57 protein-coding genes and 2 pseudogenes (1 of these 59 cut by a window edge) are annotated in these 56,640 nt (G+C 51.2%); 36 read left to right on the forward strand and 23 right to left on the reverse strand.

What is annotated here, in order from left to right:
* Positions 1-23 precede the first annotated feature (23 nt).
* The 3 genes from ACFO9Q_RS04190 (at position 24) to ACFO9Q_RS04200 (ending at position 3,009) form a co-directional block, all read left to right on the forward strand.
* Complete coding sequence (locus ACFO9Q_RS04190) at positions 24-1,106, forward strand: Gfo/Idh/MocA family protein (protein ID WP_379179006.1); 1,083 nt, start codon at positions 24-26, stop codon at positions 1,104-1,106.
* Positions 1,107-1,114: 8 nt separating this feature from the next.
* Positions 1,115-1,975, forward strand: coding sequence for a sugar phosphate isomerase/epimerase family protein (locus ACFO9Q_RS04195; RefSeq protein ID WP_379179008.1), 861 nt, complete (start codon positions 1,115-1,117; stop codon positions 1,973-1,975).
* Between the two features lie 149 nt (positions 1,976-2,124).
* Positions 2,125-3,009, forward strand: a complete 885-nt coding sequence (locus tag ACFO9Q_RS04200) for a sugar phosphate isomerase/epimerase family protein (RefSeq protein WP_379179011.1) — start codon at positions 2,125-2,127, stop codon at positions 3,007-3,009.
* 400 nt (positions 3,010-3,409) lie between these two features.
* On the opposite strand, the gene ACFO9Q_RS04205 is transcribed toward ACFO9Q_RS04200, so the two are convergent.
* Positions 3,410-3,895, reverse strand: a complete 486-nt coding sequence (locus ACFO9Q_RS04205) for a hypothetical protein (RefSeq protein ID WP_379179013.1) — start codon at positions 3,893-3,895, stop codon at positions 3,410-3,412.
* Between the two features lie 105 nt (positions 3,896-4,000).
* The gene (locus ACFO9Q_RS04210) at positions 4,001-4,531 is read right to left on the reverse strand and encodes a hypothetical protein (RefSeq protein WP_379179015.1); all 531 of its coding nucleotides are present in this window, start codon (positions 4,529-4,531) and stop codon (positions 4,001-4,003) included.
* Positions 4,532-4,675: 144 nt separating this feature from the next.
* On the opposite strand from ACFO9Q_RS04210, the gene ACFO9Q_RS04215 reads away from it, so the two are divergent.
* From ACFO9Q_RS04215 to map, 5 genes are all read left to right on the forward strand, one after another.
* On the forward strand, positions 4,676-5,584 hold the full coding sequence (locus tag ACFO9Q_RS04215) for an Rpn family recombination-promoting nuclease/putative transposase (protein WP_379179017.1): 909 nt from the start codon (positions 4,676-4,678) through the stop codon (positions 5,582-5,584).
* 383 nt (positions 5,585-5,967) lie between these two features.
* Positions 5,968-7,704, forward strand: a complete 1,737-nt coding sequence (locus ACFO9Q_RS04220) for a long-chain-fatty-acid--CoA ligase (protein ID WP_379179019.1) — start codon at positions 5,968-5,970, stop codon at positions 7,702-7,704.
* A 120-nt stretch (positions 7,705-7,824) separates the two neighbouring features.
* Complete coding sequence (locus ACFO9Q_RS04225; RefSeq protein ID WP_379179021.1) at positions 7,825-8,025, forward strand: hypothetical protein; 201 nt, start codon at positions 7,825-7,827, stop codon at positions 8,023-8,025.
* A gap of 211 nt (positions 8,026-8,236) precedes the next feature.
* On the forward strand, positions 8,237-8,425 hold the full coding sequence (locus tag ACFO9Q_RS04230) for a hypothetical protein (protein WP_379179023.1): 189 nt from the start codon (positions 8,237-8,239) through the stop codon (positions 8,423-8,425).
* 159 nt (positions 8,426-8,584) lie between these two features.
* Positions 8,585-9,337, forward strand: a complete 753-nt coding sequence (gene map, locus ACFO9Q_RS04235; RefSeq protein ID WP_379179025.1) for a type I methionyl aminopeptidase — start codon at positions 8,585-8,587, stop codon at positions 9,335-9,337.
* A gap of 82 nt (positions 9,338-9,419) precedes the next feature.
* Here the strand turns inward: map and ACFO9Q_RS04240 are convergent, their stop codons facing one another.
* On the reverse strand, positions 9,420-10,733 hold the full coding sequence (locus tag ACFO9Q_RS04240) for an MFS transporter (protein ID WP_379179027.1): 1,314 nt from the start codon (positions 10,731-10,733) through the stop codon (positions 9,420-9,422).
* Positions 10,734-10,957: 224 nt separating this feature from the next.
* Entirely contained in the window at positions 10,958-11,821 is an 864-nt protein-coding gene (locus tag ACFO9Q_RS04245; protein WP_379179029.1) for an AraC family transcriptional regulator, read from the reverse strand.
* Between the two features lie 225 nt (positions 11,822-12,046).
* Here ACFO9Q_RS04245 and ACFO9Q_RS04250 point away from each other — a divergent pair, with 225 nt between their 5' ends.
* A complete protein-coding gene (locus ACFO9Q_RS04250) occupies positions 12,047-13,297 on the forward strand; it encodes a molybdopterin-dependent oxidoreductase (protein ID WP_379179031.1) in 1,251 nt (416 codons plus the stop codon).
* 93 nt (positions 13,298-13,390) lie between these two features.
* On the opposite strand, the gene ACFO9Q_RS04255 is transcribed toward ACFO9Q_RS04250, so the two are convergent.
* Both ACFO9Q_RS04255 and ACFO9Q_RS04260 read right to left on the reverse strand, forming a co-directional pair.
* On the reverse strand, positions 13,391-14,560 hold the full coding sequence (locus ACFO9Q_RS04255) for a hypothetical protein (RefSeq protein ID WP_379179034.1): 1,170 nt from the start codon (positions 14,558-14,560) through the stop codon (positions 13,391-13,393).
* Positions 14,561-14,606: 46 nt separating this feature from the next.
* A complete protein-coding gene (locus tag ACFO9Q_RS04260) occupies positions 14,607-14,930 on the reverse strand; it encodes a hypothetical protein (RefSeq protein WP_379179036.1) in 324 nt (107 codons plus the stop codon).
* A 149-nt stretch (positions 14,931-15,079) separates the two neighbouring features.
* Between ACFO9Q_RS04260 and ACFO9Q_RS04265 the strand changes: the two are divergent.
* From ACFO9Q_RS04265 to ACFO9Q_RS04320, 12 genes and pseudogenes are all read left to right on the forward strand, one after another.
* Positions 15,080-15,511: pseudogene (locus tag ACFO9Q_RS04265) on the forward strand (molybdopterin-dependent oxidoreductase); the annotation flags it as partial.
* A gap of 342 nt (positions 15,512-15,853) precedes the next feature.
* Positions 15,854-16,348 carry a hypothetical protein gene (locus ACFO9Q_RS04270; RefSeq protein ID WP_379179038.1) on the forward strand — a complete coding sequence of 165 codons (495 nt, stop codon included), beginning with the start codon at positions 15,854-15,856 and terminating at the stop codon, positions 16,346-16,348.
* A gap of 225 nt (positions 16,349-16,573) precedes the next feature.
* Positions 16,574-17,530 carry a copper amine oxidase N-terminal domain-containing protein gene (locus tag ACFO9Q_RS04275; RefSeq protein ID WP_379179040.1) on the forward strand — a complete coding sequence of 319 codons (957 nt, stop codon included), beginning with the start codon at positions 16,574-16,576 and terminating at the stop codon, positions 17,528-17,530.
* Positions 17,531-17,683: 153 nt separating this feature from the next.
* Entirely contained in the window at positions 17,684-18,559 is an 876-nt protein-coding gene (locus ACFO9Q_RS04280; protein ID WP_379179043.1) for a sulfurtransferase, read from the forward strand.
* Positions 18,560-19,255: 696 nt separating this feature from the next.
* Positions 19,256-19,414: a hypothetical protein gene (locus ACFO9Q_RS04285; RefSeq protein ID WP_379179045.1), complete on the forward strand. Its 159-nt coding sequence runs from the start codon at positions 19,256-19,258 to the stop codon at positions 19,412-19,414.
* A gap of 6 nt (positions 19,415-19,420) precedes the next feature.
* Positions 19,421-21,811 carry an AAA family ATPase gene (locus ACFO9Q_RS04290; protein ID WP_379179047.1) on the forward strand — a complete coding sequence of 797 codons (2,391 nt, stop codon included), beginning with the start codon at positions 19,421-19,423 and terminating at the stop codon, positions 21,809-21,811.
* A 139-nt stretch (positions 21,812-21,950) separates the two neighbouring features.
* Positions 21,951-22,271, forward strand: coding sequence for a GIY-YIG nuclease family protein (locus ACFO9Q_RS04295; protein WP_379179170.1), 321 nt, complete (start codon positions 21,951-21,953; stop codon positions 22,269-22,271).
* 168 nt (positions 22,272-22,439) lie between these two features.
* On the forward strand, positions 22,440-22,547 hold the full coding sequence (locus ACFO9Q_RS04300) for a putative holin-like toxin (protein WP_379179049.1): 108 nt from the start codon (positions 22,440-22,442) through the stop codon (positions 22,545-22,547).
* Between the two features lie 308 nt (positions 22,548-22,855).
* A complete protein-coding gene (locus ACFO9Q_RS04305) occupies positions 22,856-23,815 on the forward strand; it encodes a hypothetical protein (RefSeq protein WP_379179051.1) in 960 nt (319 codons plus the stop codon).
* Between the two features lie 261 nt (positions 23,816-24,076).
* Positions 24,077-24,271 (forward strand): hypothetical protein, encoded by a 195-nt coding sequence (locus tag ACFO9Q_RS04310; protein WP_379179053.1) that lies wholly within the window; start codon positions 24,077-24,079, stop codon positions 24,269-24,271.
* 15 nt (positions 24,272-24,286) lie between these two features.
* A pseudogene (locus ACFO9Q_RS04315) lies at positions 24,287-24,550 on the forward strand (GyrI-like domain-containing protein); the annotation flags it as partial.
* Between the two features lie 134 nt (positions 24,551-24,684).
* Positions 24,685-26,874, forward strand: a complete 2,190-nt coding sequence (locus ACFO9Q_RS04320) for a methyl-accepting chemotaxis protein (RefSeq protein ID WP_379179055.1) — start codon at positions 24,685-24,687, stop codon at positions 26,872-26,874.
* A 58-nt stretch (positions 26,875-26,932) separates the two neighbouring features.
* On the opposite strand, the gene ACFO9Q_RS04325 is transcribed toward ACFO9Q_RS04320, so the two are convergent.
* Positions 26,933-27,625, reverse strand: coding sequence for a MerR family transcriptional regulator (locus ACFO9Q_RS04325; RefSeq protein WP_379179172.1), 693 nt, complete (start codon positions 27,623-27,625; stop codon positions 26,933-26,935).
* A 173-nt stretch (positions 27,626-27,798) separates the two neighbouring features.
* Here ACFO9Q_RS04325 and ACFO9Q_RS04330 point away from each other — a divergent pair, with 173 nt between their 5' ends.
* The 3 genes from ACFO9Q_RS04330 to ACFO9Q_RS04340 all read left to right on the forward strand — a co-directional run bounded on the left by ACFO9Q_RS04330 (position 27,799) and on the right by ACFO9Q_RS04340 (position 31,976).
* Entirely contained in the window at positions 27,799-28,293 is a 495-nt protein-coding gene (locus ACFO9Q_RS04330; protein ID WP_379179057.1) for a DUF6022 family protein, read from the forward strand.
* Between the two features lie 258 nt (positions 28,294-28,551).
* Positions 28,552-29,382: a neutral zinc metallopeptidase gene (locus ACFO9Q_RS04335; RefSeq protein ID WP_379179059.1), complete on the forward strand. Its 831-nt coding sequence runs from the start codon at positions 28,552-28,554 to the stop codon at positions 29,380-29,382.
* 284 nt (positions 29,383-29,666) lie between these two features.
* Positions 29,667-31,976 carry a hypothetical protein gene (locus ACFO9Q_RS04340; protein ID WP_379179061.1) on the forward strand — a complete coding sequence of 770 codons (2,310 nt, stop codon included), beginning with the start codon at positions 29,667-29,669 and terminating at the stop codon, positions 31,974-31,976.
* Between the two features lie 80 nt (positions 31,977-32,056).
* On the opposite strand, the gene ACFO9Q_RS04345 is transcribed toward ACFO9Q_RS04340, so the two are convergent.
* From ACFO9Q_RS04345 to ACFO9Q_RS04360, 4 genes are all read right to left on the reverse strand, one after another.
* On the reverse strand, positions 32,057-32,497 hold the full coding sequence (locus ACFO9Q_RS04345; RefSeq protein WP_379179063.1) for a hypothetical protein: 441 nt from the start codon (positions 32,495-32,497) through the stop codon (positions 32,057-32,059).
* A complete protein-coding gene (locus ACFO9Q_RS04350; RefSeq protein WP_379179065.1) occupies positions 32,497-32,703 on the reverse strand; it encodes a helix-turn-helix transcriptional regulator in 207 nt (68 codons plus the stop codon). Before ACFO9Q_RS04350 ends, ACFO9Q_RS04345 begins: the two co-directional genes overlap by 1 nt.
* A 216-nt stretch (positions 32,704-32,919) precedes the next feature.
* Positions 32,920-33,891 (reverse strand): tail fiber protein, encoded by a 972-nt coding sequence (locus ACFO9Q_RS04355; RefSeq protein WP_379179067.1) that lies wholly within the window; start codon positions 33,889-33,891, stop codon positions 32,920-32,922.
* A gap of 226 nt (positions 33,892-34,117) precedes the next feature.
* On the reverse strand, positions 34,118-34,945 hold the full coding sequence (locus ACFO9Q_RS04360; protein ID WP_379179069.1) for a helix-turn-helix domain-containing protein: 828 nt from the start codon (positions 34,943-34,945) through the stop codon (positions 34,118-34,120).
* Between the two features lie 64 nt (positions 34,946-35,009).
* Here ACFO9Q_RS04360 and ACFO9Q_RS04365 point away from each other — a divergent pair, with 64 nt between their 5' ends.
* On the forward strand, positions 35,010-35,444 hold the full coding sequence (locus ACFO9Q_RS04365) for a VOC family protein (RefSeq protein WP_379179071.1): 435 nt from the start codon (positions 35,010-35,012) through the stop codon (positions 35,442-35,444).
* Between the two features lie 48 nt (positions 35,445-35,492).
* Here ACFO9Q_RS04365 and ACFO9Q_RS04370 read toward each other — a convergent pair whose 3' ends face one another.
* The 4 genes from ACFO9Q_RS04370 to ACFO9Q_RS04385 all read right to left on the reverse strand — a co-directional run bounded on the left by ACFO9Q_RS04370 (position 35,493) and on the right by ACFO9Q_RS04385 (position 38,151).
* Positions 35,493-36,620 (reverse strand): stalk domain-containing protein, encoded by a 1,128-nt coding sequence (locus ACFO9Q_RS04370; protein ID WP_379179073.1) that lies wholly within the window; start codon positions 36,618-36,620, stop codon positions 35,493-35,495.
* A 165-nt stretch (positions 36,621-36,785) separates the two neighbouring features.
* Entirely contained in the window at positions 36,786-37,460 is a 675-nt protein-coding gene (locus ACFO9Q_RS04375; protein WP_379179075.1) for a DUF4386 domain-containing protein, read from the reverse strand.
* An 18-nt stretch (positions 37,461-37,478) separates the two neighbouring features.
* The gene (locus ACFO9Q_RS04380; protein ID WP_379179077.1) at positions 37,479-37,703 is read right to left on the reverse strand and encodes a helix-turn-helix transcriptional regulator; all 225 of its coding nucleotides are present in this window, start codon (positions 37,701-37,703) and stop codon (positions 37,479-37,481) included.
* A gap of 1 nt (position 37,704) precedes the next feature.
* Positions 37,705-38,151 carry a hypothetical protein gene (locus ACFO9Q_RS04385; protein WP_379179079.1) on the reverse strand — a complete coding sequence of 149 codons (447 nt, stop codon included), beginning with the start codon at positions 38,149-38,151 and terminating at the stop codon, positions 37,705-37,707.
* A gap of 165 nt (positions 38,152-38,316) precedes the next feature.
* Between ACFO9Q_RS04385 and ACFO9Q_RS04390 the strand changes: the two genes are divergently transcribed.
* Entirely contained in the window at positions 38,317-39,315 is a 999-nt protein-coding gene (locus tag ACFO9Q_RS04390) for an NAD(P)-dependent alcohol dehydrogenase (RefSeq protein ID WP_379179082.1), read from the forward strand.
* Positions 39,316-39,582: 267 nt separating this feature from the next.
* A complete protein-coding gene (locus ACFO9Q_RS04395) occupies positions 39,583-40,083 on the forward strand; it encodes an SRPBCC family protein (protein ID WP_379179084.1) in 501 nt (166 codons plus the stop codon).
* A gap of 428 nt (positions 40,084-40,511) precedes the next feature.
* Here ACFO9Q_RS04395 and ACFO9Q_RS04400 read toward each other — a convergent pair whose 3' ends face one another.
* Together ACFO9Q_RS04400 and ACFO9Q_RS04405 are read right to left on the reverse strand one after the other, a co-directional pair.
* A complete protein-coding gene (locus ACFO9Q_RS04400; RefSeq protein ID WP_379179086.1) occupies positions 40,512-40,826 on the reverse strand; it encodes a hypothetical protein in 315 nt (104 codons plus the stop codon).
* A 5-nt stretch (positions 40,827-40,831) separates the two neighbouring features.
* Positions 40,832-41,188: a DUF6864 domain-containing function gene (locus ACFO9Q_RS04405; RefSeq protein WP_379179088.1), complete on the reverse strand. Its 357-nt coding sequence runs from the start codon at positions 41,186-41,188 to the stop codon at positions 40,832-40,834.
* Between the two features lie 181 nt (positions 41,189-41,369).
* Here ACFO9Q_RS04405 and ACFO9Q_RS04410 point away from each other — a divergent pair, with 181 nt between their 5' ends.
* The 4 genes from ACFO9Q_RS04410 to ACFO9Q_RS04425 all read left to right on the forward strand — a co-directional run bounded on the left by ACFO9Q_RS04410 (position 41,370) and on the right by ACFO9Q_RS04425 (position 44,696).
* Positions 41,370-42,077, forward strand: coding sequence for a DNA alkylation repair protein (locus ACFO9Q_RS04410; protein ID WP_379179090.1), 708 nt, complete (start codon positions 41,370-41,372; stop codon positions 42,075-42,077).
* Positions 42,074-43,648, forward strand: coding sequence for an ABC-F family ATP-binding cassette domain-containing protein (locus ACFO9Q_RS04415; protein ID WP_379179092.1), 1,575 nt, complete (start codon positions 42,074-42,076; stop codon positions 43,646-43,648). The genes ACFO9Q_RS04410 and ACFO9Q_RS04415 overlap by 4 nt, the downstream gene beginning before the upstream one ends.
* A 168-nt stretch (positions 43,649-43,816) precedes the next feature.
* Positions 43,817-44,290 carry a MarR family winged helix-turn-helix transcriptional regulator gene (locus ACFO9Q_RS04420; protein WP_379179094.1) on the forward strand — a complete coding sequence of 158 codons (474 nt, stop codon included), beginning with the start codon at positions 43,817-43,819 and terminating at the stop codon, positions 44,288-44,290.
* A gap of 34 nt (positions 44,291-44,324) precedes the next feature.
* On the forward strand, positions 44,325-44,696 hold the full coding sequence (locus ACFO9Q_RS04425) for a VOC family protein (protein WP_379179097.1): 372 nt from the start codon (positions 44,325-44,327) through the stop codon (positions 44,694-44,696).
* A gap of 209 nt (positions 44,697-44,905) precedes the next feature.
* Here the strand turns inward: ACFO9Q_RS04425 and ACFO9Q_RS04430 are convergent, their stop codons facing one another.
* Complete coding sequence (locus tag ACFO9Q_RS04430; RefSeq protein WP_379179099.1) at positions 44,906-46,516, reverse strand: diguanylate cyclase; 1,611 nt, start codon at positions 46,514-46,516, stop codon at positions 44,906-44,908.
* 153 nt (positions 46,517-46,669) lie between these two features.
* On the opposite strand from ACFO9Q_RS04430, the gene ACFO9Q_RS04435 reads away from it, so the two are divergent.
* Entirely contained in the window at positions 46,670-48,772 is a 2,103-nt protein-coding gene (locus ACFO9Q_RS04435) for a methyl-accepting chemotaxis protein (protein ID WP_379179101.1), read from the forward strand.
* 96 nt (positions 48,773-48,868) lie between these two features.
* Here ACFO9Q_RS04435 and ACFO9Q_RS04440 read toward each other — a convergent pair whose 3' ends face one another.
* The 4 genes from ACFO9Q_RS04440 to ACFO9Q_RS04455 are packed head-to-tail and all read right to left on the reverse strand — an operon-like array spanning position 48,869 to position 52,617.
* On the reverse strand, positions 48,869-49,111 hold the full coding sequence (locus tag ACFO9Q_RS04440) for a hypothetical protein (RefSeq protein WP_379179174.1): 243 nt from the start codon (positions 49,109-49,111) through the stop codon (positions 48,869-48,871).
* A 59-nt stretch (positions 49,112-49,170) separates the two neighbouring features.
* Positions 49,171-50,376: a PLP-dependent aminotransferase family protein gene (locus ACFO9Q_RS04445; protein WP_379179103.1), complete on the reverse strand. Its 1,206-nt coding sequence runs from the start codon at positions 50,374-50,376 to the stop codon at positions 49,171-49,173.
* 19 nt (positions 50,377-50,395) lie between these two features.
* A complete protein-coding gene (locus ACFO9Q_RS04450; protein WP_379179105.1) occupies positions 50,396-51,580 on the reverse strand; it encodes an N-acetyldiaminopimelate deacetylase in 1,185 nt (394 codons plus the stop codon).
* A 14-nt stretch (positions 51,581-51,594) separates the two neighbouring features.
* Positions 51,595-52,617 carry an NADH:flavin oxidoreductase/NADH oxidase gene (locus ACFO9Q_RS04455; protein WP_379179107.1) on the reverse strand — a complete coding sequence of 341 codons (1,023 nt, stop codon included), beginning with the start codon at positions 52,615-52,617 and terminating at the stop codon, positions 51,595-51,597.
* Between the two features lie 179 nt (positions 52,618-52,796).
* Between ACFO9Q_RS04455 and ACFO9Q_RS04460 the strand changes: the two genes are divergently transcribed.
* Genes ACFO9Q_RS04460 through ACFO9Q_RS04475 form a run of 4 tightly spaced genes read left to right on the forward strand, consistent with a single transcriptional unit; the run spans position 52,797 to position 55,757 of the window.
* The gene (locus tag ACFO9Q_RS04460; protein ID WP_379179109.1) at positions 52,797-53,660 is read left to right on the forward strand and encodes a transporter substrate-binding domain-containing protein; all 864 of its coding nucleotides are present in this window, start codon (positions 52,797-52,799) and stop codon (positions 53,658-53,660) included.
* 40 nt (positions 53,661-53,700) lie between these two features.
* Complete coding sequence (locus ACFO9Q_RS04465; RefSeq protein WP_379179111.1) at positions 53,701-54,375, forward strand: amino acid ABC transporter permease; 675 nt, start codon at positions 53,701-53,703, stop codon at positions 54,373-54,375.
* A gap of 14 nt (positions 54,376-54,389) precedes the next feature.
* Positions 54,390-55,127, forward strand: a complete 738-nt coding sequence (locus ACFO9Q_RS04470; protein ID WP_379179113.1) for an amino acid ABC transporter ATP-binding protein — start codon at positions 54,390-54,392, stop codon at positions 55,125-55,127.
* Between the two features lie 24 nt (positions 55,128-55,151).
* Positions 55,152-55,757: a DJ-1/PfpI family protein gene (locus tag ACFO9Q_RS04475; RefSeq protein ID WP_379179115.1), complete on the forward strand. Its 606-nt coding sequence runs from the start codon at positions 55,152-55,154 to the stop codon at positions 55,755-55,757.
* A gap of 193 nt (positions 55,758-55,950) precedes the next feature.
* On the opposite strand, the gene ACFO9Q_RS04480 is transcribed toward ACFO9Q_RS04475, so the two are convergent.
* Positions 55,951-56,640: the 3' portion of a WYL domain-containing protein gene (locus ACFO9Q_RS04480; RefSeq protein ID WP_379179117.1), read on the reverse strand. 132 nt of this gene lie beyond the right edge of the window; only the last 690 of its 822 coding nucleotides appear in the window; the start codon falls outside the window, past its right edge — the gene reads right to left on this strand; its stop codon occupies positions 55,951-55,953.

Raw genomic sequence — 56,640 nt, forward strand, 5'->3', positions numbered from 1 at the left:
ATATCAGGGAAAGGAGTGAGAGTGTGCAAGGACAACCTAATCCTTCTATACAGGTGGCCGTCATTGGCACAGGGTCTATCTCAGAGAGTCACCTGCAAGCGTACGCGAACCATCCGAATGTACATATTGCCGCGCTGTGCGATCTGAACGAAGAGCGCGCAGGGCGTGCAGCGGAGAAGTACAAGGTGCCGCAAGCTCAGGTCTATACGGATTACCGGGAGCTGCTGCAGAATAAGGACATTCAGGCGGTCTCTATCTGTACATGGAATAATACGCATGCAGAGATTGCGATCGAGGCACTTAGACAAGGCAAGCATGTACTGGTGGAGAAGCCGCTCTGTAAGACCGTAGCGGAAGCACTGCAGGTGGAAGAAGCGGTTCATGCCTTCGGCAAAATATTGCAAATCGGCTACGTACGCCGGTACGAGCCGAGAGCCCAGATGGTGCAGAGGTTCGCAGCGGATGGCGAGTTCGGAGAGATCTACTATGCGAAGGCTTCGCTGCTTCGCCGGCTTGGCAACCCGGGCGGCTGGTTCGCGGACAAGGAGCGCTCCGGCGGCGGCCCGCTCATCGATATCGGCGTACATATTATCGACCTATGCTGGTATCTGATGGGTCGTCCGAAGCCGGTTGCGGTGAGCGGCTGCACGCATAACAAGCTGGGTAACCGCGCGAACGTGCAGCATCTATCATCTTATAAGGCGGCGGATTATCGGGCAGATCTGAATACGGTTGAGGATCTGGCTCATGCACTCATTCGATTCGATAATGGCGCATCCCTGTCTGTCGAGGTCAGCTTCACTCTTCATGCGAAGGAGGATCGGACTTCGGTTGCTCTATTTGGGGACAAGGGAGGCGTCGAGCTTGATCCGGAGGTGGTCATGGTTACGGAGAAGCATGACACGATTATGAATCTGTATCCTCAGATGGATAGCAAGGGATTTGATTTTTCGGGAGCTTTTCAAGGGGAGATTGATCACTTCATAGATTGTGTCGTAACGGGCAAGCAGCCGATCTCGCCAATAGAGGACGGGGTGGAGATGATGAGAATCTTGTGCGCCATCTATGAATCTGCGGCTCTCGGGAGCGAGGTGCGGCTAGGATGAAGCTTGGTGTGAGCACATACAGTTACTATGCGGCGCTGAAGTCTGGGGAGATGACGGCTCTGGAGGTCGTGGACACCATTGCCGAGCTTGGCGCAGTTCATGTAGAGATTGTGCCGCTGGGCTATGAGCTGAGCCTTGAGCAACCCTCGCTTATTCATGCTCTTCGGGAGCGTGCTTCGCTGCATGGCTTAGTCATATCCAACTATGCGGTTAGCGCTAACTTCTCGGGCTTGCGAGGCGAGGCGTTCGAGGCGGAGGTGCTGCGGCTGTGCAGAGAGGTGGACATTGCGCATGCGCTGGGAGCGAAGCGGATGAGGCATGATGTGGCCTCGTCGCAGGATACGTCGATGGCCCATCTCATGTCCGAGCTGCCGAAGCTGGCGGAGGCTTGCCGGAGAGTGGCGGACTACGCAGCAGGCTATGGAATGGTGAGCTCGGTAGAGAACCATGGCTATTATATGCAAGGGAGCGATCGGGTACTCGCCCTGCTGGATGCGGTAGGTCATCCGAGCTTCAAGACGACGGTCGATATCGGCAACTTCATGTGCGCCGATGAGGATTCCGTTGCTGCGGTGAAGAAGATGATCGGGTACGCTTCAATGGTGCACCTGAAGGACTTCTATCTTCGGCGTACTGGAGAGGGGGCGGCCTTGCTGGGCGAAGGCTGGTTCCGGACAGCTAGCGGCAATTCGCTGCGCGGCGCGATTGTCGGCCAAGGCGATATCGACATGCCGGCTGTGCTGGGGGTAGTGAAGCAGTCCGGCTATGACGGCTTCATCTCCATTGAATTCGAGGGGCTCGAGGACTGCCGGCTCGGCACGAGGCTGGGATTCGAGTATGCGCGCAGACTGTGGGATGAGCTGGGGTAGCGGCGGATTGCATTTTTTAACTAGAGGGTATGAGCTTGGATCAGCAGCCTCAGCTGGGGGTATGTGAAGGCTGGTGAAGGCTGATTGATAGGGATTAAGATTAAGGATTGAGAGTATGGAATTAGGAATTGGCTGAGGAGGGGCATCCCATGGATAATAAGATCGGTGTTATCGTAGACAGCTTCAGGCTGGGCGTGAGGGAAGGGCTGGTGAAGGCAAGGGAGATTGGCGCGGACGGCGTGCAGATCTATGCAGTGAGCGGCGAGATGGACCCTGCTAACCTGAACGCGCAGCAGCGGAAGGAATGGCGCCAATATATAAGCGGCTTGGGGCTGGAGATCTCGGCCTTGGTCGGTGATCTAGGCGGACATGGTTTCCAGGACCCGGCGGCGAATGCAGCGAAGATAGCGAAGTCTAAGCAGATCCTGGATCTCGCGCTAGAGCTTGGCACGAGAGTTGTCACGACCCATATAGGTGTCGTGCCCGAGGATTCCAGCAGCCGCATCTATGAGACGATGCAGCTGGCATGCCGGGAATTGAGCGAATATGCAGCGAGTGTGGGGGCATACTTCGCAATCGAGACGGGCCCCGAGACGTCGGCTGTGCTTCGCGGCTTCTTGGATGGACTGGGCGGACGAGGGGTGTCCGTCAACTTCGATCCGGCCAACATGGTGATGGTCACCGGAGACGATCCGGCTGCCGGCGTTCACACGCTTAAGGACTACATCGTCCACACGCACGCGAAGGATGGGGTGCGACTGAGGAAGGTCGACCCTAGGAAGGTGTACGGCAGCTATGGCTATGAGGCTCCCGCTCTAGATCATGCTCATATCGCGAAGGAAGCGGAGTCCGGCGAGGACTTCCGCGAGGTGCCGCTGGGCGAGGGGGGCGTAGACTGGCAAGCCTACCTCCAAGCTCTAGTCGACATAGGCTACACCGGCTACCTGACCATCGAACGCGAAGTAGGCGAGCGGCCTGAGCAGGATATTTCGCGTGCGGTGCAATTCCTGAAGGAATGGAAGGGCAGGGTGTAGGGGGCGGCCCGCCCCGGCGAGGTCAGCAGCGCCAGATTTTGGCGCTACAGCAAGATGTGGGGCCCCGGCGAGGGTAGCAGCGCCAGATTTTGGCGCTACAGCGAGATGTGGGGCCCCGGCGAGGTCAGCAGCGCCAGATTTTGGCGCTGCAGCGAGATGTGGGGCCCCGGCGAGTGCTGCAACGCCAGATTTTGGCGCTACAGCGAGATGTGGGGCCCCGGCGAGGGTAGCAGCGCCAGATTTTGGCGCTACAGCGAGAAGTGGGCCCCCCGCGGGGGCTGCAACGCCAGATTTTGGCGCTACAGCGAGATGTGGGGCCCCCGCGAAGGCAGTAGCGCCAGATTTTGGCGCTGCAGCGAGAAGTGGACCCCCGCGAGGTCAGTAGCGCCAGATTTTGGCGCTACAGCGAGAAGTGGGCCCCCGCGAGGACAGTAGCGCCAGATTTTGGCGCTACAGCGAGAAGTGGGGCCTCGGCGAAGCCAGCAGCGCCAAATTTTGGCGCTACAGCGAGATGTGTGGGGCTAAGCGCACCTCCTCCTGGCACTGCAGCATCACATTCCGGCGCTATTGCTCCCAGCGCGCCTCCTTCTGTCGCTGCAGCATCACATTCCGGCGCTATTGCACCTAGCGCGCCTCCTTCTGTCGCTACAGCATCACATTCCGGCGCTATTGCACCCAGCGCGCCTCCTTCTGGCGCTGCAGCATCACATTCCGGCGCTATTGCACCCAGCGCGCCTCCTTCTGGCGCTGCAGCATCACATTCCGGCGCTATTGCTCCCAGCGCGCCTCCTTCTGGCGCTGCAGCATCACATTGTGGCGCTATTGCACCCAGCGCGCCTCCTTCTGGCGCTGCAGCATCACATTCCGGCGCTATTGCTCCCAGCACGGGTCCTTCTGTCGCTGCAGCATCACATTCCGGCGCTATTGCACCAAGCGCGCCTCCTTCTGGCGCTACAGCGAGATGTGGGGTCCCCGCGAGGGTAGAGTTCTACTAGTAACTAGTACAGAACCTATGATAACGAGCTCCTTCGTGCATGAGGGTCCCGTAATGCGGAGGACGTTCCTTAAGTATTGGTTCAAGCAGCAACATGTCCAAGTCGTTGACGACAATCATCTGAAAATAGCGCGACCACAAAGTATTGGATATCCACAGGATGTCCTTGCGTTCAGGCAGTGTGAGCGGTCTCACATGATCAAACATCATCGAGTGTACCTCAACTACTCCGACTGGAGGGATAGAGTGCCAATAGTCATACCCTTCGTTTTCAGGATTAACTGTTATACTTGACTGAATGGACTTGATTAGCGGTGATTGAGTCTGATGGAGATCAACGATGTGAAAGGTTAATGTCGTTAGCTTCGGGACATGGAGTGATACGATAGCAGTATTGTGGCATGAGGCTCCCGGGACGACGGACAACTGGTAGTTATGAAGGACATACAGCTCTTCAGTACTAGGCTGCTGGGAGTAAGGCTCGATATTGAAGGTATCCTGCTGAAGAAATTGACTTACACGCATCATTGCAGCTTCCCCCTCTGCCTGATTTATTGTAAGATTGTAGTATATTGGACAACAGATGAAGCACATCTGACCCTCTTTGGGTTAGGTGTGTTTTTTTTGCTGTGCAATGGACTTGATCATATGGATATAATGGAGGAGAAGAGAATGGAGAAGAGGCACAGACTTAATCCTAAAAACGACTTTATATTTGGGCGGTTGTTCGGTGAAGAGGAAGCCAAAGACAGTCTCATCGGACTGCTGAATGCTATACTTGGACTTGAGAGAGAACATCAAATTAAGGATCTAATTCTGCTGGAGAATAATAAGGAGCTAACTAAGCATCTTCTAGAAGATAAGACAGGCAGGCTGGACATTCGAGCAGAAACGTTAGAGGGCGTTCAGATTGACATTGAGATGCAGTTGAACAACTATCGCAATATGCCGCGGCGAACCCTTTTTTATCTCAGCAAGATGTATGTAGAGTCCATTAAGGCCGGAGACAATTATGAATCTTTGAAAAAGACCATTACAATAAACTTAACAGACTTTAATCTGTTTGAACATAACAGATTCCATAGCATCTACCGCTTCTATGAAGCGCATGAGGCTAAATTTCTGCTGACGGATGCTATGGAAGTTCACTTTATTGAATTCCCTAAGTTTCGTCGAGCGGCATTGAACATGAACGATGCCTTGCACCGCTGGCTGTTATTCTTGGAAAAGAACATATCCGAATCACTTAGAGAGGAGCTGTTGTACATGGATCCAATCATTCGTAAGACTGAGGAGCGACTCATTCATCTAAGCAGTGATGAGGAGACGCTACGGCTGTACGAGGCAAGGGAGCATGCCCGCATTGAGCTGAACAGCTTAATTGCTGATGGGGAAGCTATAGGTATCGAGAAAGGTATTGAGAAAGGCATAGAAAAAGGCATAGAGAAAGGCATAGAAAAAGTGGCTTCCAACATGCTCGGAAAAGGAATAAATCCTCTACTTATTGCTGAGGTTACCGGTCTGGAACCGGACCAGCTGGAGCAAATTGCGAAAAAACGAGCTCACCCTAAACAAAACTAACTCAAGCAGACCTTAGGACGTCGAAAGCCGTTTGCGATATGGAAAAGAACGCAGATCTGTGTAACTAGTGCCTGTAGGGCAAACGATTGCCGTACAGGCATCTTTATATTCTCCGCATCCCCGCATACACTCCGTTCAAGCAGACATGATCTTCGCTGCTATCACATATAAATAAATCATTTCAGCCAACTATTATGCAAGCGCTTTCAAGCGCTTGTCCGCGATTAATTTTTTCACCGGTCTCATACTCAAATGCATCCCGCCCACATAAATTCATATACCTGATCTTATGAAAGGAGTCTGCCGAAGCCACAGCCACATATGTACGCGGCCTGCGTCATGAGCAATACACCTTACACCAAGTAGAGGGAGGCTTGACGAGGATGGAGCGAGGCGAGATTGATGATGTGCGTGAGGAACTGAAGGAGCGGGTGGTGGAGCTGCCGCGCCCGTGGCTTAGGCATTATCCGAAGGAGATTCCTCACGAGCTGGAGTACCCGAATCAGAGTGTTGCCCAGTTCCTCGTGGATACGGTGCAAGCTTATCCGGAGCATGAGGCGATTCACTTCCTAGGGAAGAGCATCTCTTACCGTAAGTTCTACGAATCGGCCTTACGCATGGCGAACGGACTGCAAGCGCTAGGCATCTCCAAGGGAGACCGTGTCGCTATCATGCTGCCCAATTGCCCCCAGACGGTCATTGCCTACTTCGGCGTGATGCTCGCGGGAGCAGTCGTCGTGCAGACGAATCCCCTCTATGTCGAGCGGGAGCTTCAGCATCAGCTGTCGGACAGCGGCGCGAAGGCCATCATCACCCTGGATCTGCTCTACCCCCGGCTTGCCCGCACCCGCGGCGAGGACCCGGAGCTCGGACCGCTGCCAGAGCTGAAGCATGTGCTGGTCACTTCCATTAAGGACGGACTCCCCCTGGTCAAAAGCATGCTCTACCCCATCAAGCAGCGCCGTGAAGGCAACAAGCCGCAAGTTCCCTACGGCAGCCATGGCGTGCAGTCCTACAAGCGCTTCCTTAGCAGCAGTCCGGCAGCGCCGTTAACCTTGACCGTCCAGCCCTCGGATCTCGCTGTCCTGCAATACACCGGCGGCACGACCGGCACGCCGAAGGGCGTCATGCTCTCCCACCGCAATCTGGTTGCGAACACGATTCAGACAGCCGCCTGGTGCTATAAGGCGAAGGACGGGGAGGAACGCTTCCTCGCTGCGCTCCCGCTATTCCATGTGTTCGGGCTGACGGTGCTGATGAATCTCTGCGTCATGAAGGCGGGTGCGCTCGTCCTGCTCCCTCGCTTCGAGGTGAAGACCGTGCTGTCGACCATCAAGCAGCAGAAGCCGACGATCTTCCCGGGCGCCCCTACCATGTACGTCGCACTGCTCAATCATAAGGATGCGGCCACAGAGAATCTGTCCTCCATCGAGATGTGCATCTCCGGCTCGGCCGCGCTGCCGCTTGAAGTGCAGGAGAAGTTCGAGGCGCTGACCGGCGGGAGGCTCATCGAGGGATTCGGGCTGACGGAGGCTTCGCCGGTCACCCATGCCAACCCCATCTGGGGATATCGCAAGATTGGGACGGTTGGGGTTCCTTTTCCCGATACGGATGCCTTGGTGGTTGATCCTCAGACGGGAGAGCGCTTGCCGATCGGCGAGCTTGGTGAGCTTATCGTTCGAGGGCCGCAGGTGATGCTTGGTTATTGGCAGCGTCCGGAGGAGACATCTGGCGCACTGAGGGACGGCTGGCTGCATACGGGGGATCTCGCAGTGATGGATGGGGACGGCTTCTTCACCATTATGGATCGAATGAAGGACATGATCATTGCCGGCGGCTTCAACATCTACCCTCGTGAGGTGGAGGAGGTGCTCTATGAGCATCCAGCGGTGCGTGAAGCGGCGATTGTCGGGGTTAAGGACGAGTATCGAGGTGAGACGGTGAAGGCGTTCATCGTCTTGAAGGAAGGCTGGCAAGTCTCTCGGATGCAGCTGGACAGATGGTGTCGGGACCGGCTTGCCGCCTACAAGGTGCCTCATACGTATGAGTTCCGCGACAGCCTGCCTAAGACGATGATTGGGAAGGTGCTGCGGCGCAAGCTGCTGGAGGAAGAGGATTGATGGCGAGTGCTTGATTCTGTATAATATAACCTATATATGGAAAGTTAAATGTTCTGTAACGGACTGCATAATATAAGGGATTAAGCCGATATAATTAGTGGAAAGGGGGCGGAATCGCGAGTGGATTGGTTAACGCTCATTGTACTAACCTTCGGAATCTTGGTTGCGGTCTTCGGGGTTGTTGCGTACCTTAGGATGTTCCGTAAGGATTCATCATCTATCCTCTATCGATCAGGGACGGATACTCCGCCTCCTATAGGTACCGGCCAGCCTGTTTCACAGGACGAGAGCCTGGGTAATGATGGAGAGGACCGTCGGTAAGTGCATGTATAAGCATGAAGATTTTATGGAGGGGAAAAGTTCCCTTTCATAAATATTTTCATAATGATATAATAGTAAGAAAACTCACACAATTGCGACAACACTAACCATGGAGTTGCTACCGAGGGGGCTTTGCGGCAACATATACCGCATTCGGTCTAGCTTACATTGCTGTCTAGGACGACCATCCAACGGATAGGGAGGGGATTTCATGGCTAAGCACAGCCAGAATGAAGTCAAGGAAAGCCTAAAGGAACTCACGAGGATTTTTAGGCCGAAGGACCCGCGCAAATTTGTAAAGGACTACATCCGCAAGTATCGCATCACAGGCGGGTACGAGGATGAGCTAACCACCTTGGTAGAGCATGAATTAGGCAGGATGAACTCCTCCGTTGGTTAACATTAGGTATATAGAGCCTTGCCCCTTAGGGGGCGGGGCTTTTTTGTTGGGTTGGTGAGGGGGGTAATGAATTAATGAATTAATCCTTGACTTGCAGGCATGACTGCCCCTATCCCCGAATAAGCTTGAAGTAATGGAAGTGAGGGGGCGTGTGTCCACATGACTGAGTTGAAAAGCGAAGAAGACATCCGCCGCATACGGAAGGCGGGGCAAATTGTCGCGGCCTGCCACAAAGCAATCTCGAAGCGCATTGCGCCTGGCGTGACGACGATGGAGATTGACCGGTTCGCCGAGCGATTCATGCTGGAGCGGGGGGCTACCCCGGCGCAGAAGGGCTACAAAGGCTATCCGTTCGCCATCTGCGCCTCCGTCAATGACGTCGTCTGTCATGGCTTCCCCGACTCGGTGCCGCTGGAGGAAGGGGACATTGTCACCATCGACATGGTTGCCGATGTAGACGGCTGGAAGGCAGATTCCGCATGGACGTATGCCATCGGCCGGTCCACATCGCTAACAGAGAAGCTGCTCGGCACCGCGAAGCTGGCTCTCTATCAAGGCATTAAGCAAGCGCTGCCAGGTCGCAGGCTCGGAGATATTGGTCATGCGGTGCAGCAATGTGCGGATAAGGTCGGCTTCACCGTCATTACGAGCTTCGTCGGCCATGGCATCGGCCGTCAGATTCATGAGCCGCCGCAGGTCGAGCATCGGGGGGAGGCGGGCTGGGGCCAGCGGCTGAAGGAGGGGATGGTCCTGACCATTGAGCCTATTCTTACCTTCGGCCGGCGATCGGACATAGCCATAGGCCAGGATGGTTGGACCGCCAAGACCAACGATGGGGCATGGGCGGCACAGTTCGAGCATACGATCGCCATTACTCGTGATGGACCGGTTATCCTGACGGAATGGAGTTAATCATTAACGGAGTGAATCATGAGGTAACAGGAAGGCGCTGCCACCTTAATTCGGGTGGGAGCGCCTTTATCTATCAGACAGCTTAATTGTAGGATCGAATGACCTTCAGCCTCACAGCACAAGTCGCAGCGAACACGAAGAGCAGCGCTCCCGTAACGAACATGGTCGTCTCTGACCCATAGAGGTCTGCGTTGTAGGAAGAGATGACGAGTCCGACGGACGGGGCAACGCTCATCAGCGAGCCCATGGTGCCGAAGACGCGCCCCTGCAGCTCCTCCGCAATCTCCAGCCGCAGAATAATCGTAATCAGAAGAGTACAGAACGAGAACATATAGCCGATGAGCAGAATGACGGGAATGGCGGTTGTCGTATGGCTCGTGAAGGACAGCGCCATATAGAGAGGCCCCATCAGCAGCAGATGCCCCATAATGAGCCGACCGCGATGCCGCATCCGGGAGCCCATCAGCACGATGAGACCAGAGCCAAGCATGTAGCCAAGCGGGATACAGGCTTCAATGAAGCCGAACTGCATCGGACTTGCCTTCCATACCTTCACTGCCATTACTTGCGTCAGCATGAAGGCAGACATGAAGAACAGAAGCAGCATGGGAGACAACAAGGTAACCGCCTTCGCGAAGGGGTTGCTCCAGATGTAACGGATGCCGGTGAGGAAGTCGCCCCTGAGCGTGCTCTGCACATGGACTTCCTTAGGCTCCTGAATCGCAACACCTGCTGATGATGCCGTGCTGCTGCGCGCATGAGATGCCGGGAATGCGCCGGCGAGCAGCACAAGCAGGCAGGAGACGAGGAATAGGATACCGTCCAGCAATATCGCCATCGCACCGCCGAATGCGGCTACGAAGATTCCTCCGACGGCGAAGCCGACCGTTCGCGATACATTGTCTGCGATATTCATGAAGCCGACCGCGCGGCTAATCTGTTCCTTGCCCACGATGGTGATGAGCGAAGCCTGCAGTGCAGGAGACTGGAACAAGCCGAGGAAGGTGACCAGTCCGCTTAAGCCCACCAAGAGTGTGAATGACGGATGCGGCTGAGAGACGGCTAACGCGATGAGACAGACGAGGATGCACCGCAGCAGGTCTGCAAGCCAGATCATCGTCCGCCGGTTGAACCGGTCCGCTATCGTCCCCGCGAAGGAGCCGAACAGGAAGGAGATAAGCAGATTGGTTACCATCATGACAGTCATGAGCGTCGCGCTGCCCGTCGTATTCAGCACCCACAGGTTGAGAGCAATACTGTGCATAGAATTCCCGAACAGTGACAGCGTGTAGGCACACAGCAGCAGGAGATAAGCTCGGTTGCGGAAGAGAGCGGGTCTGGGCATGCCGAGACCAGCCTCGGGGTAAGCCGCTTCTGTCAATGAGGATTGAAGCATAAGGAATGGACCTCCTAAGTAAAAAAAAATCAAATCACTACGTTTAACTTAAACGTTTAAGTCATAACTTATAAAAGTAGCATACCACGTTCTCACTTAAACTTAAACGGTTAAGTTAACTAGAAAAAAATGGCAGTCCTGGACGCGTCGGATAACCGTCCAAAACTGCCTTGCATACAAAAGCTAATGAAGTCTTAACGTTCCTTAAGAGAATGCTTCTTCATCTATCTGCGAATGATGGGTATCCACACCTCGCACCGATAATCTGGAGCTGATGGATCCCCTGGAGGATACAGCTCGAAGTCGGGAATAGCGGCCTGCTCGTACCCTGTGGACGGGAACCAGTCCTGGTAGATGCGGTTCCATACGTCCTGAATGGCTCCTGGCATCGGACCAATTGAAGTGAAGACCGCCCAAGTGGCTTCGGGAATCGATACAACTTCGTAGGTAGGGTTGTCAAGCATCGCAGCATCCGTCTCTACCGCAATGGCGTAGCTGAATCGCTCACCGTTCCCTTCAGGGTTGTAGCACACACCCAGGATATCCTCTGTTCGGCCAAGGGCGCCAAGGGCAGCCACCGTTCCGTTCGCATGGCTGTCCTGCCAGAACTTAGGGATCTCTGAGGAGTTCTGTCCTTCTACCGAGGTGGTCTGTATGGATAGCCCGATGACTTGGAATGCCTCTCTCTGTACAATGCGATAGTCCATTTCCTTATCTCCCTTCAATGATAGGTGGAACGAGAGGCGAGGGAATGCCTTCAGCTGAGCACCAGGGCTCCGCGCTTCGGAGGGCGAGATGCCGTGCAGCTTGCGGAATGCCTTGGAGAAGGACTCGGGTGAGTCGTAGCCATACTTCAATGCAACATCAATGACCTTGGGACCGGTTAGGGCAAGCTCCTGCGCAGCCAAGGTTAATCGCCGCTTGCGTATATAGTCAGCTACCGTTACCCCCGTGAGCATATAGAACATCCTCTGAAAATGATAAGGAGAAGAACAAGCCGCCTTCGCCAGCTCCCCTACATCTAAAGGCTCCTCCATCCGCTCTTCCATTAAGTCCAGCGCAGCCATCATTCGATTCAGCCATTCCATTCGCATCGTTCCTCTCTACATTGATGGTAACATGCCTAAGCTCTATAAACCTGTCATTGTGTGCTTTCGGAGGACAGATTGTCAAGGGTTTTGGATTTTTCGCTTTTTCGATTTTTGCAAGGGAAGAGATTATAATGAGTATAGAACAGTGATCCGAATGGACGGATTGGGCGTACGAGAGGATATATAGGCTATTCATATAGGAGCGATGAGGAGGGGACAGTCGTGGGTGAGATGCTGAATCGCATGCGCAGAGGGTTCGGGAAGAAGCTGGCTCTGCTGCATACATGGAACGGGTGGATTGTGGTCATCCTGACGCTGACAGGGCTCATGCTGCTGGGCGGCTATTGGCGGGGTGTGCTTGGTGAAGGCAGAGTGTGGCTGAAGTGGGCACATATCGTAGTGGGGATTGCCTCTATTATGCCAGTTGTATTCTACTTGGTGCTGGCGGCGAAGCACTGGAAGCAGCTGAAGGAGAAGCCTTGGCAGAAGTTCAATGTGCTCGTCGTGCTGGGGCTGCTGCTTGGCTGGTTCCTATCCGGCATCTTGCTCTGGCAGTTCAAGGCGGTTGGCCCGCAGACGGCGAATGCAGCGCTGCTCGTTCATGACTTGCTCACGTGGATTGGTCTCCCGTATATTATCTACCACTCCATCACGAGGCTGAAGTGGCTGAAGGAGCCGGGCAGGCGCACGGTGAAGACCGGACGCGAAGGTGAAGGGGTGCCGATTCAGCCAGCTTCGCCTCAGGCGGTATACACGAGGCGCGCGTTCGTGAAGTGGACGATCGGGGCGGGGCTGGCGGTTGCCGTGGGTCCGTCGTTCCTGAAGTGGCTGGGGAGCTCGCTCGGCGGAGTTGGCGGGATAGGCGGAGGACAGACGCTGGATGAGATGATTGCCAGCGACGGCAATCGTCTGCTGCCTGCGCCTCAGCCGCTCCCAGACTCTGTGACGCCGCTTGGTGGCGGGGCTGAGGGGCAGTTCCGAGTGTACACGGTGACGCCGATACCGAAGTTTGACAACAGCAACTGGTCCTTCAAGGTCGACGGACTGGTGGATAACAAGATGGAGTGGGACTGGGAGAAGTTCGTCGCGCTGAAGCGGACGGTTCAGGTGAGTGATTTTCACTGTGTGACGGGCTGGTCGGTGTACAAGAATACATGGGAGGGCATTCCGCTGAAGGAGTTGCTGAAGCAGGCGGGCGTGCAGCCGAAGGCGCAGACGGTGAAGTTCTACTCTGGTGATGGGGTGTATACCGATACGCTCACGCTGGAGCAGGCGGACATGGATGACGTGATGATAGCGGTCATGCATGACGGCAAGCCGATCCCGAATGATCTCGGCGGCCCCGTGCGGCTGGTCGTTCCGAAGATGTATGCGTACAAGTCGGTGAAGTGGCTCAGCCGAATTGAACTGATAGAGGGCACGCATGTCGGCTACTGGGAGCAGCGCGGGTACTCGAATGATGCTTGGGTGTAATAGCTTAAGGACGGACTTGAGGCCGGCAACTTACCTGGGAGGGTAGTTGCCGGCCTTCCTTTGATTACGGATTTGTATATCGCTTAATTATTTTTAGTTCTGCTTATAAGAGACAAACATAAAACCATCATCATTATCTACCCAGGAATAGTAGGTTGTTGAAGTGTTTTCAGGTCCATTATCCGGGTTCTTAACACCAAACTGAAAAACGCCTCCTGAAGTTCTATAAGCATTTCCAGTCTGCCAATGCCAATCCACATCGGCATCAACCCAAGGAAACCACCATAGTGTATCCCACATGACCAATGGCGGTCTTGAGCTTATAACACGATCTTTAAACTTATCAATTGCACCAGAAGAGTCTGCGTTAACTGAAGTTGCAGTCCAACCGCTCATGTACATGTTTAGAAGTTGTGGAACCAGGTAGGACATATTTCCAGAACTTGTTCCAAAGATGTTAGATCCCAGAAAGTTATAATATCCATTAATCATTTCACTCATTGAATAATTAAAATGAGAAACGTCATGTACATTGTATCCTAGACTTGAGAGATATTGAACAGCCATTGCTAATGAAGTGGGGCCACAAGCACTTTTTGGATTTTCAACTCCGGGTTGTCGTTGGAATATTCTAGGAACATCTAACCAACCTGTTGAAGGATATGAGGCAAGGCCGACAATATTGTTACTTTCTAGATACTGGTTCCATAGCAATGGGGCGTCTGCATTACGATTGAAGGTTAATTGATCTATCATGTCTTGCTCATTTATAGTTGATTGATTACTTCTGGATGTCAAAAGTTTCTCATTTAGTTGATTGATGATTGTATCAGTATCATTGGCAAAAGTATAATTCTTACCGCTGAAATAATAAATCTTTGAAAGCTTATCTCTATTCTCAAATGCTTCGTGTGGAGATGCGCTATATTCAAGGATAGGAGTTATATTAGTTTTAGCTCCAGTTAAGTAATAGCCCACATTGATTCCTTTTGAATTGATTAACTTAAAATAGTATCCAACTACTGCATCGGTGATGTCGTATAATTCGGCAGAGAAAACTACATCAACTTGATTCCATAAACCATAAAATTCATGCTCAGGTGTTAGGGATGCTATGTCATTTATAACGACATTCTTTGCTTCATCAATAGAAATATCTTTTTCATTATTGGTTATATGCAGTTCATTTTCTGCAAATACGGTTAATGAAGGTGTCATTAACAAAAGCAAAAATAGAATTAATGTAATAGACTTTTTTAGCATGTCTATGAAACAGCTCCTTATTATAGTTTTTATTAGTTAATAACCATCATTTTCCTCTATTAATTTCATAGCGTTTGTTTTTCACATATTCGTAAGCTTCATCAATTTCTCTCGTAATATTGTTTTGTCCTATATAAAACTTTAGTTTTGGCTCATTCTTGGGGGTTGCGTAGGAATGATAGGTTCTATGCATGATATCAAAGCTAATCCTACCAACAACAAATTCTTGTTTATGCTTTTCTTCCAAGAATTTCTTGAATTCTCCCTTCAGTGTATAATATTTTATAGGGTTCCCGAAAAAAATAAAAATAATAAAGCAAAAAAATAAAATAAGAGATAAGAACCAAATAATTTTTTTGGATTTATTCATTATTTTTATCCCTCTCTATTTTTATGAATGGAAGTGATTATTCTCATTTTTCCTTAATGTTATAAAATTACCAAATTAACTTTTTCCAGTTTACTACAAACTTAGAGATTAATATATGGGTTGAAAGTCCTGTCATTATTATGAAATTTGGCTTAGTAGACAAGGAGATGGATTGGGACTGGGAGAAGTTCGTCGCGCTGAAGCGGACGGTTCAGGTGAGTGATTTTCACTGTGTGACGGGCTGGTCGGTGTACAAGAATACGTGGGAGGGCATCCCGCTGAAGGAGATGCTGAAGCAGGCGGGCGTGCAGCCGAAGGCGCAGACGGTGAAGTTCTATTCCGGCGATGGGGTGTACACGGATACGCTCACGCTGGAGCAGGCCGATATGGATGATGTGATGATAGCGGTCATGCATGACGGCAAGCCGATCCCGAATGATCTCGGCGGCCCGGTGAGGCTGGTCGTTCCGAAAATGTACGCGTACAAGTCGGTGAAGTGGCTCAGCCGCATCGAGCTGATCGAGGGCACGCATGTTGGGTACTGGGAGCAGCGCGGGTACTCGAATGATGCTTGGGTGTAATCGCTTAGGGACGGACAAAAGGCCGGCAATCTACCAGGGAGGGTGGTTGCCGGCTCTTTGTTTTTGTCTAAGATACCTTGATACGATAGGTAACTCTGTGTTCTCCTTTTGTACACAATCCCCTTCGCTCAGATAATGATTGCTTGGGTACAGTACAGTTCGATTCGATAGTTGTCTTTTTTACGTAAGTAATATATCTAGCTTGTAGAGAGTTCCTGATTGAGGGGGATAGTGAGGCAAGGGATTGAGAAAGGGCACCGCTCCTGGGCTATCAGTCTATTGCTAGTAACAAATATAGAATGTCTGAATATTCTATTAGTAGTAGAAGGAGGTGTGCGAGCATTGGCTATTCAGTTCATAGATATGAGACTCTCGCTTCAGAACAATGAGGGTGATCTGACATTTGTTGGTATCGCGCCTACGCCAACCCCATTGATGATAGGTGACATAGGCTTACAGACGGTATCTGTCGTAGGTACAGCTAACCAATCTAATGTAAGAGTGTGGTTGTCGGGGACCGTTGGTTTACGCTTCGCAACAACATCAGGAGAACCGCCGCCGAGCAGTGTTGTTACATTCATCGTATCTCGTAATAGCGATGGCGGAGATCCCGCATCCGGAACGATTATTCTTACAGAAGTCATCAATACAACAACCTATCCATTCAATGTTCCCGTCTCTATCACGTCAAGCGACTTCCCTCCAAGCAACGAAGTGGAGGCCGGAGAGATACGTTACTCGTTGTATGTACAGATTGATGCTGTCGTCGAGGGTACAACTGCCTTATTAACAGGCCCGACAGCCTTCAACGGGATGGCGGCAGCTGGAACGACCTAATTACACTTGCAAGGCCAAGGACATATTGTGTGTTAGAAAAAACAGAGCATGCGCGATGGCGACGTACAGCTCTGTTTTTTTGCTGCACATGTTGGAGGAGCATGGGGTACAGGTAAAGATTGAATTCAGCAATCTACTTAAGTTTCTAAAATTACCATTGGTTACTATTACAATTATCTGCGACAATCGAGGTATTAATCACAACACGAAGGAAGTTGATTCGGAATGAAGAAGCTTATCGCTGCTTGCGTCGTCATTGGTATGATCTGTTGTAGTTCATCTGTTCTTGCGGCCGGAAGTATTCGTATTAAGGTCAATAACCAACAAGTGCAAACCGACAGTGCGCCTGTTATTGTTCAGGGCAGGGTGCTGGTCCCGCTTCGCTTGGTCTCAGAATCGCTCGGAGCTTCAGTGGAGTGGAATCAACAACAGAAAACCGCCATCGTCTCTAAGTGGTCAAAGAAGGCTTGGCTCACTGTTGAGAAAAAGACAGTACGGGTTGAGAATCTTGCAGCCGGAGAGACGGTTGACGTCCCATTGGATGTCTCAGTCAAAATGATTAATAGTCGTGTATACATACCTATGAGATTCATCTCAGAGCAGCTCGGTTATAAGGTGGATTACCGAAGCCATACGGTCTTCATTCAGTCCCCGTACGCAGGGAAGTACAACGAAAGCTACTTCGCTCAGATTCTCTCGGGTGACTTGTCGAGAAGCAGATCCATCCTCGTAGCCAATATGGGTGCATACGGTTTGCGCAATTATGAGCACCCTCCACTGAAAACGACTTATCCTGCCTACAGTGAGGCATTTCTTTTTCCTGAGGGAGAGGCACTGAGGTTCTTCTTAATCGAAAACAATGAAACCATTACACGATTTGAGTATAAGGATGATTTCTTTGTGGCTACTTGGCAGGCTCATGTCGATGATACAGAGGGCAATGCCATTGAACAATTGTTCTCGGATAAGCTCAAGAACCGCACAGGGTCGACACCACAAATGAATAAGTCCTTTCTATATTTCTACGTTCAACCTTACGGGAGCACTGTCCTTCGATGCGGCCTAATTAATGTCGATGGAGGATATACACAAACGGGGTATAAGGATGCATCGCATTCATCGGGCAACCTATCACTCGTGCTTCCCAATGAGGTTCGTAAGGAAACCATAATAGTGGATTGAACAGTATTAGGCAGGAACCAGGACTGTTCCGGAGAGCGTATGAACATGCTACACTGAGAGGACATCTCGGACTAGCAGTGCCGGTTAACCGATATACCGCCGGCAAGCTTGTTGATCAGCATTACTCTATTCATCTATGGAGAGGATTGATTCATGATGTCGAAGTTAGCAATTATCGCAAGTATGCTGCATGAACGACTACAGGCGAAGGAAGACCAACTCGTAATCGTCGATTGCCGGTTCCAGCTAGGGCAGCCGTCATCAGGCCGAAGTGCGTATGAGGCTTCGCATATCCCTGGCGCGATGTATCTGGATCTAGAGCAGGACTTATCTGGTCCAAAATCGCCGGACGGCCGCGGCGGCCGCCATCCGCTGCCGGATGCGGAAGAGCTGGCGCGGAAGCTTAGCGCAGTTGGCATCGGGCAGACGACAAGTGTCGTCGCCTATGATGATCAAGGCGGCGCGATGGCTTCGCGCCTCCTCTGGCTGCTGCAGTGGGCGGGGCATCAGGGCGAAGCCGCGCTGCTGGCTGGCGGCTTCGCAGGTTGGCAAGCAGCAGGCTGCGAAGTGACGAGCGAAGTGCCGGCTGCCCGGCCAGCCTCGTTCAAGGCAGACGTGCGGTCCGGGTTAGTGGTGGACGCTGCTTACGTTCGGGAGCAGGCAGGCCAGGCTGGCGTGACGCTGGTCGACTCCCGCGAAGCCCCGCGCTACCGCGGCGAGCAGGAGCCGATCGACCCCGTCGCCGGCCATATTCCAGGCGCGGTCAACCGCTTCTGGAAGGACAGCTTCGCGGAGAACGGCACCTTCAAGGACGCGGCCTCCCAGGAAGCTCGCTTCCCAGGCGTCGGCAAGGACGACGAAGTCATCGTCTACTGCGGCTCCGGCGTCACGGCCACGCCGAACGTGCTGGCCCTTCAATCCGCAGGCTACCGCAACGTGAAGCTGTATGCGGGGAGCTGGAGTGATTGGGTTTCTTATAGCTTGAATCCGGTTGCGGTGGGGGACGAAGAAGCGCCAAGCGGCGAATAACAGTATCTGAACGACCAATACACCCCATGTAGCTCAAGAGCCGTGGTGGCTTGTTTTGTGTACCCGAAGTCAACACGGAGTCAACAAGCGGTTCTTGTAAATATTCGCAACAGTGGTAAGACCAAAAGTACGCTCGCATGCCTCGCAATACGCTGTACCGAGAGACAAGGGCCGGGATGCCCCCACCACTGCGGTGTAATGCGTCCCGGTCCGTTATACGAGTCAACAATTTAAAGGAATGAGTAAGTTATTCAACGCAAAGTCAACGAATATCTTTTTCCCCTCGGCCATTCCCCCAAACAATTCGGGCATTGAAACTTTATCACGTGGTCATTCCCAATAATTCCAATGCAGTAACTATAACGATATGGAGGAGCGCGGTGTTGCCGGTCTTCCTCGGGTATCTCCTCACCATCTAAATCTGCACCGTACAGTGAACAAATGTACACTACCAAAGCATCTTCCTCCTACTCTATTGTCCAACAGAATTTCTCTTAGCTAATCCAAAAGCGCCTCGTAGGAACCCATCATAATTAAGAGTACGTCTTAAGTTCCTATTTTCATTCCGAAATATGCAATGTAACTTCCTGCCATTAGAATAGGTATTCTGTCGAGAAACACTCTTCAAATTATTGGTAACCAGCTTGATCTATTATATAATGCTATTAATAAAATATAGAAAAGGGGATGTGCCCGTTGTCTGAACTAATCGAAGATTTTTTTAAGCAAAATAAACACATTGAAAACAAAGAGATAAATGATTTACTGAAGAATTTCCTAACAGGTCAAATTAACGATGAAGAATTTAAGTCAAGCTTCTTGTCCATTTGTGAAACAGAAGTAAGTGAGGAGTAACTAGATATGAAAATTGAGTCTATTTCGATTGAGGGCTTTAGAGGATTACTTGATAGCCATACATATCAATTGGATGGAAAGTCCTTATTAGTTTTTGCCCAAAATGGCTGGGGTAAATCTAGTTTTGTCGATGCAATTGATTACTTTAGAAGTAAATCTCCTAATGGTCAACTTGGGCATCTGAACGCCAGAGAGTATGGTGGCATCAAAAGTTTTAAACATCTAAATAAAGTCGGCGATGGACAAGTCTCTATTACTTTTACCAATAAAAAGAGCGACACAAGAAAAGTTACAGACAAAGGCGGAGCTGCGCCAGCCCTAGCTACCTTTATTAACACCCTTACGGAATATGATTGGATTTTCAGATTATCTGACATTATGAAGATTCTAGACGCTGCCCCAGGTGAAAGGTACGAGAAGATAGCGAACGCGGTTGGTATACTGCCATTAATGGAAATGTCCCGTAAAATGGATTCCTTAAAAAGGTGGGGTCAAAACAACCAATATAATCAAAACCTTCAAACCATATGTCAAGAACTCGCAAAGATTCTACAATCACCAGTCCAGAAAATAAACGAACAACATTTTGTTACTTGTCTTTGCGGTAAATATCATATTGAGTATGACGCAAAGACAATACATAACTTAGCTTCGTTAAAACTTAAAATCAAAGAACAGAAAAACAAATTAAAAGATCAAACAGGTATGAAAAATGCAGAATTAGCGCTATTTCAACTGGAAGAGATACTAAAGAAAGCGTCATCCTTAGAAAAACTTAAGGATGAACTAAAGCATGCGGAACTTGATTTAAAGAGCCATCAGTTTTACTCATGGGTTGTTTCAATATTTAAAGTTCTTGAAGCTGCTTCGCAATATTTACATGAACATCATCCCGACAACTGTCCTGTTTGCGAGTCAGATCAGTTCAACTGGCAGACGCAGAAAGATAGGATCGACTCCGAGTTAAACAAAAATAAAGTTTTTACAGCACTCACAAAAAGAATCGAGGAACTAACCACCAAAATAGCATCTTCGGAAACTTCCTTAAATGATTCTTTAGAAGAAGCGGAAACAACAATAGCTACGATTATGAAATATCTAACTGAAGATAAACCAGCTGCAGCTACACTTGAGTTAAAACCAATGTCCATGGTTGAGTTAGTTTCTGCGGTGGAAGAACTCAAATCACAACTATCTGCCTTTGTACTCAATGCAGAAAAAACTTCAAACCTTGAGAACCTGATTAATATTGAAAGAGATATCGAAGACATAGAGAGATATATTACGCTGTACCAAACAACTGTCCAAAAACAAGAACTATTCTCCACCTATGTATCGCAGATAGTACTAACCGCTGATTCTTTCTCCAATTTTTGCAAAAGTGAAATGGAGACACGTTTTGAAGAAGTTATTGAGAGAGCGCAAGAGATATTTTCAGAACTTGTTGATAATCCTTTACTCGAATCAGGTCAACCAGCTGCACATTCATTCCGAGTTGTGCCAGCGAAGGCAAGGGAGTTAAATCTATTATTAGACTATCTAGGGAATAAAGACATAGCTCCAACTGGTTATCTAAACGAATCTTGGATGCGTGCTTATGGTTTAAGTTTGGTTTTTGCATTAATTGAAAAGGGGAATGAGACTTTTCCAGTGCTGGTTCTAGACGATATATTCTCTTCGTTTGACTTTCCCAATCAAAAGCGGATAGCAAACTTCCTAGCCAATAACTTTAAACACTTTCAACTTATTATTACCACTCATGATGCTCACTTTAATAAAAGTATGGTTGAAGCGATAAGAAGATCAAATAATAATGGATGGAAAACTATTGAAGCATATAATTACGATAGAGAGAATGGACATACATATTATAAAAACTCTCTAACAGAGGTTGAAAAAATTGATGGTTTATTTGACATGGCTACACATGCCACAGAAGTTTCAAATCCGATCAGAATCTTTTTTGAAAATTGGTGTCGCATTCATTGCGACTTATTATCTGTATCATTAGTATATAAAGGAGAAATTTTGAACGCGGGATACGATTTAGGAGAGTTATGGCCTCCTCTTAAAAAAGCAATAAAAATAATGTTCGCAGGACATCAGGAATCCATTTTACTTCTAGACAAAATTGAGCGAGATCGTTACTTACTTAGCTTCGGGAGCCATGGACAAAATAATTATAATGAACATAGTCCAGTATCTGATTATAAAGTTCTTTGGGATAACATAAAAAAGCTGGATAATATTTTGCGCTGTCCTGAATGCAATAAAAAGGGTAAGTTTGGCTACATGCGCAAAAATAAAAGTGGAACACTGATATGCCATGGTCCGATTGGCAGAAACCAAAGAGATTCTTGCGATGGGACAAGTTATAATTTCCTACCACAAAACTAAGGAGTGCGAAAATTGATATCAGCAGAGGAGTTGAACAGACTCTTTTAAAAAATCGAGTAACAGTTAAGTGAAAGCTAAAAGATACAAATATATGGATTTACTAGCTGCTCATCTAAACTACCAAAGCTACCCGGCATATATGCCGTGGACCCGGGACAATCAGATTGTCTATTTGGGGGAAACGTCCAATTTGCAAGAGCGAATGAATGACCTCAAAGACACACGTCACCTTACGCTACGCCGCTCTGTTGGACATTTGGAGTTTTCAAAAGAACCGGATTTCCATAGAGCAAGTTCAATAGTAAAGTTTTCGCCGCGCATTGAGGAAATGGTAACGGAATTTATCAAGACCAACCTGAGCCTTACATATTGTGCAACGAAGATCGGGAGGAAAGAATTCGAGGAATACTTAGCCCTAGACCGAGCGCTTGCTCGGCTGGAAAAGCTTTTGTTATTGTAGGGGTTCTTCCTACCGAATTAACAAAAAGAAGCCTCTCAAGAATTTATCAACATCGATTCAACTAGAATTTCACTGCTCTGTTTCTTACAAATTATGCTATAATTAGACAAGCACATAGAACGGCTTGCAAGGGTGGTCGGCTACCTCTCTTCGAAGGGAGGGATGCCCATGGAGGTTAAAGATGCTTTGACGTTGATGATTGGTTTTGGTGCGTTTATTATTACGCTGCTGACGCTGGTCGTTGCCATCATTGCAGTTTTTATCCAAAAGAAATAGACCGCCCCTCTGCTAGGATCACGGTCTATTTCTGATCTAATTCCCGAAGCCGACCGCCTTTGAAGCGGTCTATTGTGCCAAGGAGTCGTGTTCACGCACGGCTCCTTCTTTAGTTTTATTATAACTTCGCAGTTTTATACATGCAATATGGTGTCACAAATCATTGATTGGCTTGTATATAGAAAAGATTGTAGGAGAGGAGGACAGTCATTAAAGCTAGAATTGACACAGGAGTGCAGTTTCCTGGAGAATGAAGAATTAAAGAATAATAACTAATTGGGGTGAGGACAATCAGCACGACATTCGAAGTGTATCCTACAACAATAGAAGTACCAACTTTAGTTGATTTGCTGAAGCTTGCAAATGAGAAGCTAATTCGCTTTCTACAACCATTTGAATTACGAGACACGCCGTTAATCTATGTAAGGCTTGGGGAAACAATAATTTCGCCAAATGATGCGAATACTGAAACTATGAATTGGGATGTAGAGTATGCATGGTTTTATGTAGAGCCGAGTGATGGTGGCGGATCTGATGCTTATTTTCAAAAAGTGAATGAAGATACTATAGATATTTGGGACGATTACGCTGAATATGGAGATATATACATCGAGGTGAAAAAATCTTTATCAGTTGGTCATTACTGGGTATTTCGAAGATCAACAGGGCAACCGGCAATTATTAATTTAGTTTATGGTATTATCGCCTCAGCATTAGCAGAATTAACAAAGGGGTATATCTTCTCTGATGACGGTGCTTGGCATGGTGGACCAATTCGCCCTACTGTTTTTGATTCACAATACTTCGTTCCAAGTAAAGCAAGATCCTTTGATGATGCTTCATGGTATGAGAGTTGCTTAGAAGATATTGTTTCAGGTTATAATGGCAAGCCGATTGAACTCCACTATCATCTTTTTGAGTGGCATGAATTATCATTTGAGCAGCGTTTAGTTTATTATCCTTCAGGCAGATTATTTAGAGAAGGTCCAGCAAAAGAGGATCGATTATTCATCATGTTAAGTTGCTATGATAAACTGCCTTATTTGTTCATTAATCATATGATGATTTCTGCGACGGAGGAGTTTCTAACTAGACAAATGAGTCTGATAGATATTAAATATGGATTCAGACTACTCAACAACCCGATTGTGAAAGTCTTAGAAGAATATGAAAAATTGAAGATAGCTCTTGATCATCACGATACAATCTTCTGGACCAACCCGTTATGTATTAAGGATGGAGAAGAAATAAGGAGACAGATTACATAAACAATGAATTTTAATTGTAAGCGATTGGGTTAGTCCCGTGGCGGCCGGGGAAGAAGATGAACCGAGCAGAGCATAACCGTATACAGATTGAGAATACATCGTCGTGCGGCCCAAGGGTCCCGACGATGTATTTTTTTGAAGACGAGTGGACTATCTCATGGAACACTATAATCGAATACAAAATGCGATTCTATTTATAGAAGAACAGCTCCAGGAACAGCTTGTATATCATATGGAGCGAATATACGAGGGGGTTTGAACATGTATAAACCTGAATTTATAGAATTGACCTCCATCAAAATTATTGGCTATGATTATCAAACGAATTTGAATAAAGAGGCGTATTTCAATGAGATTCCAGGCTTTTACTATCATTTTGGCAGTAATGAGTATTACATAAAAATTTCGAATAGAGCTCGGCCGGCTTTTGCATACGGCATTGCTCATGAGTATTAAGATAACGGGGGATTTTCTTTCCTTATAGAAGAGGAAGTGACTTCTATCGAGGGAATGGAACCGAACTTTGTATGTATCGAGATACCTGCTGGTAGATACGCAATTGTTAAGGTGAACAGCGAACATGAGCTCGGACAGAACACTTGGAAATACATCTATGGAACTTGGTTACCTAACAGCAATTACGAAAGAAGAGAGGGGTATGATTTCGAGGTCACAGATGTAATGAAGTCATCGCCGGACAAAATGAATATGTCAATATATATTCCGATTCGATAGCCTACTAGAACTCGCGGCAGTCATGCAATTTTTTTGAAATTATTTCTATTATTTATCGACCAATTTCGGCAAATTGTGCTAAAATTATGACATCTAGAGAGAAGAAATATGACATAGATGGGGTGGGGTACTTGTTGGATTGGTTAGGGTGGCGTGAGGGCTTGCCGCTATGGTGGTCCTATCGATTGAATGCCTCGAGTAAGGCGGACGTGGAATCGATCTTCGAAGGGATCGCCGAGACGCGGGTACAGCTGCTCATGGACTGGACGCACGACTGTTGGCGCACGCTCGATGGCTTGGCGGACGGGCTGCAGGCGGCGGCAGGCGAAGACAGCCGCGAGCGGCTGTTCACCGATTGCTATTCGCGCTTGAATGATGCGACCGAGCTGTTCCAGGTCGACCGTGACGGGAGAGTGGTGTATTCCACCTATCCGGATCATATCGGAACCGTGCATGAAGCTTCATCTGTTCTCTCCCCCGGCATGACGTATGCAAGGGGCGGCGGAGCGTCCGTCCGTTCCTGCCTGTTCGGGCCGTATGCGGATCCGCTGACGGTGGAGATCGGGCCTCGCACGTCGACTTTTCACGATAAGATGACCATTCTCTATATTCGTCCGTTGGAACGGAGCGGGCACTGGGAAGGCGCGCTGTGTACGCGAGTTCCGAACGATGTGATCGGCGATCTGATCCAGCGTGAATCCGGACATGTGTACCCCGACTCGGGGGACAATTATCTGTTCATGGCGGGGCCGGTGCTGCAGCAGCACATTACGCCGGGTACGGCGCTGTCCCGCAGCCGCTTCGAGGATCGGACGTTCACACACGGAGACAATCTGAAGGATGGCGTGCGCACCAAGTGGGGAACAGTGTCGGTGAACGAACATACGGAGCTGGAGCTGGTATTTACAGACCCGGCTACCGGGCAGCTGCATCCGGGCGTCGCGAACACGATACAGAACGGGAGCAACCTGTTCGTCCAGTTCCCTGGCTATTCCGATTATCGTCACATTCCCGTCATCGGCAAGGGTGTCACGTTCAAGCTCCCTCACTGCCCGGACACGTGGGGCATGATGTGCGAAGGCGATCTGGAGGAAGTGTACCGGATACGCGGGGTCGCGCAGCGCGAACTCCGTCCGCAGGCGGTGTGGACGGCGATCGGCGCGCTGCTGTCGGGCGTGCTCGTCTATGCGGCTGCTGCCGTGGGCTCTCCGCTTGCAGTCGCACTCTGCGCAACTGCAGTCGCGCTTGTAACAGGGGGGGCGACGATCGCAGCGAACCATGCCCGCAGCCGGCGCAAGATCGTCCATCCGCTCACCGTCATCAACCGGTTCATCCGGATCAATGCGGAGGGCAAGGGCGACTTGACGAAGCGGCTCGATATGAAGCAGTTCGACAACGACGAGATGCGCGAGCTGGCCAAGTGGATCAACAATATGATCGATTCGCTCGAAGGCATCATGATGAAGGTGAAGCAGGCCGCAGCCGATGTGACGTCCAGCCAGAAGGTGCTCGGAGACTCGACCGTGACGACCGCACAATCGACCGAACGGGTCAGTACTCGCATCCATGAGATGGTGACAAGCTTCCGGCGACAGCTCAGAGATATTGACGAAGCGAAGAGGGTGGCCGACGAGGCGAGGCAGACACTGTTCATGCTCGAGCAGCGAGCGTCGGAGCAGATCGAGGTGGCACAGAACGAGGTAGGGCGAATCGGCGATACGATGACGAACATCTCACTCAGAGTGACCGATACGAACGAGACGATTCGAGTCTTCACGGAAACAGCTCATGAGATCCGGGGCGTGCTCCAGGCGATTGAAGAGATATCTGCCCAGACGAACTTGCTGGCACTGAACGCATCGATCGAGGCGGCTCGTGTCGGTGAACATGGCCGGGGCTTCGCTGTCGTCGCTGCAGAGATCCGCAAGCTGGCCGAACGGACGCGTCAGTCGACGCAAGAAGTGCACGATATCGTGGGGAAAATCGCGGTACACGCGGAAGAAGCGCATGTCTCCATGACCCAAGGCACCCAGGCCGTGCAAGAAGGGGCGGACCTCGTGGCCGTCGCGATGGAGACGCTCGGAAGCGCCAAGGATGACGCACTCAAGACGAAGATCATCGACGAAGTCGTCGCGCTGATGGAGAAGGTAGCCTCTGTCAGCCTCGAGAATCGCTCGATCTCATCGGAAGTTGAATCCAAGGTACAAGAGCTGCAGACGGACATCATGGACGTCAGCTACACGACGCGCAACGTGGAGGCGATCACGGCCTTCCTCCAGCAGCTGGTCGGCCAGTTCCAGCTGACGGAGACGCGCAAGCGGTAGGCGGACGCATCTCCTAAGCGCTTCCCCTCTCCTAATGTTGGATTCCGATAGGGCGCATTTATCGTTTCTTTTTTGTAAGCTGAATTAATTGGTACAGATGGGATATCCCGCATAGCTGGAATTCAAGCATCTTATCGAGATAAGCTCTACTATTCTCAGCGACGTTCAAGAGCTCCTGTAGATTCAAGTGGGAGTGCTCGGTCTCGGCGATGGATTGCTTCAGCTTGACGGTATCTTCTGAATACACGAAGTTTTGCAGAACTTGAATTAACCTTATTGTCAGCAGGTGATAAGCTCTGTATCGACGATAACGATTGCCGGGATCCCGTTCCGCCGTTATATATCCTGCTTGCTCCCAATAGCGTATCGCCGACCTAGGAGCCTGCGTCAGTCTGGAAACTTCGTTAATAGTGAGGGGCTCCTCGGCATTCGAAGTTATATAATCTTGCGTATATGACTGAATATCCTGGATCAGTCTCTCTAGCTTCTGTTTCCCTTCGTACAGAGAGACTTCTCTTTCTCTTATGATCCACATTGCAGCTTGCTGTTGGTCCTGCTGGATACAACGAAGCACCTCAGCCGTTACTTCCATTCCGAATGCTGGGGCCATCGCTTGAATGCACGACAGATAGGCGGCATGTTGGTCCGTATAACGGCGATAGCCATTCGGTGAACGTTCAGCTGGCGGTATCAGTCCGTTAGCTTCGTAGTTTCGTATCGTACTTGTACTAATCATGAATCTTTCCGCCATTTTTTTAGGGCTCGTCAACTGAGCATCGCCCTCCTTACTGCCAGAGTTTAAGATTAAATCTGTGTATAAGGTTTTCTATGCAAATAGTTGATCTTCCTTCTCTCCTTCCGCCTAACCTTTCAATTGGCTTACAAGTTGTACAATGGAATGGAAGTATAGAGGAGGCGTTGCATGTGGAGAGAGGAATACCGATGTTCAGTCAGAATATGGTGATCGAACAACTGAGTGAGGCGGCCAACCGTTATATCGCGTCCGAGTGGAGAACATTGTTCGAATCCATGTACGATCAATTGGCGGCTGCTTTTGCTGAGATTGAGGATGCTGCCTATGGTCTTTATTTGGATCAGCTTATGCCTTACCTATTCGAACAACTGGAAGATGCCGGGTTCAGCGCGACAGAGAAGCTCGAAGAGAACGATTTTGTGATCGGCAAGCGTTTGGTTTTCCGAAACTCTCTTGAGAGATGGGGGGCGGAAGACCATAGGTCGAGAGTTTTCTGGAACGTCATCCATGACAAGCAAGGCAATCCAATCGGCACTCTGCTCACAGAGATTCCTCACTCGCATCTGAGGTTCGACATCCCTTCGGCACCGGTGGTATATGCCCTGCGAGAGGTACTGAAGGAGCAGATTGTACAAGGTATCAGGAAGATCAAGGAACAAGGATGAACGATTACCGCATAATGATAGGTAATTGATTAATACATCGCCATGTGGCCCAAGTGCCGAGGCGATGTATTTTTCTATGCCCGGTTAACCAACAAGGATTCAACTAACGGCTCTAGAGCTGATATCTCATTAACCTTGGCAGTTATGCGAGCCCAGTTGCGGGGTAAGAACTACTGAGTAAATGCGCTGGCAACTCGCCAACCGGACAACACACGAAGCGAAGAGCGCTTGGCGGCATAATGACAGGGGGAAAACGAGATGCAATGGCAGGGAAGAAGAGGCAGTGCGAACGTAGAGGACCGGCGCGGCATGAGCGGCGGTGGCAAGCTGGTCGGCGGCGGAATCGGCGGGATCATCGTCCTGGTGGTCGCGCTGCTGTTCGGCGGTGGCGACATTGGCAGCATTTTGACTGATATGACAGGCACGACGTCGAACTCCGTCAGCGATACGCCGTATCAGGGAAGTCAGGAGGAAGAGGAGCTGGCGCAGTTTGTATCGGTGGTGCTTGCAGACACGGAGGCTGTATGGACGCAGATCTTTGCAGAAAAGGGGTTAACCTACGACGAGCCGAAGCTCGTCCTATACAACGACAGCGTGCAGTCCGCATGCGGCACCGCGGGGGAGTCCGTTGGCCCCTTCTATTGTCCGGGCGACTACAAGCTGTATATTGACCTCAGCTTCTATGACGAGCTGAAGACGAAGTTCCAGGCCCCGGGCGACTTCGCCATGGCGTACGTCATTGCTCACGAGGTCGGGCATCACGTGCAGACGCTGCTCGCCACGACGAACATGGGTGCGAAGCAGTCGAATGACCAGTCCGTACGCACCGAGCTGCAGGCGGACTACTTCGCAGGTGTCTGGGCTCATCACGCGAAGGACATGAATGTGTTGGAGCAGGGCGATCTGGAAGAGGCTATCACGGCAGCCAGCGCGGTCGGCGACGATGCGCTTCAGAAGAAGGGACAAGGCTACGTCGTGCCTGAAAGCTTCACCCACGGTACGTCCGAACAACGGATGCGCTGGTTCAATGCGGGGTTCGACAACGGCACGATCGAAGGCGGAGATACGTTCAGCGCCAAAAATCTGTAGCCGCATCGAGAGTCAGTCGAATTGTGAGTAATCCCTGCCGTGTTAAAAGTAAGAGCGTTGGTATAGTAAACAACGTACAAGCCGCCATGCAGCCCGAGGGTCATGGCGGCTTGTTGTGTATGTCCGGAGTCTACCTTAACTCACTTGCAAGAATTCGAACGCAGTACTCAGGTATACCTGTGACTCACAGGAACAATATACCAAGGGACGCAATTGAGAGATTATGATACAGTAGCTATGTTTTGGTAATAGAAAAATCAAACATAGAAGCGGAGACTGGCAACATGAAGAGAACATCAAGAATAGTCGGAATGGTCTTACTGTCCATGATTGTGTGGGCAATCTCGCTTGCCGCGATTGGCTCGGAGGAGTCGCGTGCGTCGAGCTTGCCAGAGCGGGTCTACTATGCGGGAATATGGGGGCCGAAGAATAGTGTAGCCACCCTCGCCGCTAACGTTCGCATCAAGTCGGGAGATGTGAAGCTGCGCAACGTTGTTGTACAAGGCAATCTCATTATTGACAAGCGGGTCGGCGAAGGCGACGTTGTACTTAGCGGAGTAACTGTAAAAGGCAAAACGATCGTCGAGGGCGGCGGCATGTATGGTGTATACATAAGCAACAGCAAGCTAGGCGAGATGGTTGTACAGAAGCAATCGGGGAAGGTCAGAATCGTTGCCTCGGGCTCGACTATCATTGCAAGCACTCAAGTTACGACGAGCGCAATTCTTGAGGAGCGTGATCTGACCAGCAGCGGATATGAGAACATGCGAGTGAATTCCAGCCATACAAGCGGGACTTGGACGACGACGCTTCGCGGGAAGATGAAGTCTCTATTAATAGAGACTCCAGTCACCTTCGTTGCCGAGAAAAACAGTATCGTCGACGTCGCTTCCATCACATCAAAAGACGTTACCATCCAAGGGAAGATAACCACACTGAATATTGCCCAGGGCCTGACAGCGATGGTGAATGGCAAGCCGGTCTCTGGCGCACCGCTCAACAATGTGAAAGGTACGGTGACTCGAGGCGGCGTCCCATACGGTAATGGCGTTCTAGAGATCACTAAAAAAGATGACATGAATTTTCTGTCTAACGCAACGGTAGATGCTGGGGGACAATTTGAACTGGCCTTGGACAACGGGGAGTATCTCATCTATGGATTCCACCCGAACGATGGTGGAGAAATGATTGAACTACGTCAAGCGGTTACGGTGAATAACGGTACGGCTGCTTGGTCCATTCACATTCCCGCGGGGTCAATTCAAGGAACAGTCTATGGATTGGATGGAAACCTTCTAACTGGCCAGCATGTCCTGGAGTTGCAATATCTTGGACCGGACGGAGTTATTGATCGTTATGCACGTGTAGACAACGGACACTTCTCCCTACTAGCGCATGAAGGAGAGTATGTAATAGAAAGCGTCCGCAGCTTCTCCGTAGAATCGGACATGTGGTTCATTAAAAAGAAGGTCACAGTGAATGGCGACATGCAGATGGAAGTGAGAGTCCCTAACTTGCTTGGGTACCTTATATTTGAAAATAAATCAATGGAACAAGAAGGGGAAGTATGGTTAGAGTGGGAGGGCGGTCAAGCTCTTGTCCCAACCAACCGAGGTTATGTTCAAGCTGCTCTTCCTACTGGCGTCCAGATTACGGCTACTCGATTCTATGGAAACAATGGAGATGTAGCGGTAATTGGGCAGGAATTCGTGATAGGTGATGGCCAGCAAGGAGAGAGATTCATCGTGAGACCATACAATAGCTTGACTGGTAAGCTGCTGAAGGCGGACGGCTCGGCCTATCCGAACGTGGGGGTTGAGATTGAGAGTTCGTCGACTGGCAAGCGATCTTTCATTCAAGCTAACGGCCAAGGTCTATTCTCGCAAATGCTGGAGGACGGCAAGTATAAGGTTATTTCGATAAGAGACAGCGAGGAATATGCCGAGAATCTACTCGATATTCCTTTTGAGATAGCAGATAACAAGCTTGTAGGGATGGATCGGTTACAGATTACTGTACCTATGCCGAACGTACATCTATCTATATCTCGCCATGACGGGTCTATAGGAGACGGCATCCTTGCGTTAGAACATAAGAGTTCGGATGCGCTTGCTTCATATAGAATAGAAGCAGTAGAAGGCAAGGTGAACATGGCTCTGCCGGATGGTGCGTACAATCTCAAGCACTACACTTATGCAAACTACGACATGGAAGTTCTGAATCTACCTGTTGAAGTGAAGAACGGGGTTGCCACGACTGGAGGTAGTTCCTCAGAGCCTTATGTCATACAGTTGATGGGGGCTAACGTCTTCGGAATGCTGACGGATGAAGGTGGCGTGCCAATTAAGAATATTCGTATGGATATCATTCAGACGCATGACGAGGCGGGGAATAAGATCGAAGGAACCTACGTCAAAGAAAAGACGAACGACCTAGGAGAATTTGAAATGATCTTAAAACCGGGAACGTATCGATTAGTCTGGATATCGGGCGAGGGAATTGGGCATACGAGACTGAATCTGGACTTCCAAGTTAGGGATACCAAGTGGCATGCTAAGGAAATGAACATTACGCTTAGCACGATCCTTAGTTAGCAATAATTGAACAGGGATGGTTACGTAGTGGATTAATTCATGCAGAATGCGGGCCATAATGGCCCGCCAGCCCGCAAGTGTCATAGCTTACTGGCATAGTAGACCCACAGAGCATAGAACACAATCATTACAAACAGTAGGCTGCCCATTAAGGTAAAGAAGACAGTGGGGCTGAAGAAACCGGAGACGATGGCGGCAAAGGTAAATCCGATGAGGATAACGCTCATGCCAAGCATGCTTGCATTGCGGAGGATCAGCGCGGTACGCTCATCGTTTTCCGCAATATACATCTTCTTCATCGCCGTCTCGTTGTGTCTGACTCTCATATATTTGCCGAGATAAAAGGCTGCGAATAGCTCAAGGCCGATAAATGCTCCGATATGAAAGCCTTTAATAAAGCTTGGGAGCACGGGCAGATGTTCACGATACAGCGTCAGTACCAAGAAGATTATCGCAGCAGCTATAGCAGCAAGTGACACCAGGTTCGTACGAGTTCTAATCTTTTCTTTATACGTATCCATTACGATTCCTCCGCTTCACTGAAATCAAATACCTCTTCAATCGTCAGCCCGAAATACTTGGAAATCTTGTATGCGAGCACAAGGGAGGCTGTGTATTTTCCCACCTCAAGCGAAGTGATCGTCTGTCGAGTAACACCAACAGCCAGCCCCAATTCTTCCTGAGATAGCTTGTGCAGCTTTCGTAGTTCTTGAATCCGTGTTTTCAATTACCCACATCCTTGCCATATTTCTGTACACGTTTAGTATAGTTTGCTTTGCATAATATGTAAAGCTTACTTTGCAAGTTTCTACTTTCCCCTATATACTTTCTCAAAGTTATATGCCGGCCCAATACAATCAAATTCTAAAAGAATTACCTAGAATTTAATATCGCCAAAAGAAAAAGGAGCTTGCCCCGAGGGGACAAGCTCTTCCTGTTGTGGTTATGGACGCACCGGGAACACGCCTGTCATAGAGATGACGTAGCTGACCCCTGCAGGCGCGTAATCCTGCAGATCCGGCAAGGCGAAGTTGGATGTGCCGTTGCCGCCATAGGTTGTCCCGAGCAAGGAGAATAACGCGGAGTACTGGTTGATCGGAAGCAGGCTGCCGTCGCAGACATGGGTGCCGCTTGGCGCGAAGCTGCCGGCGAACAGCCAGACCTCGCCCATAATCTTCTCGACCCCGCTGCCGTTGCCGCCGCCTTGGCCGTTCGAAATATTGGAATTGCCGAACGTCAGACCCGGAATACCTGGAACGCCCTGCAGCCCCTGCGGTCCAGCAGGTCCCTGCAGTCCTGTTGCCCCTGTGAGGCCAGTATCACCCTTGGGACCCTGAGGGCCTGCTGCGCCAGCAGGGCCGATGTCTCCTTGCGGCCCCTGCGGTCCTAACGCCCCGGTCGCCCCGGTGTCGCCTTTGGGCCCTTGCGGTCCTGCTCCACCATCAGGGCCGATGTCGCCCTGTGGCCCCTGCAGACCTGCAGGCCCCTGCGGTCCTGTCACTCCGGCCGTGCCGGCATCGCCTCTGGGACCTTGTGGTCCTGCTGCGCCTGCTGGGCCTGCTGGGCCAATAGCGCCTTGTGGCCCAGTCGCGCCTGTGGCACCGACTGCGCCGGTATCGCCCTTAGTGCCCTTAGGGCCCTGCGCTCCTGTCTTGCCCGTGGCACCTGTCAGCCCTTGCGGTCCGGCAATACCCGGATCTCCCTTCGGACCAACAACGTTCCACGAGACACGCTTCTCACTCTTGTAGCATACCGTGGCAGACGAGACGAGACGCAGCGTGCCGTTGTCCTTAACGCAAGCCTGAATGGTGCTTGTTGGCTTGGACGACGACGTAGCCGCATACACTCCGATGCCGGAGAACAGCAATACGACTAGAGCGGTTAAGATTCCGATCGTTTTTTTACTAATGTACAACTTAAGTGCCTCCCCATTAATCATGTGCTATGTATTCAAGATTGGGTGCAAATTGTACCAGCTTGGATAAGGTTTGTAAATCTATACTTTCAGACATCATCTGTAACTGACAGGTTCAGAGAGAGATTCGGAACCTCATGGAAGTTAGGGGACGGCATGAGGAATATGGCACATACAACGGTAGGCTATAGAGGCTCGGCAGATTTGCTCTGCGCCTCTAATTCCATTACTCTGCTGCATGTTCGCTCGTGTAAATCTTGTATTGCAGCGGTGTCTTGCCTAAGACGCGCTTGAAGTCTGTAATGAAGTGCTGCTGACTGCTGTAACCGAGCTCGTAGGCCATATCTGCCCAATCCGGGTGCTCACATTCGCGAATTGAGCTCGCTGCCCGAAGCAATTTATTTCTCTGAAGCTGCCACTTGATCCCGATCCCAATGTACTCCTGGAATAGCTGCTGGAGCCATCGTTCACTTCTGCCCATCCACTGTGCAACATCCCTGACGGTCTCCAAGCCATCTTGCTCAATCGCAGTAAGGATGCGGCTTATCACTTCAAGGTTAGCATCATATTGCGGGTTCTGCGCTTGAAGGAGATCGCTAAGGGCACAGACGGCGGCATCATCTGGCAAGGATAGCGTATCGGAGATATAAGTTGTATCTGCCTCTGCGAACACTTGCTGAAGCGCAAGTGTCTTGTTAGGTAAGTCTGCCAGCGAGCCTCGCCAAAAAGCATGGAATGCACCAGGCTTAAACCTGGCACCAATGATTCTGCCTTGATTCGCAGCCTCATAATCCCTCTTGTCCCGGTATGAGCACTGGATACCGGACTCTTGCTCAGACAGGTATACGTCGACATAGGGGCGGTGCATGACTTGCTCCGAGATGTAGGGCTGATTAGCCGTGTTATCCCAACGTATGGACCAAAAATGATTAACAAAAGGCTTCAAACGATCCGGAGGCACATAAGTGTCAAAAATAATATGCCGCTCGAAGCCGGCAGGGTCGAGCTTGCCGCCCGTACGATAAATGTCTGCGGATTTTTGTAATACAGTCATAGTCAACATCTCCTATCATTGAGGTGAGAGCAACTACTACTACCTTAAAAGGAGCTTGATAAGAATGACAAACACAATTAAGTTAAGAGGCATGGCGAATGTAAGCTTCTGGGCAGACGATCTCCAAGCTGCAAAAGTATGGTATACGAAGCTATTGGGTGTGGAGCCGTACTTCCAGAGCCCGAATCCTGAGAATCCCGCTTATATTGAATATCGAATTGGTGACTCTCAAGATGAATTAGGTATCATTGATAAGAAGTATGCTCCGCCAGCAGCAAGCATGACGGGGGTGGGGGGAGCGACGTTGTACTGGCATGTGGTTGATGTTGAAGGAATGCTGGCTATTACGAAGAAACTGGGAGCCGTGGAGTATGAGCCCTTAACGGAACGCGGTGTTGATTGGGTTACGGCATCGGTCGTAGATCCGTTCGGAAATATTATCGGCTTCATTCACAGCCCGCATTATCAAGAAGTATGGAGCTCGATGGGTCAAGGGTAACCACCAGAACCAGCTGTCACCGTCATTATACGATGTCAGCTGGTTTTCTTACTTGTAAATAGGATTAGTAAAATACACATCATAGCTGCCAAGTCCCATATCTTTATTAATCGTATACTCAAGTGAGATGGGAACCTGATAACCAGGACTTTCCTCCGTAAAATAACTGCCTTTTAAAATCCACTTACTATCGTTAATGTTAGTGCTGCTAATAATGAACTCAATTGACTTATTTGCAGGTATGACATAGTTGCTAAGTGATCCGTCTGCAGCCTGAATCTCTCGCCGTACGGTCACCGTATCACTTCCAGCTTCGCGCAGCCCGCTATTCTTTTTTTGCCACTCTTTGAATGCTGCGTCCTTGGCTTCATTACGACTGGTGCACTCGGAGTCCGTGTAGAATTCGGGGACACGAATGAGATCACCATCCCAATCCGTATAATCGTGATATCTGACCCTCGTACAATCTTCGTAGGCTAGATTTGGCAAGGGATCCGTTGCCTTACTTATTACTTCTTTAATTTGTTTGTCCCCTGGCGCAAGAGAGAGCTTAATATCCTTAGCATCATTATTTACAAGCCGGAGTGAAGTATAGAATAAGTTTTCTTTTACACCATAGTAATTTACATGTAGGACGAAGGCAGCATTTGCAACGCTTACCGATTTTGTGCGCTCGTCAGGTGTTAACGTCAGCTTTACTTCAGATGGGGGAGCAGAAGCTTGCTCAGATTTCGTTGTTGTAATGGTAATTATCCTAGTGGTTCTATCCCACGTGACTTTGCTTCCAAGCGCCTCGCTAATCGCTCGAACAGGGACAAGCATTCGGTTTTTTACTAGAATTGCTCGTATACCTAGGTCGATGCTTCTCCCATCCACATACATGATGGTGCTGTCTATAGAATACCGAATGACATGCGTTGCTATAACTGCCTCCATTGAACGGTCTTGTTGGTTCCAAGTAATCTCAGCCCCATGAGCTTCAAATATTGCCCGTAAAGGTACAAAAGTGTGATTATTCATTTGCACAGGAGGCACTTCAAAAGCGAGCGTTTTTCCGTCAAGTATAACCCTGATCTCACGATCTTGTGCTGCTGCATAGACCGAGATATTACTAATAGGAATTACCAATATACTAACGAAGAGGACGATTCGAAGGGCTCGAATTAACCATGACATTTTTTAACCTCATCTCTGTTAGGTTTGTAAAAAATTGTATCACAGTCAGTCCTATATATCAGTAAGATTATTATAGCTACCGTTCGCCCGCTAACGTTACCAGAGCAATCGAATGTTGTATATAATAGTATGGCTGCAGCGGTCTAGATGGCCCACTCAGAGAAGTTAAGACAGCTTCCAGCCTCTAACAATGAGCCACCCCGCCAAGATCATCTCAAATAATGCCACAGGCAGAGCCATGAGCACGCCCCATGCGGAGATCTGGGAGAATACGCCGAACATCTCGAACAGTCCTGCCGCCGATACTAGAGCCGCTCCTGTCATCCCCAAGATGGAGAGCGGTCTGGGTACGAGCTTGGAACGATAGAGAATGTAGCAGAAGAACATGGTATTGATGCCTAGCAGAATGTTGGGGCCCAGCATGAAGGTCCAGTCATGCACGGCTCTGAGCACATGGCCCAAGGTAACGAAGGAAGCAGGCTCAGGGGCGGCAGTGGCCGTGAATTGCACGCTCAAGGATAACAAGGAGAGTACGCTAATCATGCCGATCAGAATAACGACCGCTTCCAGGAAGCGGAAGCACACATGCCCAAGCGCGAGAATTTCGTTGTATGTCCTCAAGTAGGGATACATCGTGATCGCGGTGCCGATCGCCGAAGCGATAAGGACGAGCTCAAGCACAGTTCCCAGCAGAATCTGATTGGCATGAGCGGCACCGGTGGACAAGTAATCCGGGCCTTGTAGAATAGGGTCGTACAGAACAAGTCCTGCGATTGCCGATACGGTTGCCAGAATGAATAGAACACCGGTTGTTCTTGCAGCTGTAGATGCGGAATTCATGTTGAAGCCTCCTCCTAGTTAAGAATGGTCTTGCTCCCCGTAATAGAATACCTCTTCCAAGCGCAGATCGAAGACTTGTGCGATACGAAAAGCGAGCTCGAGCGAAGGTGAGTAGTTGCCCTTCTCCAATGCCACAATCGTCTGTCTCGTCACGCCTGCCTTGTCAGCCAACTGCTGCTGCGTCATCTCGCCGTGATTGAACCTTAATCTTCGAATGTGGTTGCCGACAAGATTCTTACCCATATTAGACTCCTCTCCGGTAGTGATACAATCTCGTCACGGAAGTGGTGACATCCGACAAGAATCCAGAGCTAATGAGAATGAGGAACATCGCTGGCACAGGCTGATCCAGAACTTGCGACACCATAGCGAGCAGGAAGCCGGAGACGAATACGAAGAATGAATTCCGATAAGCCTTCAGGTTAATCAATTGATCCAATTCATCCGTGAATCGAGGCTCTTCTTCCCCTGTTGTGAGGCGATAGACAATGATGAAAATAATGCTGATCACGATGTGCGCAATAATTGATACCAAGGCTAGGATGAGGACAAAGGAGCCCCAGTAGTGAAAAATCGCTGTTCCGACTACTCCTTCGTCTGGATATTGTATATACCTATAGACAATGTAAAACCCAAAAATGAAAATCGTGCTGAGTATCGATACGATGCTCTTTTTTTCTTGATACGTCATGCCGTACGCCTCCCAATGGGTAATTTTTCAAGTTAAGTTTCTTGAACATAATGTATGATAAACTAATCATAGTGTCAAGTTTATTTTACATAAGAATCGGTTGCCTCTTACCTGCGTATAGATGGATAGGATATCCAGAATATGAGATAAAGGTGGGGATTGACGATGAACCTAGGAGTAAGCACGATGAAGGCACTGGTCTGTGACAAGTATGGAATGCCCGATGATCTGCATCTTGAAGAGGTGGCTATTCCCTTGCCCAAGGCTCATGAGGTTCTAATTGCCGTTCACGCCGCATCGGTGAACTCCTGGGATTGGGACCTTGTGCGTGGGAAGCCTTACCTCACCCGGCTGGCTGCACCGCGCAGACCTCGCCAACGGATACTAGGTGCTGACGTGGCAGGGCGGGTCGTTGCTGTAGGTTCGAGCGTCCAGCGGTATCAACCGGGAGATGAAGTGTTCGGAGATCTGTCAGGCTGCGGATGGGGCGGCTTCGCCGAATATGTATGTGCGGGCGAGGAGGCTGTTACTCCGAAGCCTGTCGGAATCAGCTTCGAGCAGGCGGCTGCGATTCCGCAAGCAGCGGTCCTGGCCTTGCAGGGACTGCGAGATGTAGGAAAGCTGCGGAAGGGCAGCCGAGTTCTCATCAACGGAGCGGGCGGGGGTGTGGGGACGTTCGCCATTCCATTCGCGAAGCTGCATGATGCGGAAGTGACCGGAGTGGATGCGGCAGAGAAGCTGCAAGTCATGCGGTCTGTCGGGGCTGACCATGTCGTGGATTATAGAGATGCAGACTTCACGGCGAGCGACAGGCGTTACGACCTCATTCTGGATGTTGTCGGCAACCGGTCGGTGTTCGGGATCAAGCGTGTGCTTGGGAAGGGCGGCACTTACGTCATGGTCGGCGGTACGATGCCGAACATCCTGTCGGCGCTACTCGCCGCGCCGCTGATCGCACGGCTCGAACAGAAGACGGTCAAGCTCCTACTCCACAAGCCCAAGCACGAGGATCAACTTGTGTGGAAGGAGCTGGTGGAGGCTGGTCAAGTCGTTCCTGTCATTGATCGGGTATTCTCGCTGGGCAACGCGGCCGAGGCCATCAGATATCTCGGAGAAGGGCGTGCGAGAGGGAAGGTCGTCGTCAGCATGGACCCGCAGGTATGAGTAGATTAAGAAGTAGCCGCAGGCGATCTCACAGCACCTGAAGGTGCTGCGGGAGTCGAATGTCGTAACGGTGGAGAAGAAGGCGCAGCAGCTCATCTATCGCTAGAATGAACAAGCTATCACTGAAGTGGAGGAATGGGCCAAGCGGTACCGCTTAATGTGGAGGCAGCGATTCGAGAAGCTTGACGAAGTATTGGAGACAAGGATGGCACAGATTGAGGATGGCAATCGGCAAGTCCACCAATTCCAGGAAGAGGTTGATCAAGGATGACAGCAGCGAATAAGATGAAGCTGACAGCGGAGCCAGGCAAGCAAGTGATTGTCATTGAGAGGGAGTTCAATGCACCTCGGGAGCTAGTATTCGAAGCCTTCACCGATGCAGACTTGTTCGTGCAGTGGATGGGACCAAGCCGGCTGACCATGCAGCTGGACATCTTCGACGCGAGGGACGGCGGGGCTTGGAGATACGTGTCCAAGGACCCGGGCAGCAATGAAGAGTACGCCTTCTGCGGCGTGTTCCACGAAGTTACAGCACCGACACGAATCGTTCAGACATTCGAGTTCCTGGGACTTCCTGAGAGAGGACATGTGACGCTCGAGACGGCGGTGTTCGAGGAATTAAGCGTAGACCGAACCAAGGTAGTGATGGAATCCCTGTTCCGCTCGGTCGCAGACCGGGACGGCATGCTGGAGTCCGGCATGGAGGGCGGAATGAACGAATCGTTCGTCCGGCTGGAGCAGGTGCTGGGGACACTTCGAGCACAGTAATAGATCAGGCAAGCCGGGCGGCATCGCTACGAAGCGCCCCGGCTTTTTTTGCCGTTCTCACGTTATGTAGCAGCAGCTACTTGCCTATCCGCAGTGATCTCTTGAGGCATGAATTCTCATCTAGAATGGGGTGAAGTGGCTAACGGAACTAGCCGCTCTTATTTTGCTTATTTGGCACTAGTTATGAAGCTTAGCGGAACTAGGAGCGCTTATTAGGCTAATATTAAGGTGGATCTACACTTTTCAAGGCGAATAACGGTGCTCAATTCCACAAGACTCTGTATATTGCTAATTTTCATCGAATAAGGTCTGTGAGTTCCGCTAGCCTGACGGCGGCCGGCAGCCATAAGCCACCGGACAAGCGTCATCTGACCCGCCGCCCGTCATCCAATCCGCATGAGCGAGTAAGATGAGCTGCAGCATCTGCTCTAGCCCCCCGTATCCCGCGTCCTTGAGCCAATCAAGTATCCAATAATCGTCGATTCGACTGGCAGCACGACCAAGGTCCACATATCCTTCAGCGCGAAGCCGGGTGAGCGGTACTTGTCCGGAGTCAGCGTGTAGGCGAGGGCGATGAGCAGAATGCCTAGAGCAATTGTGCCAACAATATAGAGCCGAACATTCTCCCCCGATCCGAAGAACTTCCCAAGCAACCCAAGCTCCGCCTTCCGCCGCTCGCTCTCTTGATTCGCCGCAATAATCTTGCTAGCCACCTTGGGGTCTTGAATCTCAAGCTTGTTCATCGTTGCTAACCCCCTTCGCCTGCGAAGAATGTGAATGACAGCGACCAGGAGGACGCATCGTAGTTAATTAACACTTCATATCGCAGCGACAGCTTGCGGTTATTCAGCACACCTAGTTGAACAAGGTCCTGATTGCCGGTGGGCTTCCCCCTCGGGAAGTTCACACAGGCGATGCGTACTTCATTGTACTTCACAAGGCGAATATCGGTAACGAAGTCGTCTCGCTCGGGCTCATGCTCCAGGCAGAAGACGAAGGTGAGCGGCTCATGCTCCTCCGACAGTACAATCTCGATAGGACTTACGCCGTAGGCGAACACCCTGCCATGATAGACGATCTCATAACCTCCGGATCTAATGATCACACTAATCTCCCCTTCAACAGTCAGACTCGTCCTGCCTCATTGGTCTAATGTATGAATGGTATAAAAGGTGCATGACACCACAATTAAGGTTAGTGATTGCCCAGCCGTAAACGTATAATAGAGAACAAGCAAGGAAACGCGTGATAGTCAACGAGTTAACCAATCAAAAGAGGTGTAACGAATGACCAATAAGGCCGCAAGAAACGAAGTCATGTTGCATATTCGACCGGCCTTCGAGCATCACCGGGACCCCCATGCAGCTGCTGCGATGGAAGCCTATATGCGTAACCAGTTCCCCTTTCTCGGCATTAAGGCGCCCAAGCGAAGAGAGATCCAGAAGGAATTGCTGAAGGAGCACACGCCAACCCCAGCATGGATTCAGCTCTTATGGGAGCTGCCAGAGCGCGAATATGCGGTATTCGCCACAGATCTGCTGATTAAGCTTCGCAAGAAGCTGGGACCGGAACATATGGGCTTAATCGAGTACTGCATCACGACAAAATCATGGTGGGATACCGTGGATGCCATCGCCTCTCACGTGGTGGGTTATATGTTCGCTAACTTCCCGAATCTGAGGGAGGAGTATGCAGAGAAGTGGATTTGCTCGGACAATCTGTGGCTGAATCGTACGGTAATCTTGCACCAACTCTCCTATAAGCAGAAGACAGATGAGGTAAGATTGTATGAATCTATTCTTATTCATGCGGGGTCTTTGGAGTTTTTTCATCAGAAAGCGATTGGCTGGGCGCTTCGAGAATACGCGAAGACGAATCCTGACTCGGTGCTCTCGTTCGTGAGAGAGTATGAGAAGGTGTTGAAGCCGCTAAGCCGCAGGGAGGCTCTTAAGCACTTAATCCATAGAGAAGAGTCAGATAGGAGACAACAATGAGCATAATCAGGCTGGAGAATGTAACGAAGAAGTATGAAGAGGCGATGATCTTCCGAGAGATCTACTTCCGTGTGAGTCAAGGGGAGCGGATTGGCCTGATTGGGCGGAACGGGGCCGGGAAGTCGACGGTGTTGGGGCTCATTATGGGGAAGGAAGAGCCTACGTCGGGGAAGGTGGAGCTGGACCCTAAGGTGAAGATCGGCTACTTCTCCCAGTTCTCGGAGCTGAGCGGCAGTCTGTCCGTCCAGCAGGAGCTGGAGCTCTGCTTCGAGCAGGTGGCTCTGGTCGAGCGCGAGCTGCAGGAGGTTGGAGAGAAGCTTGGCCTCGTCAGTGACAACGATGAGATGGATCGGCTGCTGGCGCGGCAGGCGGAGCTTTTTGAACAGATGGAGCACTTGGACGGGTGGAACGTGTCAACCCAGATTAACACGGTGCTGACGAAGCTCGGATTCAACGACAGGTCACGTCATCAGCCAATAGATGAGCTGTCTGGTGGATGGAGGAATCGGGCTGCCCTTGCGAAAATGTTGATCGAAGTGCCTGATGTGGTTCTGCTCGACGAGCCGACGAATTACCTCGACATGGAAGGGATCGCCTGGCTGGAGCAGTGGCTGCACCGTTATAACGGTGCGATGATTCTGGTGTCCCATGATCGCCAATTCATCGACCGGGTGGTCACGAAGGTAATCGAGATTGAGAACTATCACTTCCAGGAGTATGAAGGCAATTACACGGACTACGTTCGTAAGAAGAAGATGCGGAAGAAGGAGCTGGACCGCCAGTTCGAGTGGGAGGAGGAGCTGCTCCTCATGGAATCGGAGGCGCTTGACAGCCGGGCGAGCAGGAAGTCTGGTTCCAAGGATCGGCTGTCCCGCCAGCTGGCGGACAACAAGAAGCGTATCGAGCCGCATCCGGTTAACGTGCTGATTACCGATATCTACGAGAAGCTGCGCTTCCCGGACAAGCTGTGCGAAGTGAAGAGCATCGGGCAGGTCTATGAGGATCGGCAGATCTTCCAGGATGTCAGCTTCGATATTCAGAAGGAAGATCGCCTCGTCATCGTCGGCCCTAATGGAAGCGGGAAGTCGACGCTCATTAAGGTGCTTACGGGGCAGGAGAAGCCGGAATCCGGCGAAGTGACTTGGGAGAGAGGCGTCAGCTATGCTTACTTCAACCGGATGTGGGAGGAGCTCGACCCGAAGGATACGGTGAGCCATGCGGTCAATACGTATGGATTAGGACTGGATGCCCCTCGCCGCAAGGTGAACAAGTTCCTCTCTATGCTGCAGTTCTCCGAGATGGATCTGAGCAAGACCATAGGAAGCTTGTCCGGCGGGCAGAAGGCCCGGGTTGCGCTGGCGAAGTGCCTGCTCTCTGGTGCCGCAGTCATTATTCTCGATGAGCCTACGAATCATCTGGACCTCACGAGCATCCAAGTGATGGAGCAGGCGCTCATTCATTTCCCAGGGGCCGTCATTACGGTCAGCCATGATCGATTCTTCATTGATAAGATCGGGACGAAGATGCTGACGTTCGATCCAGTGACAGGGGTAAGTGAGCAGAGTTTGTAGTATAAGTCACATCCGATCGCCTAGGAAGCGGTCTGCTGTGCCTGAGAGCTGTGTGGACGCACGGCTCTTTATTTTGTCATCCTAATAGTTGCAATACCATCCTATCTGGCGTAAGATGGAATTAGTTGCAATAGCATTGTATTAGTCTGGAAGGAGGCGCTATGGCGGTTGGATGTAGATGCGGAAGAGGAGTATTCCACTAGCAGTACAGTAGAATCTTATGGCAAGTATGTGTCGGCTATCTATCGCAATCTGCAGATTCTCATTACGGCTGAGCTTGCTCCATATCGAATTGGAAGCGGGCAGTATACGTTCTTAATGGCCATCGCTGGCGCGGAGAGAGTGACGCAGAAGGCGCTAAGTGAGTCCTTGCTAATTGATAAGACAACGACTGCCAAGGCGATAGCGAAGCTTGAGGCCGAGGGCTACGTGCGCAGGGAGCCCGATCCTGGGGATAACCGATACCACTTGTTGTTCTTGACCGAACAGGGCAGAGCCGTTGTTCCGAAGGTGCAAGAGGCTCTGGATGATATAAGGCACAAGACGTGCGGGGACCTGAGTGAAGAGGAGTATGCATGCATGCTCAGCTCGTTGCAAAAAGTGCTTCACAAGGTCAGCGAACAGGTACGGAGCATGAAATAGGTAGGAGAATCGATGATTATGGGAGGCTGACCATATGACACTCGTCAATCCATTCATTGCGGTAGACCATTGCAAGGACGAGATTGAGTATTACCGAGGGGTGCTCGGGGGCGAGATTAAGATCCTAAGGAGACAGGACGATAAGGTGTTGAACGCAGAATTGCAGTTCGAGAGCAGTAAGATCACCTTCGCCGACACCCTTGCAGCTAAGCCGACGATTCAGGGAGACTATGTGAAGCTCATGCTGAAGGTGGATACGGAAGAGCAGTTCACCAAGGTCTATGAGACGCTATCCACTGGTGGTCAGATTAATGTGGAGAAGTACGAGGCTCCGTTCAACGGGCTGTTAGGTATCATTACTGACCGGAACGGTGTTGGCTGGGTGCTGTCTTATTATAGGGATTAATATTATAGCAAGATTGGTTATTGCGCATGTGAACAGAGCAGCCAAGGCTTAGCCTTGGCTGCTCTGTTTTTTTGGTAAGAATAGGAACGTAGATGTCTACCTCACAGTAAATTCCTGGCAGCAATCTTCTCGTTAATCTGTTCGTAATGAGTGGGATTCGATTAGTGGTAACGGCATTAGCTCCTCCAAGTCAGGGACTGCCTGCCGGGCTATCCAGCCAGCGAACTGCTGCCGAAGGCAACCGTACGGTTGCGGCCGCTCCGCTTGGCTTCGTACAGCGCTTGGTCGGCCTGCTCGAATACTTCGCTGAAGCTGCTCCCATCGTCCGCGCAGCAGGCCAGCCCGATGGACACGGTAATCGGCTTCCCAGTTGGGCTGGGGGCTGCCTCTATCTGCTTGCGAACACGCTCGGCCCACTCAAGGGCAGCCGGCAAGCTCTTCCTCGGCAGCAGCACGACGAATTCTTCCCCTCCGAATCGGCAGATGAGGTCTGTCTCCTCCGCCTCCCTAAGAAGAACGCGCGACAGATGCTTCAGCGCTTCATCCCCCATCTGATGACCATGCAGATCGTTCACCTTCTTGAAGTAATCAATATCAATGACGAGCAGGGCATAGGCTCTTGCCTTGTCGTGGCGCTCCTCGTTCAGCCATCTGTCCAGTCTTGCCCGATTGGGCAGACCCGTGAGTGGATCGGTTAGCGCTTGTTCGGTCATCAGATCGGTCTGGCTCTGGAGACCGTGGACCGCCTTCATGACCGCCTTGGAGAGATGATGTGCTTCATAATTCCAATGCCGCTCGAAGGGAGGTGCTGTGATTCGTTCCCCCTTCGCGGATCCGCGAGCCATAGCAGTTAGAGCGGCGAACGGAGCAGCAAGCCTTCGAGCCATCCATAGACTAAGGACGAGCAGCAGAGCGAATAACGGCAAGATCCATGTCAGCTGTGTCTTCAGCAAGGCGGTCATGGCAGCCTCTACATGAGCTGCAGGCGACTGGAACACAACGCCCCATCCGAGGTCAGGCATGGCTAGATAGCCTGTCAGATAGATACGGCCATCAGCATCTGCAACGGAAGCATGCCGAGTGCGGCCACTGCTGAAGGCACCCTGTAATGAATGAGAGGGAATCACTTCTCCTAGTCGGGAAGGATCGGGACTTAGCAGCAAGGAGTCTGATCGATCAACGATATAGGCGAACGTTCCTTTGCTGCTTCTGATAGCTTCCCGGAAGAGATTGCTGTAGATATTCTCCGCTTCTAAGTCAATTAATCCCCCGATGAATCCATTAGGCGGCTGGCCCCTCTCACCAAGCGGATGGGTAACGAGCACTGTTCGGTGGCCGTTCGGACCGACATAGGCATCTGAGAATTGAGGCCTTGGTTCCCTTAGGGCTTGCGCGGCAGTTGATGGTTGGAACCGTACACCAACGGTATAGCCAGACTCCGGCGTAGCCGCGAGTACAGTCCCGTTCTTGTCGACCATCAGTGCCCCGTTGAACAGGCGGCGTCCGCCGAGCAAGGCTCCAAGCCACTTAGAGGCTTGCACATCCCGGTTCGGCTGTTCCTCGGAGAGGAATCTCGCTGTTGATCCTAATTCCCGGAACATCAGGTCCTTGAATGTATTCATAGCAATGTTCAGATTACGAGCGCCTTCGAAGTTGGCTAGCAGCGTTGCCTCGGTCAGCGTCTGGTTCTGCTTGTGGAGGGCTATTCCCATGAGAATAGCAGAAGAACCTATTAGGGATAGAGCTAACAAGCCGCTTAGCAGGGTGTGGAATTTCATGCGAAGGGGGCTGGATGGGCTGGATGGGCGGAAGGGGGTCATTTATACACTCCTCGTTTATGCTGTGGAATCTTTTTTTCGACAGAAGTGGCTATGGTTCCTGCGTCCTTCTCTTCAATCTATGTAAATGCTCTAATCATCTTGATGATTATTGTCGATTAATGTCTATATAGGTCGAATCAAGGGGGCGTTGAGATGCGTATACTTCGTAAAATGAATCTGTCTGTGAAGCTGGTCGCCATGCTTGTATTAATATTGGTCATTGTGTTCGGGGCGTTCAGCTTAATTAATCTAAGTACACTGCGCAAGGAGAGTGTCAGCAAGGCGGAAGCGCAGGCACAGAGTGCAGGCAAGGCATTCAAGGAGCAGATGGCTTCATCCCTGCAAGGGTATGAGTCGACGCTTGGTGCATTATCAGAATCATTGATGAGCATGAGAGGTAAGATGGCTCGTGAGGAAGCCGTACAGATGATACAGAATGTGCTGGAGAACAACCCAAGCGTCCTTGGGCTATACACGCTATGGGAGCCTAATGCCTACGACGGGCAGGATGCATCGAATGTTAGCCGTACCAGCTACGATGATGTCACCGGCCGATTCATTCCTTATATTGCTCGGGATGGAGAGCGAATTGTAGTTGAGCCTCTAGCTGACTATACAGTAGAGGGAGCAGGGGATTATTATCTGCTGCCCAAGAAGAGTAAGAAGATCGAATACATAGAACCCTATAAGTATGAGATTGCTGGCAAGTCTGTCTATATGATGTCGGTCGTGAAGCCATTATTGGACGATAAGGGGCAATTCCTTGGTATTGTAGGTATTGATCTATCCTTAGATTTGCTTCAGCAGGCTGCGGAGTCATACAAGCCGATGGGCGGGTATGTCGCACTCATTACAGGGAGCGGCAATTATGCGATTAATCCGAATGACCCCGATTCGATCGGGAAGAAGTTCAGTGATAATGCAGAGAAGAGTGTATTGTGGGAGCAGCTTGCAGGAGGGAAGACGAATGTTGGCTACACCTTGAATTCCAAGGGAGAACGGGTCATGCGTTCGTTCGAGAAGATAATTCTGCCCGGGTCTGAATATACCTGGTATGTTCAGACCGCTGTACCCGAGAAGAGAATACTAGAGAGTTACAACCGCAGCCGGCTCATCACAGTTGCACTGACGGCGGGGGCTATGATCATACTTGGTGTAGTCGTGACCCTTATGCTTAGAGTGCTTGTCATTCAGCCGGTTCGTACAATGGGCATGCATATGCGAAGGATGGCTGAAGGCGATCTCACGCAGAAGCTGAACATCCGTGCAGAGGACGAGATTGGGCAGATGGGCCATGCCTTCAATGAGATGTCCGCTCAGCTAAGAGAGATGTTCCGCTTGGTCTATGACCTTGCCGTGTCAGTCGGTGCAACCTCTCAGCAGCTGACAGCAGGTGCTGCACAGACGAGTAAGGCTTCCGAGACGATTGCGGAATCCATGCAGACGGTGTCTGAAGGGGCTGTGACACAGAGCCATATGGCCGAGGAGACTGCTCGAGCTGTAGAAGAGATGGCTGTCGGAGCTCAGCGGGTAGCCGAATCGAGCTCGACAGCTTCGGCAGAAGCGGGAGCTATGGCGCAGCAGACTCAGCTCGGTAATGAGCGTATGCAGCAAGCGATTGCGACCATGAGCAGCGTTCATCGCAATACGACAGATACAGCTGCTGCTCTAGGTCAGCTGTCTCGTAAGTCAGAGGAGATTGGCACAGCCATCCAGCTGATTAGCGGCATCAGCGTGCAGACGAATCTGCTCGCGCTTAATGCAGCCATTGAGGCATCCAGAGCCGGGGAGCATGGCAGGGGATTCGCGGTTGTAGCAGGTGAGGTTCGTAAGCTTGCGGAGCAAGCGAAGGCCGCTGCCGAGCAGGTGTCTACCATAGTGACAGAGATTCAGAGCGAGACGAAGCGTGTTGAGGCGGGCATGACGACAGGCGTCAAGGAGCTGGAGGGCGGTGTCCAGACGGTTCATGAGGGTGGTAAGCTGTTCTCTGCCATCCTATACGGTGTTGAGCAGGTGAACAACCAGCTTCAAGAGGTATCTGCTTCTGCTGAGCAGATGAGTGCAAGCACGGAGCAGATCTCGGCAACGGTGATGCAGCAAGCCAGTCTATCGGGAGAAGCTTCCGCTGAATCGCAGAGCGTAGCTGCCGCAGCAGAGGAGCAGCTGGCATCCATGGAGCAGATCTCCGCAGCATCTACCTCGCTGAGCGAGATGGTGCAGGAGCTGCTGGATAACTTGTCTAAGTTCAAGATCTAAGCATACTGACATAGCAAGTATGCATGGAGAGAAGAAGCCTGATGCTCTGAATATAGAGCATCAGGCTTCTCTGTATATCACTTGGTTATTACATCGTTAGTACAACGGTCCGTAGCCTGGCCCCGGACCGGGCATTGCGCAGCCTGGGAAGGGGTTAATATCCTGCACCATCGTATAGGGATATTGCTTCGTGGCGAATTGGCTCTGATAGAGATATTCCTGAAGCTGCACATTGCCGCCGCTAATACTGCATAATACGCCGGTAACTCCCTGGCCGTTCACTAAGGATACGCCAACAGGCTGGCCTACCAGCCTAGCTGCCTTGGAATACCATGACATCTGTAGCATCGGATGATCACCTCCAATGCCATAGTATGTCGAGGGTATGGGGTGGGGAACTAGAATTGGTAACCTTGCAAGGCCGCTGACAATCTAGCAATCCCTTCCCCAGCCACTTCCTGCCCAGCATGTGTAAAGTTTAGCCTGAGCGTATGGCGCTCGGGCTGATCCGCGTAGAATGGAGCGCCGGGAACGAAGGCGACGCCATGGGCGAGTGCGGTGTGGAACAGCTCGCCCGCATCCACTTCCGGAGGAAGCGAGAGCCATAGGAACATACCGCCCTGCGGCTTCGCCCAGCGGACTCCGTCCCAGGGCTGGTGCTTCAGCAGCGCGTCCATGTTGTTCAGCCGCTGGCTGTACTGGCTGCGAAGGAGCTGCAGATGCTGCTCGAAGTCGAAGCTGCTCAGCTCAAGCAGTTCATTCAAGAGCTGCTGATCAATCGTGCTCGTATGGATGTCAGCGGCCTGCTTGCAGCGGGCCATCATGCCGATGAGATCTGCGTTCCCCGCACACCAGCCTGTTCGGAAGGCTGGGGCAATCGTCTTGGAGAACGAGCCGGTGTAGATGACATGGCCAGCCCCCTTGTCCATCGCGAATAGGGAGGGAAGCCCTCCAGCCGCTTCCTCGTAGTAGAGCTCGCCGTAAGGGTCATCTTCCAGAATAAGCGTACCGCTCGAACGGCAGGCATCCAGCAGCGCTTGCCGGCGCTCTATCGTCCAAGCATAGCCAGTCGGATTAGAGAAGGTCGGAATGACGTAGACAAGCTTCGGCTTGTGCTCGGAGATCTTCCTAAGCAGATCGCCAGGGACCATGCCATGCTCATCCGTATCAACCGATACGACATCCGCTTCACGCAAGGTGAAGGACTGCAAGGCAGAGAGGAAGGTAGGGCGTTCGACAAGGACCGTGTCTCCACGGTCGAGATAGACTCTCGCCAGCAAGTCAATCGCCTGTTGAGAGCCTGTCGTCACGAGCAGGTCAGAAGCTCCTCGTACCGTCATTCCACGCTGTGCCATACGATCGGCAATCTTCTCCTTGAGCGGTGCATAGCCATCCGTCACCCCGTATTGCAAGTAGCGCTTGTCTCGCGAGGTTAGTCGCGCAGCCGCTTCAGCTATTGCTTCCGCGGGGAAGAATTCCTCCGCAGGCTGTCCCCCAGCCAGAGAGATGACCGAAGGCTGACCGGCAATCCGGGCGAAGATCTCCCGAATCTCCGACGCTTGAAGCAGCTGTGCAGAGTGAGAGAATGAATAAGTCATTGCCATCGGACAGACTCCTCCTTCCTTAACGTGCTTCGTATGCTGCCCCGGCCACGCCAGCCTTGTGAGCGAGGTAAGCTGATACGAGAGAGACCCCATGCGCAATCGCTTCTTCCTTAGGCTGTAGCTCTGCATGATGCAACTCTTGCGAGCAGTCGGCCCCAAGCCAGAACATAACCCCCGGAATCCTCTCTAGGAAAAATCCAAAGTCCTCGCCCACCATGCTTGCCTCACAGCGGACAGTCTCTGCTAAACCGTGTTCTGCTGTAAATTGCAGCAACTCTGCCGTCTCTGCCTCATCATTGTGAACATGAATGTAATGGGCTCCGTAATCAATGGAAGCCTTGCATTCGTAGGCGGCTTCGACGCCTCGCACGACAGCTTCAATCCGCTTGCGTACCAAGGCGGTAGAGGCGGCAGACAGCGTGCGAATCGTTCCTTCTAGCACAACCCGGTCCGCGATAATGTTCGCCTTCGTACCTCCGGTAATCTTGCCAATCGTCACGACCGCACCTTCCGTTGGATCTACATTCCGGGACACGATTGTCTGCAGCTGGGTAATGAGATGAGCTCCGGCAACAATCATATCATTGGCAGCCTGTGGGACTGCGGCATGGCCGCCTCTGCCGATTAACTCAATATTAAGCATGGAAGCATGCGCGAACAGAGTACCCGGTCTTGTTGCAATCGTGCCCACAGGATAGCCAGGAGCGATATGCAGAGCAAAGATGAAGTCGGGCATCCAATCCTGGAGCTGTTCGCTCGCAAGCATTGGCTTCGCTCCTCCGGGACCTTCCTCGGCAGGTTGGAAGATGAAGAGTACGTCATCCTGGTATGGCTCCCGATTAACGGTCTCCGTTAATGCACCTAACGCAATCGCCATATGCAGATCATGTCCGCAAGCGTGCATGTAGCCGGGATGCTGAGAGGCGAAGGCATAGCCTGTCTGCTCTTCAATGGGTAGCCCGTCGATATCGGTGCGATAGGCAACGATTCTCCTTCCCGCAGCCTCGCTGCCTGCACCTCGAACCTTCACTAGAATGCCGGTACGCCAAGTTCGAATCTCAATCCTCTCCTGAGGGAGAGAGTGAATGTAGTCAAGCAGCAGCGCTTGCGTCTTGAATTCCTTGAAGCCCGGTTCAGGAATCTCATGCAGCCTGCGGCGGAGGTTAATATAAGTCTGCGGGTCAACCGTGCTTGTCCAAGTCATAGCTGCCGCACCTCCTAGCGATAGGCTCTGACGTAGGAGGAAGGAATGTAGTCCTCTATGCCAAGCTTCACTGCAGCCTCTACACCCCAGTAAGGGTTGCGCAGGAATCCGCGTCCGATGGCAGCCAGATCAGCTGCTCCCGATTCAATGACGTAGTTAGCCAGCTCAGGCTGGTCCAGCAGCCCTACAGCCATCGTCGGGATAGCGGCTTCCCGGCGAATGCGCTCGGCGAAGCCGGTCTGGTAGCCAGGGAAGACGCGCGGAGCATGAGGGGTCGCGCCGCCTGAGGAGACGTCAATCAGATCCACTCCCAGCTTCCCCAGCTGACCGGACACCTCGATCATCTCCTCAATACCCAGCCCTTCATCGCTGTATTCATCGGCGGAGATCCGTACGAGAAGAGGCTTCGACTCTGGCAGCTCGGCCCGAATGGCCGCAATAACCTCCCTAGTGAATCGGAACCGGTTCTCGAACGAGCCGCCATAGGTATCCGTCCGCTTGTTGCTTAGCGGGGAGAGGAACTGCTCGGGGATATATCCGTGAGCGGCATGCAGCTCAATGAGGTCTGCCCCGGCATCATGGGCACGCCGCGCAGCGACGGCGAAGTCCTTAATAACACGCTGAATCTCTTCTATAGAGAGTTCCTCCGGAGTGGCATGCTCCGAACTGAATGGAATGGGGGACGCACCAACAACAGCTCCGACATGAGCGTGCGCCTTGCGTCCTGTATGGATTAATTGAACGCCGATCTTGCCGCCAAGCTCGTGACAGGAAGCCATGAGTCTAGCGAAGGGCTCCACTTGATCTTCGTTGAAGAGACCTAGGTCGTTCGCTCCCGTGCGTCCTTCCGGGGAGACGGATACAGCCTCCGTAATGATTAGACCGGCGCCCCCCACAATACGGGAGCCGTAATGAATCGTATGCCAAGGCGTAGCGCGGCCTGCATCGTCTGCTTGTCCTGTGCACATCGGGGACAATACGATCCGATTGCGCAGCGTAAGATCTTTTACCTTATAAGGACTGAATAAGTGTGCCATCTAGCATTCTCCTCTGCTTACCAATCTGATAGTGATCTTATTGCATTATAATCCCGCAGCTGCACACAGTTCAATCTATTAATTATATAATTCCTATTGACTTACTATGAATTAGCGATTATTGTCATATCATGTAGGTTACACAGAGCAAGACATTACACTTAGGGGGAACGAACAATATGTTAATTAAGAAGCGCAATCGAGGAATTGGACTTATTATTATGGCTGTATTGACTGCACTTCTGGTGTCAGCATGCGGCAACAACAGCAACAGCGGCAATAGCGCGAACAACAAGGAAGGCACGGATAACGCAGCAGTAGCTGCCGATGGAGGATACCTGGCCGAGCTCAAGAAGGAAGGGAAGATCAAGATCGGCACAGTCGGCAAATATCCGCCATTCACTTATGTAGATGAGAGCGGCAAGCTGACAGGCTTCGACGTGGAGATCGCTCGTGAAGTGTTCAAGCGGGTTGGCCTCGAGACCGAGTTCGTAACGGGTGAGTGGGATACGATGTTCGCAGGGCTGGAAGCGAAGCGCTTCGACCTTATTGCCAACAATGTCAAGATTAGTCCAGACCGTGAAGAGAAGTACGACTTCTCTATTCCATATGTTCGCTCAACGTCCATCGTGCTCGTTCGTGAAGACTACGATGACATTAAGTCAACGGACGACTTCAAGGGCAAGACGGTAGGAGCGTCTCCGAACAGCGCACAGGAGAAGCTGGCTAAGCAATTCGGAGCGAACACCATTCCAATCGGCAACTTCGATGAGCAGATCTCGAATCTGATCTCGGGCCGGATTGACTTCAACATTCAGGATAAGCTGAGCTTCAATTTGATTCAGGAAGAGAAGAAGTTCCCGGTGAAGGTCATTGACCTGAACCTCGATAAGTCCAACCACGGCCTTATGTTCCGCAAGGGCAATGAGGATCTGGTGAAGGCAGCAAGCGAAGCGCTGCAGACGGTTATTGACGACGGTACGCTCGGCAAGCTGTCTACGCAGTTTTTCAAGCAGGATATTACTTCTGAACTGAGCAAGTAACAGCTAGACAGACGACACGACAACGGAGGTCATGAACCCTATGAATGGCTATGGGGATACGTTATGGGAGATTGCGCTGAATGCCTTCCCTAAGCTGCTGTACAGCGCGGTTATGTTCACAATTCCACTCACGATATGCGGGATGGTGTTCGGTCTGCTGATCGGAATCGTGGTAGCGATCGCCAGACTGGTTCCGAACAAGGCGGTCAATCTGCCTGCTCGCATCTACGTCTCCTATATTCGGGGGACACCGCTGCTCGTCCAGCTGTACCTGATCTTCTACGGCCTAACCTCGTTCGGCATCTACCTGAAGCCGCTGACGGCGGCCATCATTGGGCTAAGCATGGCAATAGGAGCGTATGCATCGGAGGCCATTCGGGGAGCCATCATCTCCATTCCCAAGGGACAATGGGAGGCGGCGGCATCCATCGACCTAGGGTTCTTCAAGACCTACACTCGAATCATCCTGCCGCAAGCCATCCGCGTAGCTACACCAGGACTGTCCAATGTATTCATCGGACTGCTCAAGGAGACTTCTCTGGTGTCGGTCGTCCTCGTTCCCGATATGTTCCGTAAGGCGCAGGAGATCGTGGCCTATACGTTCGAGCCGCTGCTCATCTATTCGTTAGCCGGTCTCATCTACTGGGTCATCGTGCTTGGCATGTCGAAGCTGCAGAGCATGATTGAACGCCGATTCTCGCGCGGTTACGTGTAATGGGGGGCGATAGCATGCTGAATATTACAGGGCTGGAGAAGTCATTCGGCGAGGCGAAGGTATTGTCTGCGATTAACCTAACGATTCGTCAAGGAGAGGTAACAAGTATTCTAGGGCCGAGCGGCTCTGGCAAAACAACCCTCCTCCGCTGCATCAACCTGCTTGAAACTCCTGATGGAGGTGAGATCGTGCTGAATGGCGATTCGCTTGCCTTCAGCGGCGGCGGGGCGCCGGCTCGGCGAGAGATTAGCCGAATTCGGCGCCATACCGGTATGGTGTTCCAAGGGTTCAATCTGTTCACCCATAAGACGGTGCTCGAGAATGTCATCGAGGGACCGATTCATGTGAAGGGCGTGAGCCGGGCGGAAGCTGTGAAGGACGCTGAGCGTCTCCTGGACAAGGTAGGCATGCTGCACAAGAAGGATGCCTACCCGATTGAGCTGTCCGGCGGACAGCAGCAGCGCGTGGCGATCGCTCGCGCGCTGGCGCTGAAGCCGAGCCTGATGCTCTTCGATGAGCCGACCTCGGCGCTTGATCCGATTCTCGTCGGCGAGGTGCTGGAGGTTATTCAGAGCCTCGCTGCCGAGGGGATGACGATGCTTGTTGTGACGCATGAGATGCAGTTCGCTAGGCAGGTGTCGGACCGGATTATTTTCATGAGGGATGGCCGCATTGTAGAGGATACGACACCAGACAGCTTCTTCACGAGTCCGCAGACGGAAGAGGGCTTGGCGTTCGTTGGCAGCTTGTAGCAGGAGAGGGGATCGGGATAGACAATGAGCAATATTAAGGAGAGCAGAGCGTTCCTTGTCGGCCTCTACTTGTTCGATGATGTCGAGGTGCTGGACTTCGCGGGACCGTTCGAAGTGTTGTCCGTTACGCTGGATGGGGGGGGGCATAAGCCGTTCGATGTTCGAATCGTATCGGAGCATGGCGGTGTGGTGAATGCTCGTCACGGCCTGAAGGTGCAGGCGGATTATTCGTTCGCGGACGCTCCTGACTTCGATATCTTAATCGTGCCAGGCGGTCTGGGAGCTCGGCAGGAGATGTACCGTGAACCGGTGCTGAGCTGGGTGCGAGAGCAGGCAGGCAAGGTGGAGCTGCTGACGTCCGTGTGTACGGGTGCGCTTATTCTAGCTAATGCCGGTCTGCTGGACGGGAAGCGGGCAACGACCCATTGGGCAAGCCTTGACCGTATGGAGACGGAGTTCCCGCAGGTACAGGTGCAGCGCGGCGTGAAGTTCGTCGACGAAGGCAGCACGGTGAGCTCGGCCGGCATTGCCGCGGGCATTCATATGGCCTTCCATCTGGTTACGAGGTTGATTGGTGTGGAAGCCGCTCGCCAGACCGCGAAGGTGATGGAGTATGATATTGAGCTGTAAGCTGAAGTAAGAGAGAGCCGGGCCCACTGAGGGTCCGGCTCTCTTTATGAAGAGTTAGGCACAGTTCGCATGTGCCCACCACGATTTGTGTGCGTCATGTGAGCAAGCGGACATTTTGACCGTTACAGGTGCCGCCCCGCCTGCTTCACGCTCTCCCTGCCACCACCAGATTGACTCACGAGCAGCAGTCTTATTAAGTAGACTCCGAATTCCCCGCCTCAATGCCATACAGCCTAAGCGCCTTCACGGCGGTGGCGGCCATCCGGTACTGAAGGGTGGAGTTGCCCACGACCTTGACGCGCTTCCCCAGGAAGCGAAGCTTAGTCAGCACGTACTGCGCTTCATCCGCCTGGAAGGTAATTCTAATCCGATATTGATCGGCCTCTTCGTCGTAATGTACGTCCTTGTCGAAGCAGGAGAAGGCATACAGAATTCGCGACAGCTCCATATTGTACCGGGGAAGGACCTCCATATCTGCGTACTGCTTCCGGACCGTCAACAGCGAGCGGAGAGCACGTTCGTACTTCTCCGCCTCCTCGGCAGGCAGCTCGACAACCGTTAGCCCCATCATATTCCGAAGCTTAGTCGACATGAGGCTGCGGCCTCTGATGTTATACCACAGCAGATACCATTCACGCTTCACCATAGAATATTCCAGCTTGTGAGGGTAGGCGGACATGAGGCTGCGGACGCTGCCATTCTTAACCTGGTAGGTTAACAGGAGACCTTCTTGCCGAAGGATGCTTCGTCTCAGCTGGCGCAGGAGCGGGTGATAGATCTGCCGCTGCACGCTGCCGGCCTTCTCCTCCATTACTTCTCTAACGCGCAGTTCGCCTTCATCTTCCAGCATCCCCAGCAGCTTCTCCAGCGTAGCCGGCTCGAA

This window comes from Paenibacillus sp. GCM10023252, assembly GCF_042653305.1.
Lineage (GTDB): Bacteria > Bacillota > Bacilli > Paenibacillales > Paenibacillaceae > Pristimantibacillus.

Excerpts from the sequence above, each read along its gene's own strand:
- ACFO9Q_RS04260 (WP_379179036.1), bottom strand. The coding sequence starts at position 14,930 with ATGAATAAATCCAAAAAAATTATTTGGTTCTTATCTCTTATTTTATTT.
- ACFO9Q_RS04365 (WP_379179071.1), top strand. The coding sequence starts at position 35,010 with ATGACAAACACAATTAAGTTAAGAGGCATGGCGAATGTAAGCTTCTGG.
- ACFO9Q_RS04470 (WP_379179113.1), top strand. The coding sequence starts at position 54,390 with ATGCTGAATATTACAGGGCTGGAGAAGTCATTCGGCGAGGCGAAGGTA.
- ACFO9Q_RS04400 (WP_379179086.1), bottom strand. The coding sequence starts at position 40,826 with ATGAACAAGCTTGAGATTCAAGACCCCAAGGTGGCTAGCAAGATTATT.
- ACFO9Q_RS04275 (WP_379179040.1), top strand. The coding sequence starts at position 16,574 with ATGAAGAAGCTTATCGCTGCTTGCGTCGTCATTGGTATGATCTGTTGT.
- ACFO9Q_RS04360 (WP_379179069.1), bottom strand. The coding sequence starts at position 34,945 with ATGACTGTATTACAAAAATCCGCAGACATTTATCGTACGGGCGGCAAG.
- ACFO9Q_RS04230 (WP_379179023.1), top strand. The coding sequence starts at position 8,237 with ATGGCTAAGCACAGCCAGAATGAAGTCAAGGAAAGCCTAAAGGAACTC.
- ACFO9Q_RS04345 (WP_379179063.1), bottom strand. The coding sequence starts at position 32,497 with ATGGATACGTATAAAGAAAAGATTAGAACTCGTACGAACCTGGTGTCA.
- ACFO9Q_RS04300 (WP_379179049.1), top strand. The coding sequence starts at position 22,440 with ATGGAGGTTAAAGATGCTTTGACGTTGATGATTGGTTTTGGTGCGTTT.
- ACFO9Q_RS04440 (WP_379179174.1), bottom strand. The coding sequence starts at position 49,111 with ATGTCATGGTATTCCAAGGCAGCTAGGCTGGTAGGCCAGCCTGTTGGC.
- ACFO9Q_RS04280 (WP_379179043.1), top strand. The coding sequence starts at position 17,684 with ATGATGTCGAAGTTAGCAATTATCGCAAGTATGCTGCATGAACGACTA.
- ACFO9Q_RS04245 (WP_379179029.1), bottom strand. The coding sequence starts at position 11,821 with ATGGAATGGCTGAATCGAATGATGGCTGCGCTGGACTTAATGGAAGAG.
- ACFO9Q_RS04445 (WP_379179103.1), bottom strand. The coding sequence starts at position 50,376 with ATGGCAATGACTTATTCATTCTCTCACTCTGCACAGCTGCTTCAAGCG.
- ACFO9Q_RS04425 (WP_379179097.1), top strand. The coding sequence starts at position 44,325 with ATGACACTCGTCAATCCATTCATTGCGGTAGACCATTGCAAGGACGAG.
- ACFO9Q_RS04395 (WP_379179084.1), top strand. The coding sequence starts at position 39,583 with ATGACAGCAGCGAATAAGATGAAGCTGACAGCGGAGCCAGGCAAGCAA.
- ACFO9Q_RS04255 (WP_379179034.1), bottom strand. The coding sequence starts at position 14,560 with ATGCTAAAAAAGTCTATTACATTAATTCTATTTTTGCTTTTGTTAATG.
- ACFO9Q_RS04385 (WP_379179079.1), bottom strand. The coding sequence starts at position 38,151 with ATGACGTATCAAGAAAAAAAGAGCATCGTATCGATACTCAGCACGATT.
- ACFO9Q_RS04220 (WP_379179019.1), top strand. The coding sequence starts at position 5,968 with ATGGAGCGAGGCGAGATTGATGATGTGCGTGAGGAACTGAAGGAGCGG.
- ACFO9Q_RS04435 (WP_379179101.1), top strand. The coding sequence starts at position 46,670 with ATGCGTATACTTCGTAAAATGAATCTGTCTGTGAAGCTGGTCGCCATG.
- ACFO9Q_RS04215 (WP_379179017.1), top strand. The coding sequence starts at position 4,676 with ATGGAGAAGAGGCACAGACTTAATCCTAAAAACGACTTTATATTTGGG.
- ACFO9Q_RS04375 (WP_379179075.1), bottom strand. The coding sequence starts at position 37,460 with ATGAATTCCGCATCTACAGCTGCAAGAACAACCGGTGTTCTATTCATT.
- ACFO9Q_RS04325 (WP_379179172.1), bottom strand. The coding sequence starts at position 27,625 with ATGGCGGAAAGATTCATGATTAGTACAAGTACGATACGAAACTACGAA.
- ACFO9Q_RS04380 (WP_379179077.1), bottom strand. The coding sequence starts at position 37,703 with ATGGGTAAGAATCTTGTCGGCAACCACATTCGAAGATTAAGGTTCAAT.
- ACFO9Q_RS04410 (WP_379179090.1), top strand. The coding sequence starts at position 41,370 with ATGACCAATAAGGCCGCAAGAAACGAAGTCATGTTGCATATTCGACCG.
- ACFO9Q_RS04240 (WP_379179027.1), bottom strand. The coding sequence starts at position 10,733 with ATGCTTCAATCCTCATTGACAGAAGCGGCTTACCCCGAGGCTGGTCTC.
- ACFO9Q_RS04210 (WP_379179015.1), bottom strand. The coding sequence starts at position 4,531 with ATGATGCGTGTAAGTCAATTTCTTCAGCAGGATACCTTCAATATCGAG.
- map (WP_379179025.1), top strand. The coding sequence starts at position 8,585 with ATGACTGAGTTGAAAAGCGAAGAAGACATCCGCCGCATACGGAAGGCG.
- ACFO9Q_RS04455 (WP_379179107.1), bottom strand. The coding sequence starts at position 52,617 with ATGGCACACTTATTCAGTCCTTATAAGGTAAAAGATCTTACGCTGCGC.
- ACFO9Q_RS04310 (WP_379179053.1), top strand. The coding sequence starts at position 24,077 with ATGTATAAACCTGAATTTATAGAATTGACCTCCATCAAAATTATTGGC.
- ACFO9Q_RS04450 (WP_379179105.1), bottom strand. The coding sequence starts at position 51,580 with ATGACTTGGACAAGCACGGTTGACCCGCAGACTTATATTAACCTCCGC.
- ACFO9Q_RS04430 (WP_379179099.1), bottom strand. The coding sequence starts at position 46,516 with ATGACCCCCTTCCGCCCATCCAGCCCATCCAGCCCCCTTCGCATGAAA.
- ACFO9Q_RS04460 (WP_379179109.1), top strand. The coding sequence starts at position 52,797 with ATGTTAATTAAGAAGCGCAATCGAGGAATTGGACTTATTATTATGGCT.
- ACFO9Q_RS04340 (WP_379179061.1), top strand. The coding sequence starts at position 29,667 with ATGAAGAGAACATCAAGAATAGTCGGAATGGTCTTACTGTCCATGATT.
- ACFO9Q_RS04290 (WP_379179047.1), top strand. The coding sequence starts at position 19,421 with ATGAAAATTGAGTCTATTTCGATTGAGGGCTTTAGAGGATTACTTGAT.
- ACFO9Q_RS04295 (WP_379179170.1), top strand. The coding sequence starts at position 21,951 with ATGCCGTGGACCCGGGACAATCAGATTGTCTATTTGGGGGAAACGTCC.
- ACFO9Q_RS04475 (WP_379179115.1), top strand. The coding sequence starts at position 55,152 with ATGAGCAATATTAAGGAGAGCAGAGCGTTCCTTGTCGGCCTCTACTTG.
- ACFO9Q_RS04390 (WP_379179082.1), top strand. The coding sequence starts at position 38,317 with ATGAACCTAGGAGTAAGCACGATGAAGGCACTGGTCTGTGACAAGTAT.
- ACFO9Q_RS04415 (WP_379179092.1), top strand. The coding sequence starts at position 42,074 with ATGAGCATAATCAGGCTGGAGAATGTAACGAAGAAGTATGAAGAGGCG.
- ACFO9Q_RS04335 (WP_379179059.1), top strand. The coding sequence starts at position 28,552 with ATGCAATGGCAGGGAAGAAGAGGCAGTGCGAACGTAGAGGACCGGCGC.
- ACFO9Q_RS04200 (WP_379179011.1), top strand. The coding sequence starts at position 2,125 with ATGGATAATAAGATCGGTGTTATCGTAGACAGCTTCAGGCTGGGCGTG.
- ACFO9Q_RS04465 (WP_379179111.1), top strand. The coding sequence starts at position 53,701 with ATGAATGGCTATGGGGATACGTTATGGGAGATTGCGCTGAATGCCTTC.
- ACFO9Q_RS04370 (WP_379179073.1), bottom strand. The coding sequence starts at position 36,620 with ATGTCATGGTTAATTCGAGCCCTTCGAATCGTCCTCTTCGTTAGTATA.